At 33.5% G+C, this 48,160-nt stretch carries 45 protein-coding genes and 1 pseudogene (1 of these 46 only partly in view); 37 read left to right on the forward strand and 9 right to left on the reverse strand.

Translation table 11 applies throughout. The features are described 5' to 3' along the window. The 23 genes from WH267_RS12805 to WH267_RS12915 all read left to right on the forward strand — a co-directional run. Positions 1-682, forward strand: the 3' portion of a protein-coding gene (locus tag WH267_RS12805; RefSeq protein WP_340008708.1) for an acyltransferase family protein. 1,157 nt of this gene lie to the left of the window's left edge; 682 of the gene's 1,839 nt are visible here — the last part of the coding sequence; its start codon lies off the left edge, out of view; the stop codon is at positions 680-682. 2 nt (positions 683-684) lie between these two features. Further along, positions 685-1,974: a nucleotide sugar dehydrogenase gene (locus tag WH267_RS12810; RefSeq protein WP_340008710.1), complete on the forward strand. Its 1,290-nt coding sequence runs from the start codon at positions 685-687 to the stop codon at positions 1,972-1,974. A 28-nt stretch (positions 1,975-2,002) separates the two neighbouring features. Beyond that, complete coding sequence (locus WH267_RS12815) at positions 2,003-3,259, forward strand: oligosaccharide flippase family protein (RefSeq protein ID WP_340008712.1); 1,257 nt, start codon at positions 2,003-2,005, stop codon at positions 3,257-3,259. Next, on the forward strand, positions 3,256-4,311 hold the full coding sequence (locus WH267_RS12820) for an EpsG family protein (RefSeq protein ID WP_340008713.1): 1,056 nt from the start codon (positions 3,256-3,258) through the stop codon (positions 4,309-4,311). The genes WH267_RS12815 and WH267_RS12820 overlap by 4 nt, the downstream gene beginning before the upstream one ends. Further along, entirely contained in the window at positions 4,308-5,462 is a 1,155-nt protein-coding gene (locus WH267_RS12825) for a glycosyltransferase family 4 protein (protein WP_340008715.1), read from the forward strand. Before WH267_RS12820 ends, WH267_RS12825 begins: the two co-directional genes overlap by 4 nt. After that, on the forward strand, positions 5,459-6,580 hold the full coding sequence (locus WH267_RS12830; protein ID WP_340008717.1) for a glycosyltransferase family 4 protein: 1,122 nt from the start codon (positions 5,459-5,461) through the stop codon (positions 6,578-6,580). The genes WH267_RS12825 and WH267_RS12830 overlap by 4 nt, the downstream gene beginning before the upstream one ends. Then, a complete protein-coding gene (locus tag WH267_RS12835; protein WP_340008719.1) occupies positions 6,577-7,716 on the forward strand; it encodes a right-handed parallel beta-helix repeat-containing protein in 1,140 nt (379 codons plus the stop codon). Before WH267_RS12830 ends, WH267_RS12835 begins: the two co-directional genes overlap by 4 nt. Before the next feature lie 56 nt (positions 7,717-7,772). Beyond that, positions 7,773-8,768 carry a glycosyltransferase family 2 protein gene (locus WH267_RS12840; protein WP_340008721.1) on the forward strand — a complete coding sequence of 332 codons (996 nt, stop codon included), beginning with the start codon at positions 7,773-7,775 and terminating at the stop codon, positions 8,766-8,768. Positions 8,769-8,788: 20 nt separating this feature from the next. Further along, the gene (locus tag WH267_RS12845) at positions 8,789-9,934 is read left to right on the forward strand and encodes an N-acetyl sugar amidotransferase (RefSeq protein WP_340008723.1); all 1,146 of its coding nucleotides are present in this window, start codon (positions 8,789-8,791) and stop codon (positions 9,932-9,934) included. Continuing rightward, positions 9,931-10,545: an imidazole glycerol phosphate synthase subunit HisH gene (gene hisH / locus WH267_RS12850; RefSeq protein ID WP_123318080.1), complete on the forward strand. Its 615-nt coding sequence runs from the start codon at positions 9,931-9,933 to the stop codon at positions 10,543-10,545. Before WH267_RS12845 ends, hisH begins: the two co-directional genes overlap by 4 nt. A 5-nt stretch (positions 10,546-10,550) precedes the next feature. Further along, positions 10,551-11,315, forward strand: a complete 765-nt coding sequence (locus tag WH267_RS12855) for an AglZ/HisF2 family acetamidino modification protein (protein WP_123318081.1) — start codon at positions 10,551-10,553, stop codon at positions 11,313-11,315. A 2-nt stretch (positions 11,316-11,317) separates the two neighbouring features. Beyond that, positions 11,318-12,352 (forward strand): polysaccharide biosynthesis protein, encoded by a 1,035-nt coding sequence (locus WH267_RS12860; RefSeq protein ID WP_123318082.1) that lies wholly within the window; start codon positions 11,318-11,320, stop codon positions 12,350-12,352. A gap of 44 nt (positions 12,353-12,396) precedes the next feature. After that, positions 12,397-12,810, forward strand: a complete 414-nt coding sequence (locus tag WH267_RS12865; RefSeq protein WP_123318083.1) for a WxcM-like domain-containing protein — start codon at positions 12,397-12,399, stop codon at positions 12,808-12,810. Beyond that, a complete protein-coding gene (locus WH267_RS12870; RefSeq protein ID WP_340008729.1) occupies positions 12,807-13,925 on the forward strand; it encodes a polysaccharide biosynthesis C-terminal domain-containing protein in 1,119 nt (372 codons plus the stop codon). Before WH267_RS12865 ends, WH267_RS12870 begins: the two co-directional genes overlap by 4 nt. Before the next feature lie 22 nt (positions 13,926-13,947). Further along, positions 13,948-15,084, forward strand: coding sequence for a non-hydrolyzing UDP-N-acetylglucosamine 2-epimerase (gene wecB, locus WH267_RS12875; protein ID WP_340008731.1), 1,137 nt, complete (start codon positions 13,948-13,950; stop codon positions 15,082-15,084). Continuing rightward, on the forward strand, positions 15,084-16,292 hold the full coding sequence (locus tag WH267_RS12880; RefSeq protein WP_340008733.1) for a glycosyltransferase family 4 protein: 1,209 nt from the start codon (positions 15,084-15,086) through the stop codon (positions 16,290-16,292). The genes wecB and WH267_RS12880 overlap by 1 nt, the downstream gene beginning before the upstream one ends. After that, complete coding sequence (locus WH267_RS12885; RefSeq protein WP_340008735.1) at positions 16,289-17,185, forward strand: NAD-dependent epimerase/dehydratase family protein; 897 nt, start codon at positions 16,289-16,291, stop codon at positions 17,183-17,185. The genes WH267_RS12880 and WH267_RS12885 overlap by 4 nt, the downstream gene beginning before the upstream one ends. After that, entirely contained in the window at positions 17,185-18,147 is a 963-nt protein-coding gene (locus WH267_RS12890; RefSeq protein ID WP_340008737.1) for an MraY family glycosyltransferase, read from the forward strand. Before WH267_RS12885 ends, WH267_RS12890 begins: the two co-directional genes overlap by 1 nt. A gap of 2 nt (positions 18,148-18,149) precedes the next feature. Beyond that, positions 18,150-18,695 carry a dTDP-4-dehydrorhamnose 3,5-epimerase gene (gene rfbC / locus WH267_RS12895; protein ID WP_340008739.1) on the forward strand — a complete coding sequence of 182 codons (546 nt, stop codon included), beginning with the start codon at positions 18,150-18,152 and terminating at the stop codon, positions 18,693-18,695. Positions 18,696-18,791: 96 nt separating this feature from the next. Continuing rightward, on the forward strand, positions 18,792-20,093 hold the full coding sequence (rimO, locus tag WH267_RS12900; RefSeq protein WP_340008741.1) for a 30S ribosomal protein S12 methylthiotransferase RimO: 1,302 nt from the start codon (positions 18,792-18,794) through the stop codon (positions 20,091-20,093). A 386-nt stretch (positions 20,094-20,479) separates the two neighbouring features. Further along, on the forward strand, positions 20,480-21,154 hold the full coding sequence (locus WH267_RS12905; protein ID WP_340008742.1) for a hypothetical protein: 675 nt from the start codon (positions 20,480-20,482) through the stop codon (positions 21,152-21,154). 19 nt (positions 21,155-21,173) lie between these two features. Further along, entirely contained in the window at positions 21,174-21,926 is a 753-nt protein-coding gene (locus WH267_RS12910; protein ID WP_340008744.1) for a hypothetical protein, read from the forward strand. 1,058 nt (positions 21,927-22,984) lie between these two features. After that, on the forward strand, positions 22,985-23,356 hold the full coding sequence (locus WH267_RS12915; protein ID WP_115970206.1) for a septal ring lytic transglycosylase RlpA family protein: 372 nt from the start codon (positions 22,985-22,987) through the stop codon (positions 23,354-23,356). 70 nt (positions 23,357-23,426) lie between these two features. On the opposite strand, the gene WH267_RS12920 is transcribed toward WH267_RS12915, so the two are convergent. The 4 genes from WH267_RS12920 to WH267_RS12935 all read right to left on the reverse strand — a co-directional run bounded on the left by WH267_RS12920 (position 23,427) and on the right by WH267_RS12935 (position 27,896). Then, positions 23,427-24,191 (reverse strand): exodeoxyribonuclease III, encoded by a 765-nt coding sequence (locus tag WH267_RS12920; RefSeq protein WP_340008747.1) that lies wholly within the window; start codon positions 24,189-24,191, stop codon positions 23,427-23,429. Then, a complete protein-coding gene (locus WH267_RS12925) occupies positions 24,191-24,481 on the reverse strand; it encodes a YciI family protein (protein WP_340008749.1) in 291 nt (96 codons plus the stop codon). The genes WH267_RS12920 and WH267_RS12925 overlap by 1 nt, the downstream gene beginning before the upstream one ends. Positions 24,482-24,579: 98 nt before the next feature. Beyond that, positions 24,580-26,124: a T9SS response regulator signal transducer PorX gene (gene porX / locus WH267_RS12930; protein WP_115970211.1), complete on the reverse strand. Its 1,545-nt coding sequence runs from the start codon at positions 26,122-26,124 to the stop codon at positions 24,580-24,582. A gap of 131 nt (positions 26,125-26,255) precedes the next feature. After that, the gene (locus WH267_RS12935; protein ID WP_340008753.1) at positions 26,256-27,896 is read right to left on the reverse strand and encodes a S41 family peptidase; all 1,641 of its coding nucleotides are present in this window, start codon (positions 27,894-27,896) and stop codon (positions 26,256-26,258) included. A gap of 296 nt (positions 27,897-28,192) precedes the next feature. Here WH267_RS12935 and WH267_RS12940 point away from each other — a divergent pair, with 296 nt between their 5' ends. The 8 genes from WH267_RS12940 to WH267_RS12975 all read left to right on the forward strand — a co-directional run bounded on the left by WH267_RS12940 (position 28,193) and on the right by WH267_RS12975 (position 35,924). Further along, complete coding sequence (locus WH267_RS12940; RefSeq protein ID WP_340008755.1) at positions 28,193-29,419, forward strand: HD domain-containing protein; 1,227 nt, start codon at positions 28,193-28,195, stop codon at positions 29,417-29,419. 71 nt (positions 29,420-29,490) lie between these two features. Continuing rightward, on the forward strand, positions 29,491-30,522 hold the full coding sequence (lpxD, locus tag WH267_RS12945) for a UDP-3-O-(3-hydroxymyristoyl)glucosamine N-acyltransferase (protein ID WP_115970214.1): 1,032 nt from the start codon (positions 29,491-29,493) through the stop codon (positions 30,520-30,522). Beyond that, positions 30,515-31,912 carry a bifunctional UDP-3-O-[3-hydroxymyristoyl] N-acetylglucosamine deacetylase/3-hydroxyacyl-ACP dehydratase gene (locus WH267_RS12950; protein WP_115970215.1) on the forward strand — a complete coding sequence of 466 codons (1,398 nt, stop codon included), beginning with the start codon at positions 30,515-30,517 and terminating at the stop codon, positions 31,910-31,912. The genes lpxD and WH267_RS12950 overlap by 8 nt, the downstream gene beginning before the upstream one ends. After that, positions 31,913-32,707 carry an acyl-ACP--UDP-N-acetylglucosamine O-acyltransferase gene (gene lpxA, locus WH267_RS12955; RefSeq protein ID WP_115970216.1) on the forward strand — a complete coding sequence of 265 codons (795 nt, stop codon included), beginning with the start codon at positions 31,913-31,915 and terminating at the stop codon, positions 32,705-32,707. Between the two features lie 29 nt (positions 32,708-32,736). Beyond that, complete coding sequence (efp, locus tag WH267_RS12960; protein ID WP_115970217.1) at positions 32,737-33,300, forward strand: elongation factor P; 564 nt, start codon at positions 32,737-32,739, stop codon at positions 33,298-33,300. Between the two features lie 70 nt (positions 33,301-33,370). Next, complete coding sequence (locus WH267_RS12965) at positions 33,371-34,273, forward strand: UDP-3-O-(3-hydroxymyristoyl)glucosamine N-acyltransferase (protein WP_123318096.1); 903 nt, start codon at positions 33,371-33,373, stop codon at positions 34,271-34,273. 90 nt (positions 34,274-34,363) lie between these two features. After that, entirely contained in the window at positions 34,364-35,236 is an 873-nt protein-coding gene (gene sucD, locus WH267_RS12970; protein ID WP_002977143.1) for a succinate--CoA ligase subunit alpha, read from the forward strand. 16 nt (positions 35,237-35,252) lie between these two features. Then, positions 35,253-35,924 carry a porin family protein gene (locus tag WH267_RS12975; RefSeq protein ID WP_123318097.1) on the forward strand — a complete coding sequence of 224 codons (672 nt, stop codon included), beginning with the start codon at positions 35,253-35,255 and terminating at the stop codon, positions 35,922-35,924. Between the two features lie 353 nt (positions 35,925-36,277). Here WH267_RS12975 and WH267_RS12980 read toward each other — a convergent pair whose 3' ends face one another. From WH267_RS12980 to WH267_RS12990, 3 genes are all read right to left on the reverse strand, one after another. Then, positions 36,278-37,588, reverse strand: a complete 1,311-nt coding sequence (locus WH267_RS12980) for an ABC transporter permease (RefSeq protein ID WP_123318098.1) — start codon at positions 37,586-37,588, stop codon at positions 36,278-36,280. Between the two features lie 4 nt (positions 37,589-37,592). Beyond that, positions 37,593-38,504 carry an ABC transporter ATP-binding protein gene (locus WH267_RS12985; RefSeq protein WP_340008764.1) on the reverse strand — a complete coding sequence of 304 codons (912 nt, stop codon included), beginning with the start codon at positions 38,502-38,504 and terminating at the stop codon, positions 37,593-37,595. Between the two features lie 104 nt (positions 38,505-38,608). Beyond that, positions 38,609-38,959, reverse strand: coding sequence for a T9SS type A sorting domain-containing protein (locus WH267_RS12990; RefSeq protein WP_115973959.1), 351 nt, complete (start codon positions 38,957-38,959; stop codon positions 38,609-38,611). A gap of 118 nt (positions 38,960-39,077) precedes the next feature. On the opposite strand from WH267_RS12990, the gene hemB reads away from it, so the two are divergent. Together hemB and WH267_RS13000 are read left to right on the forward strand one after the other, a co-directional pair. Beyond that, on the forward strand, positions 39,078-40,067 hold the full coding sequence (gene hemB / locus WH267_RS12995; protein ID WP_115973960.1) for a porphobilinogen synthase: 990 nt from the start codon (positions 39,078-39,080) through the stop codon (positions 40,065-40,067). Positions 40,068-40,444: 377 nt separating this feature from the next. Beyond that, entirely contained in the window at positions 40,445-41,962 is a 1,518-nt protein-coding gene (locus WH267_RS13000) for a hypothetical protein (RefSeq protein ID WP_340008769.1), read from the forward strand. A 177-nt stretch (positions 41,963-42,139) separates the two neighbouring features. Here the strand turns inward: WH267_RS13000 and WH267_RS13005 are convergent, their stop codons facing one another. Then, positions 42,140-42,433 (reverse strand): TM2 domain-containing protein, encoded by a 294-nt coding sequence (locus WH267_RS13005; RefSeq protein WP_340008771.1) that lies wholly within the window; start codon positions 42,431-42,433, stop codon positions 42,140-42,142. 150 nt (positions 42,434-42,583) lie between these two features. Between WH267_RS13005 and lptB the strand changes: the two are divergent. From lptB to WH267_RS13020, 3 genes and pseudogenes are all read left to right on the forward strand, one after another. Continuing rightward, positions 42,584-43,309, forward strand: a pseudogene (gene lptB / locus WH267_RS13010) (LPS export ABC transporter ATP-binding protein); the annotation flags it as partial. A 503-nt stretch (positions 43,310-43,812) separates the two neighbouring features. After that, positions 43,813-45,540 carry an ABC transporter ATP-binding protein gene (locus WH267_RS13015; RefSeq protein ID WP_340008781.1) on the forward strand — a complete coding sequence of 576 codons (1,728 nt, stop codon included), beginning with the start codon at positions 43,813-43,815 and terminating at the stop codon, positions 45,538-45,540. 40 nt (positions 45,541-45,580) lie between these two features. Beyond that, positions 45,581-46,537 carry a helix-turn-helix transcriptional regulator gene (locus WH267_RS13020; RefSeq protein WP_340008773.1) on the forward strand — a complete coding sequence of 319 codons (957 nt, stop codon included), beginning with the start codon at positions 45,581-45,583 and terminating at the stop codon, positions 46,535-46,537. A 79-nt stretch (positions 46,538-46,616) separates the two neighbouring features. Here the strand turns inward: WH267_RS13020 and WH267_RS13025 are convergent, their stop codons facing one another. Then, positions 46,617-47,108: a DinB family protein gene (locus tag WH267_RS13025; protein WP_123318102.1), complete on the reverse strand. Its 492-nt coding sequence runs from the start codon at positions 47,106-47,108 to the stop codon at positions 46,617-46,619. Positions 47,109-47,284: 176 nt separating this feature from the next. Between WH267_RS13025 and WH267_RS13030 the strand changes: the two genes are divergently transcribed. Beyond that, positions 47,285-47,869 carry a hypothetical protein gene (locus tag WH267_RS13030; protein ID WP_340008776.1) on the forward strand — a complete coding sequence of 195 codons (585 nt, stop codon included), beginning with the start codon at positions 47,285-47,287 and terminating at the stop codon, positions 47,867-47,869. Positions 47,870-48,160: the final 291 nt, after the last annotated feature.

The raw sequence follows: 48,160 nt of genomic DNA on the forward strand, positions 1-48,160 counted from the left end.
TTCATTTGAAAAAGTGGAAAGTTTTGGGGATTTATCAAAAAAATCAGATTCAATTTTATTAATCGGTGATAGCCATGCGTTAGTTTATAAAAATATTTTACACAATTTAGGACTTGTCAATTCATTTAATTTTAGAACAATAACAAATGATAGGTACCCGAATATTCCGGGATTAAATCAGAAGGATTTTTCTAATAAAGATTTATTTGTACAGTATTCTAATATTGTAGCGAGAACTAATAATGAAATAAAGAACGCAAAGATTATTTTCATTTGTTCAGTTTGGTTTGATGATCAATCTTCTTTACCAAGTGCTTTAGATCAGTTCTTAAAAAATCTTAATGCATCTCAGACTGTTATTATCCTACCAGATTATCCTACTCCGGATAAGAATCCAATAAGGATAAATAGAGATTTTATAAAAAATGACAATTCAAATTATGAATATAAAATTGAATATAAAAAACTTCCTGTAAGAATTAAGAAAGTTTTGGATCAATATAAGAATGTGCATGTAGTGAGTATAGATTTTAAACAAAAGCTGAAAGATATACCATTTAATAAAGATACATTAATGTACTATGATAAAGGACATTTAAATTTATATGGAACAGAAGTCGTATCCAGAGAATTTGATGAAGAATTTATGAATAGTATTAACAAAATTTTACAAAGACATTAATAATGAAAAGTTTTAAAATTGCCATTATTGGATTAGGATATGTGGGATTACCTTTAGCTCGCTTATTCGCTACTAAATTTCCTGTTGTTGGTTTTGATATCAATGAACAACGAATTAAAGAATTAAATGAGGGGAAGGATAATACATTGGAAGTTGCGGATGATGTTTTACAATCTGTTCTTATTGATAAAAACCCTCTTGATACAGAAGAAAATGGTTTATTCTGCTCCAATACTATTGAAGATATTAAGCAGGCAAACATCTATATAATTACTGTTCCTACCCCTGTTGATAAGAATAATAGACCAGATTTAACTCCTCTCTATAAATCTTCTGAAACTGTGGGAAAGGTAATTTCATCAGGAGATATTGTTATCTATGAATCTACAGTGTATCCTGGAGTTACAGAAGAAGAATGTGTTCCTGTTCTTGAAAGAGTATCTGGATTGGTTTTTAATAAGGACTTCTATGTAGGATATTCACCAGAAAGAATTAATCCGGGAGATAAAGAACATACAGTAGAAAAAATTCTGAAAATAACTTCTGGGTCTACCGCAGAAATAGGACAAATTGTAGATAATCTCTATAGATCAGTCATTGTTGCTGGCACCCACTTAGCTCCCACTATTAAGGTTGCTGAAGCCGCCAAAGTAATTGAAAACTCACAAAGAGATATTAATATTGCATTTGTAAATGAATTAGCAAAGATTTTCAATATTTTAAAAATTGATACTCATGCAGTTCTGGCAGCTGCATCTACAAAATGGAATTTTTTACCATTTAAACCAGGACTTGTCGGTGGGCATTGTATAGGGGTAGATCCATATTATCTTGCACAGAAAGCACAAGAACACGGGTATCATCCGGAAATCATTTTGGCAGGAAGAAGACTTAATGATTCAATGGGGGAGTATGTTGCTTCACAAATCGTTAAAGCAATGATCAAAAAAAATATTAAAGTTAATGGAAGTAAAGTTTTAAATCTTGGAATTACTTTTAAAGAAAACTGCCCAGATGTTCGCAATACAAAAGCAGTAGATGTAATAAAAGGACTTTCGGATTATTCGTTAGCGGTAACTACATACGACCCATGGGCAAACCCTTCCGAGGTGGAGCATGAGTATGGTTTATCTATATATAATGAAGTCCCTGAAGAAAAATATGATGCTATTATCTTAACTGTTGCCCATAAAGAATTTGCAGATTTTGACTTTAAGAAATATCTGGCTGAAGGTGGAGTAATTTATGATATAAAAGGGTTTGTAGATCAAGAGGATGTAATCAGATTATAAAAATATCCAAAAATGTAGCCCGTTTATAATGATGAAATTAATTAACTTCCTTCGAGAAGGTTATAAAAATGAAAATATTACTCAAGCCTTCTGGTTATTAGTTTCTACTGTAGTAGGGCTTGTTTTAGGTTTTGTAACTAATTCTCTTTTAACTCGAATCTTAGGAAAGGATGTATATGGTGATTATGCACTGTTATTTAACATCTATAGTTTTTGCCAAATAATTTTCAACTTTGGGATATTTTATACTATTTCCCGTCTGGTGGCCATCACTAATGATACGAGTAGAGCAAGAGGATATTATCTGGTAGGCAGCTTCTTTGTAGTCATACTTTTTATTATCATGGCAATATCAGTAATTGGATATGCTTTCTTTTCTGAAAATATTGACAAAGGCAGTTTATTTAAAGTATTGTTAATTTCCATTCCGTTTTCATGGGTGTATCTATTGACCACATTAAATGAAAATTTTCTTCCCGGAGATAACAAAATTAATCTTTTATCATGGTCAAGACTGCTTCCTAAAATTTTTTTAACGATTATATTGGCGATCATTTTCTTTTATTTTAAAAAAATAGATCTTATCAGTATTATTTTACTTAACTATCTTACGTTTATCATTGCTTATGTGTATGTTTTCATAAAAGTTAAACCTACATTTAAACAATTCAGAAGAAGGTTGTCTGAAGTATTGGTAGGAAATAAACAGTTTGGTTTTGATATTTATTTTGGAGCTTTGATTGCTTCAGGAAGTAGTAGTTTATCAGGAATATTAATCAGTCATTTTGGAGTCAATAATGTTGAAGTGGGATACTACACATTAGCCACATTGTTAGCCTCACCTTTATCTATGATCCCTAATATTATTGCTACAACACAATTTAAAAATTTTGCACAAAGTTTATTTATTCCACCTAAAATGATACTGCTTACATTTGGATTAAGTACATTTCTTATGCTATTTATTATATTTGCAGCAAGACCAATTGTATCTGTTTTTTTTGGAAAGGAGTATCTTGATTCGATTGTTATGCTACAATATTTGTCTATAGGATTTGTATTTTACGGAATAGGAGATTTCTTTAACCGATTTTTGCTGGCAAAAGGAAAAGGGAAAGAACTGAGAAATGCATCATTTCTTGTTGGATTTACTTTACTCATTGCAAATATTTTATTTATTTATTTATATGGAGGTGAAGGGGCAGCCTTTGCGCGTATCTTATCAGGCTTAATGTATGCATTGGTAATTTTATATTATTATAAAAAAGAAATTAAAGGATTATGATTTTTGCAGTTTTTGTTTTCCTTTTATTACTATGTATTATTTTCCCTAAATCTAAAATGGTTGCAGGAGGAGTTTTCCTGTTTATGTGGCAGCTTTGGGGGTGGAATACTTGGAACGGAGATTACTTTCAATACGAATATATTTATAATACACTAGGGAAATTTGGGCTTGATGCACTTAATGTTGAAATAGGATATAATATATTTAATCATTGGATTTATAGCCTTGGTTTTGATTTCCAGGGTTTTATGATTATATATTCTTTTGTCATTTTGGGATTAATTATGTATTTTACAAATAAGTCCCCTTATCCTGCAGTGTTTGCTATTTTATATTTTATTATTTTCATCATGGATTACGTTTTTATGCGTAATTATATGGCAAATGTTTTATTTTTTGTGTTTTTAGCTCTTTTATTTAAAAATCCAAAATACTTAATAGTAAAGTCTTTAATTGTACTGTTATTAGCACTTGCATTCCATAATACAGGAATATTTTATTTTGCATTTTTGCTTGTTTTGAGAAATAAATTGAGCATTAAAAAGCTTTCTATTCTTGTAATGGGTATTGTTTTAGTATTATCTACATCAATGACACTATTCATATCATTGATTAATAGCGAATTTCTTGCAGGTAAAATAAAATATTATGCAACCGGAGATAGTCCTATTGGACCTGCTATGAGTCATGGAATAATTGTATTAGCATTATTACTATTTATTCATTTTACTAAAAAACAGCAACTCCTTTTATCACCGGAAAAGAATCGTGTTATCACTTTATTTCAAAAAATAAATATAATCACACTTATATACATACCCTTATATTTCTTTATTCCAGATTTTGGAAGGTTTTTCAGAGTGTTATTTCCGTTGGAATTATTTCTAATTTTGTATTTATTTTATAGTTATAAAAAAATTAATTTACGCGTTATTCTGGGGTTAATTTTGATTGGTATGTATTCTATCGTATTGTATCAATTTGCTTTTAGTACTCTAAAATTAACCTATTATCCATTAATTGAATCTAATCTTATTTATAGTTCACCATGAAAATTATATTGATTGCTTCATATTATTTTCCAATACAGGATGTTTCGTCTTTAAGGATTCACAGCTATTGCAAAGCTTTGGCAAAAAAGGGAATAGATATTCATGTTTTAATGGTGTATCCTGCCCATATAGAATGTCCGGATAATGGAGTCTTTGAAGGAGTAAATTATTCTTTTCTCTCCGATAAAAAATATTATAATGGTAACATTTTAGACAAATTGTATTTTAGATTCTCAGGATTGTATCATATTAAAAAATTTATTTTTAATAAAAAAGCAGAAGTAGTATTATCCTATCATGATAATATACTTACCAATTTGTTTGTAAAACTGTTTACATTTTTAGCTTCAATACCATTCGTAATTGATAAGACTGAATATCCGTATGGGTATTTCCAAATGTCACGGGTTAGACAATTGATGGAACGTATGAACTTATCTTTGTTTGATGGTTTTATAGTCATTTCAAATACATTAAAAGATTTTTATTCTAAAATTTCCAAAAATGTATTTCTTCTTCCAATGACAATTGATCCTAATCGATTTTCAGATGTGAAAATTGAAAAGAAAGAGGAAAAATATGTTAGCCTTACATTTGGAGTACATAATCGAGATGGATTATTAGACAGTGTCATTACTTTTCATAAATATTTAAATAAATCACAAAAAAAATCTTTTAAATTATATTTAATTGGCGATTATAAAATATTGTGTGAAAATTTTCCTGAATGCCTAAACATTGAAAAATATATTCAGGAAAATAAGCTGGAGAATTATATCTTCTTTTTAGGAAGAAAGCCAATTCAAGAGGTTCCGGTAATTCTTGCAGGAGCAGAATGCTTAATAACAACTCCTACAAAATATGTATCAGGTGGTTTTCCTACAAAATTAGGAGAATATATGCTGTCTGGTGTTCCGGTAATAGCGACTAAGGCAGGAGAAATTTCCGATTATGTCACAGACGAGTATGATATATTTTTGTGTGAGGTAGGAGACTTAGAAGCTATGGCAAACAAAATTGTTTTTATTGAAGATCATCCAACTGAAGCTCTGCTTGTTGGTAGAAATGCAATAAATACAGCCCAGATCAAGTTTAATGCTGATACTTATGTTGATAGTTTGTTGGAATTTTTAGATTCAATTAAGAAATGAAAAAGCATAAAGTATTAATTATCCCAAACGCAGAAATTACCAAAGTAAATGATGATTTTGCTGTAGAAAAGAATACAGGTGAATTTGCTAAGGAATTACAAGATTTAGGTTCTGAAGTTACACTCTATGGGCAAATCATGGATGAACCGAATAATATTCATGTTTATAAACTTAATAAACATGGATTAAAGGTTGAAGGGCTATATAGAAAATCTAATAAAATTCTTAATTATATACTTCTTTATCTCAGAGTTATTCCTGAAATCGTGAAATCCGATTTTATATACATTTTTTATCCTACGGCCTTTAAGTATATTGCTTTTATTTGCAATATATTGGGTAAGAAATATGGTTTATATGTAAGAGGTGTGGATGACATGCAAGGGAAAGTCCCATCATTAATATATAAAAAAGCTGCTGTTGCATTTTGTGTAGCTGATTATTTCACAGACAACATCAATACCATTGTTGGAAAAAAAATTGCCTATACTATGAGACCTATGATTACTCTTACAGAAAATGATATCATAGAAGATAGAGTATACACAAAAAAAGATACTTATAAAGTCCTTTATCTAGGACGTATGACCAATGATAAAGGAATTATAGAGTTACTTAATGCGGTATCAGAATTGAAACACCTACAACATAAACTTCATGTAGACCTGGTTGGAGATGGTGAATATTTTGAAGAACTAAAAAAAATAGCTGATGATTTAAACATCAATGATATGGTATCTTTTAAAGGGGCAACTTTTGATACACAGGAAATTAAAAGTTACTTTTTAAATTCAGATATTTATATATTACCTTCTTATCATGAAGGTTTTCCAAGAACCATATATGAAGCTATGATATATGGAACACCTATCATTACTACCTTTGTAGGTGGGATACCTTCTTTAATGAAAGATGGAAAAAATTGCTTAGAAATAGAGCCCAAATCTGCAGAATCTATTGTTTTATCTTTAAAAAAGATTTTTGATAATTATGATCAATTTAGCTTACTGGCTAAAGAGGCAACAAAAACGGTAAGTAATTTGCTAGAAACAAGGAAGTATTCACATGCGATGGATGTACATAGATATTTAAATAACCCCTCAAAAAAATTAATATGAAAAGTAACACCAACTATAAGATTATTTTTTTTCTTTTCGTTGTATTACCACTTAATATTTTTGCTCAGTTTCAGTATAAAAAAATAGATAGGTCATTTCTTCCTGCACTTGATAAGAAGACAGAAATTAGAAAAATAAAGTCCACATTATTTACAAACGCTAAAGATCTTACTGATTACTTGCCGAAGGATTTTTCTAAGAGAGGGGATGTTAACTATACCAAATACTTACAAAAGGGAATTGATGATAATAAAAAAATTATTCTTCCAGACTTTCCAGTTATGATTGATTTTGGTGGATTAAGATTATCATCGAACTCGTATGTTTTATTTCAAGAGAACTCTAAATTATTATTGCAACCTAATAAAGAAGAATTATATGGGATGCTTTATATTGAAGGTGTAGAAAATGTTAATGTATATTTTGCAAACTTAGTCGGTGATAGAGATAAACATCAAGGAGATAAAGGAGAGTGGGGAATGGGCTTTTTTATTCGTAATAGTAAAAATGTAAAAATATATAATCCCACTATTACTAATATGTGGGGAGATGGTATTTACATTGGAAATCTAAATAAACCTTCAGAGAAAATTGAAATAAATTATGCGGTAATTGACAATAATAGGCGAAACGGCATATCAATTGTAGCAGGTGAAAACATATTAGTTAAAAATAGTCTTATAGCAAATACCAATGGTACTATTCCTCAATCGGGAATTGACATAGAGCCTAATAACACCTCTGATTATATTAATAATATTTCTTTAGACAATATTATCACGTATAATAATGCAGATAGCGGACTTATTTTTGCCTTAGATAATCTGCAGGGAAATCAGCTTGATCGTGTGAAAATAGATGTTAATAACTTTGTTGACTATTTTTCGAATAAAGGAATTGACTTTTATGTAGATAGAGGTTATAACAAGTATATAAAACCATTGAAAGGAACAATTAATATTAAAAATATTAAACTATTTAATAATAAAAATCCAATTAGAAATAGCTATAGTGCAAAATCTAATATGGAGGTGTATTTTCAAAATATAAATATCGATAATAAAAAAATTAATACTAATAATTTAGATATTTTTGTACAGAAAATCAAAAATGGAGAAGAGCAAACATTAAAATAGCCCTCCAAAAAAGAGAATAAAAAACATTAACAAGAATAAAAAAATTATATAGAATTATGTTCATATCCGTTATCGTTCCAACCTATAACCGCGTAGATACACTTCATAAGTGTCTTCAACATTTGGAAGACCAAAGTATTGGAATCGAAAATTATGAGGTTATTATAGTGGATGATTGCTCAAGTGATAAGACACCAGAATTTTGCCAAAATTATGTGTCAATATCAAAAAATGTGAAATATATTCGTAATCAGACCAATTTAGGATTAGCAACAACTAGAAATGTTGGAATTAGAGCTTCTAAAGGTGATATATTAATGTTTCTGGACAATGATTTGTTAATTTCTAATACATTTCTTGAAGCGCACATAAACCTCTACAAAGCGAATAATAATGAAAATATAGCAATTGTTAGTGATGTTACTTATCAACTAGAAGATCTTGATAAGACAAATTTTGGACGTTTTATCCAGAGTAGAGCAATAGGCTATCGTGCTGACAAATATATGGAGGGAATCAATTTATCAGATTTACCTAGTAATTTTTTTGCAGGCGGTGGTTCTTCTTGTAAAAGAGAAGATGCTTTTAAGGTTGGACTTTTTGAAGAAGGGTTAAAAAAATACGGTTCTGAAGATGAAGTCTTCGGATATAGATTAAAAAAAGCTGGAATTAGGATCGTTTTTTGTCCTGCAGCAAAATTAATTCACTTTGATAGTAATATTCTTCCTCATTATTGGAGAATTAAATATATTGAATTAGGTAGATATAGCTTAAAAACATTAAAGGAAAAAGAACCTGAATTGGTAAATAATTCCTTATATAATCTATTAATGCCTATGGATAGTAAGATAGATAGTACTAAAACTATTTTCTCTAAATTAATGATTAAATTATTTAGTTCAGCATTGTTTAGAGTGCCGGTTGAAAAATTTGTTTTTGCAACTGATGGAAACAAAAGTTTTTATACCGATATAATTTATCGATATATTACAATGGTCTGGATAATAAAAGGGTTCAATTCTGATGAACAAATTGAAAAAGTTAAATATTAATCTCAAATATAATATTGAAAATGGTAAATAATAGACCATATCAAATTTGTACTAAAACAATAATGGATACTACGGATCCTAATATCATTTTCAACGAAAAAGGAGAAAGTGATTATTATACAAATTTTAAAGAAAATATAGAACCCAATTGGCATACTGATCAGCATGGTTACGATGAGCTGATGAAAATTGCAGATAAAATCAAGAAGACAAGTAAGAATAAAGATTTTGATTGTATCATTGGTCTTAGTGGAGGGCTAGACAGTTCATATGCGGCATACGTTGCCAAAGAAATTATGGGAATTCGCCCATTGATCTTTCACGTAGATGCAGGATGGAATACAGATAAAGCAGTAGGAAATATTGAAAAACTTATTAATGGTCTTAATCTTGACCTCTATACAGAGGTAATAAATTGGGAGGAAATGAAAGATCTTCAGGTTGCATTTCTTAAATCTCAGATTTCAGACCAAGATCTTCCTCAGGATTATGCCTTTTTCTCAGGATTATATAAGTTCGCAAGAAAACATAAAATTAATTATGTACTTACAGGTGGAAATTTTTCTACAGAATGTTGTCGTGAACCAGAAGAATGGGGAGGTTTCCCAGGAATTGATACAACTTTAGTGAAAGATATTCATTCAAAATTTGGGAAAAGACCTTTAAAAACATTTCCATTAGTTGACATTCTTTCTTATAAGATTTATTACAAATATGTATATGGAATGGAAGTTTTCAAACCTCTTAATTTGATTCCGTATATCAAAAAAGATGCAGAAAATCTTTTGGAAACAAAATTCGGCTGGGAATCTTTCCAGCATAAGCATCATGAATCTAGATTTACAAGATTTTATGAAGATTACTGGTTACCTAGGAAATTCGGCTATCAGAAAAGAAAAGCACATTTTTCATCTCTTATCCTTACAGGACAGATGACAAGAGAAGAAGCTCTGGACAGAGTATCAAGACCTGAACTGTCGGAAGAATTTCTACAAAAAGAATTTGAATATGTAGCTCATAAATTGGACTTAACAACAGAAGAACTACAACAGATATTTGAAGGTGAGAATAAAACCTACAAAAATTATAAAAATAAAATGGGAATCATCAAATTCGGAGCTCAAGCAATGCAAAAACTCGGATTGGAAAAAAGATTATTCAGATGATAACACTTATAGATTATGGCGTTGGAAATATCAACGCCTTCGTCAATGTATATAAAAGGGTGGATATCCCTGTAAAAATTGCAAAGACAAAAGAAGATTTGCTGGATGCTCAAAAACTGATCCTTCCGGGAGTGGGACATTTTGATCATGCTATGTCACAACTTAATAATTCAGGAATGAGGGATACTTTGGACGAATTGGTTCTTGAGAAAAAAATCCCAGTTATTGGAATATGTGTAGGAATGCAAATGATGGCTAATAAAAGTGATGAAGGAAGCCTGGAAGGCTTAAAATGGATAGATGCCACTGTTAGAAAGTTTGATGAGAATAAAATCAAACAGGTTACACGTCTTCCTCATATGGGTTGGAATGATGTAAAACCAGTTAAAGATCTTGATCTTTTCAAAGGGCTGGAAAGAGATGCCATTTTCTACTTTTTACATACTTATTATTTTGAATGTAATAATTCAGAAGATATTATGGCGATTACAGATTATGGTGGTGAATTCGCATCAGCTGCTCATCACGAAAATAAATATGGAATTCAGTTTCATCCTGAGAAAAGCCATTCTTATGGAGAAATATTACTTCACAATTTTGCTAAACTCTAATACTGATGCTTAGACCGAGAATTATACCAAGTTTATTGATACAAGATAATGGTTTGGTAAAGACTGTTAATTTCAAAAACCCTAAATATGTTGGGGATCCTATCAATGCTGTTAAGATCTTTAATGAAAAAGAAGTAGACGAGCTCGCTATTTTTGATATTGATGCTACAACAAAAGGTTTGGAGCCTAATTATAGTCTTATTGAGAGAATCGCTAATCAATCCAGAATGCCTTTGTGCTATGGTGGAGGTGTAAAAACTGTTGAGCAGGCTCAGAAAATTTTTGGGTTAGGAATTGAAAAAATTGCATTGTCTTCCGCAGTGCTAAATAATCCTAATCTTATTACCCAAATAGCTGACAGAGTAGGTGCTCAGAGTGTGATTGTGGTATTGGATGTGAAGAAGAAGCTATTTGGGGGATATGAAGTGTATACCCATAATGGGAAAAAAGCAACAGGAATTAATCCTTTTAAATTTATTGAAGAAGCGCAGCAATTAGGAGCTGGTGAAATCGTAATCAATTCCATAGACCAGGATGGTGTAATGAAAGGTTATGACATGTCCTTAATTGATAAAGCAAGAGAAAAAACATCACTTCCTATGACTGTACTAGGAGGTGCAGGAAGCCTGGAAGATATCAAAAAAGTTATTGATAAACATGAGATTATTGGAGTAGCAGCTGGAAGTTTATTCGTGTTTAAAGGAAAATATAAGGCAGTTTTGATTAACTATCCAATTAAAGAAGAAAAAGAAAATTTATTAAGAAAATAATTATGCAAATTCAAAATAAAACACTTTTGATCACAGGTGGCACAGGTTCTTTTGGAACAGCTGTGCTTAATCGTTTTTTAGCAACAGATCATTTTAAAGAGATTCGTATTTTCTCTCGTGACGAAAAGAAACAGGATGATATGCGAAACCTTTACAAAAGTGAAAAAATTAAATATTATATCGGAGATGTTCGTGATTATAATTCAGTAGAACCAGCAATGCGTGGTGTAGATTACATTTTCCATGCTGCTGCTTTGAAGCAGGTTCCGTCTTGTGAATTTTTTCCAATGCAAGCAGTGAAAACAAATGTAGAAGGAACACAGAATGTTATTCGTGCTGCTGCTGCCAATGGAGTGAAAAAAGTAATTTGTCTTTCAACAGACAAGGCTGCTTATCCTATTAATGCAATGGGAATTTCTAAAGCCATGATGGAAAAAGTAGCAGTTGCAGAAGCTCGAAACCTTACAGATACTGTGGTGTGTCTTACACGTTATGGAAATGTAATGGCTTCAAGAGGATCAGTGATTCCTTTATTTTTAAATCAGATTCAAAAAGGAGAAGCTATTACCATTACAGATCCTAATATGTCACGTTTTTTCATGTCTTTGGAAGATGCGGTTGATTTGGTATTGTTTGCTTTCGAAAATGGTAATCCAGGAGATTTATTTGTTAATAAAGCACCTGCAGGAAGTATTGGTGATCTGGCTAAAGCCCTAATTGAACTAACAGGAAAAGAGGTTCCAGTCAAAGTAATAGGAACACGCCATGGTGAAAAACTTTATGAAACATTATGTACTCGTGAGGAAATGCTGAAAGCAGAAGATATGGGCGATTTCTATAGAGTACCTGCAGATAATCGCGATCTTAATTATGCTAAATATTTTTCCGAAGGAGAAGAAGATATTTCTAAAGTAGAAGATTATCATTCCCATAATACTGAACAACAAGGAGTGGAAGGACTTAAAAAATTAGTTTCTTCTTTACCTTTAATACGTAAAGAAGTTTTCGGAGAAGATGTAATGCAATATCCTTACTAAATCCGGATAATTTTATTCTTTAAAAATGATAAAGGGAAAAACATATGCTTACTAAAGGAAATAAATTTGAAGACGAAAGAGGGGTAATCAGATTTAATAATGATTTTGATGCTTCTGTTGTCAAAAGAATTTATATCATTGAAAATGCAAACATCAACTTTGTAAGAGGATGGCAAGGCCATGCTATTGAGCAGCGTTGGTTTTCTTGTATCAAAGGAAGCTTTAGAATTGCTGTTGTTGAAGTGGATGATTTTAATAATCCTTCACAAGATTTAGACGTTCAATATTATGAACTTACTCCTGAAACACTGGATTTTCTTCATATAAAAGCGGGTTGTATTACCGCGATCAAAGCAGAAGAAGAGGGTAGTAAATTATTAGTTCTGGCTAATTATGGACTAGGAGAAATCAAAGATGAATACCGTTTTCCTCTGAATCATTTTAATATTAAACTATGAAAAAAATAGGAATTACCGGCCAAAATGGTTTTGTTGGTCGTCATTTATATAATACTTTAGGTCTATTTCCTGAAGAATTCGAACGTGTTGACTTTCAGAAAGAATATTTTGAAAATCAATCAGAATTAGATGCTTTCGTATCGAAATGTGATGTTATTGTACATTTAGCTGCAATGAATCGTCACGAAAACCAGGAAGTAATTTATGAGACAAATATTACTTTAGCTAAGACATTAGTAGATTCATTAAAAAGAACAGATTCTAAAGCTCATGTTTTAATTTCATCATCTACACAGGAAGAGCGTGACAACCTTTATGGAAAGTCAAAACGTGAAGGAAGGGAAGCTATTGTAAATTGGGCTAATGAAAATGGAGGGAAAGTAACAGGCTTAATTATTCCTAATGTGTTTGGTGCTTTTGGTAAACCATTTTATAACTCGTTTATAGCTACTTTCTGCCACCAGTTAACATCTGGTGAGACTCCAAAGATTGACAATGATGGTGAAGTAAAGCTGATCTACGTTCAGGAGCTTGTAATGAAAATTATTACTGAAGTTCGTTCAGAGAAAAGCCAACCCGAATTATTGGTTGAAGCAACTGCGGTCAAAAAAGTATCGGAAGTGCTGGCTTTATTGAACGATTTTAAAATTAAATATCTTGATGGTGGAGAAATTCCTGTTTTGAAAGATAATTTTGAACACAATTTATTCAATACTTATCGTTCTTATATCAATCATAAAGAACGTTATCCTGTTAAATTTACTCAACATACAGATCCAAGAGGAGCTTTCGTAGAAGTAATCAGATTAGGAATTGGTGGACAGTGTTCATTTTCAACTACAGTACCAGGAATTACAAGAGGTAACCACTATCACACCCGAAAAATAGAACGCTTTGCTGTAATAAAAGGAAAAGCTTTGATTCAGTTGAGAAAGATTGATACTGATGAAGTAATGGATTTCTATTTAGATGGAACAGAGCCTGCTTATGTAGATATGCCAATTTGGTATACACACAATATTAAAAACATAGGAGAAGAAGAATTATATACTATTTTTTGGATTGATGAACCATTTAATCCTGAAGATGCAGATACCTATTTCCTAGAAGTATAAATTATAAAGTAAGATTGGTTTGATGAAAAAATTAAAAGTAATGACGGTTGTAGGAACGCGACCAGAAATTATAAGATTATCAAGAGTATTATCAGCTTTGGATGCTTCCGAAGCAGTAGAACATATTATTGTCCACACTGGACAGAATTATGATTATGAACTTAATCAAATCTTCTTCGAGGATCTAGGTCTTCGTAAACCTGATTTTTTCCTTGAAGCAGCAGGGAAAACTGCGACAGAAACAATCGGAAATATTCTTATTAAAATTGATCCTCTTTTAGAAGAATTAAAGCCAGATGCTTTCTTAGTTTTAGGAGATACTAATTCTTGTTTGTGCGCTATTCCTGCAAAAAAACGTCAGATTCCAATTTTCCATATGGAAGCAGGAAACAGATGTTTTGATCAGCGTGTGCCTGAGGAAACTAACCGTAAGATTGTGGATCACACAGCGGATATCAACTTAACCTATTCTGATATAGCTCGTGAATACCTTTTAAGAGAGGGGCTTCCTGCTGATAGAATTATCAAAACAGGTTCTCCAATGTTTGAAGTATTAAATCATTATTTCCCTCAAATAGAAAGTTCAGATGTCTTATCAAGATTAAACCTACAAGAAGGTAAATACTTTGTGATTTCATCGCATAGAGAAGAAAATATAAACTCTGAGAAAAACTTTAGAGGATTAATGGAATCTTTAAATGCTATTGCAGAAAAATATCAATATCCAATCATTGTCTCTACACATCCGCGTACCAAAAATATGATTGATAAGATGCAGATTGATATGCGCCCTGAAATTCAATTTTTAAAACCACTGGGGTTCCATGACTATAATGCTTTGCAGATGCGTTCATTTGCTGTGCTTTCAGATTCAGGCACCATTTCAGAAGAATCTTCAATACTGAATTTCAGAGCACTGAATATTAGAGAAGCTCATGAAAGACCTGAAGCAATGGAAGAAGCATCGGTAATGATGGTAGGGCTTTCGCCAGATAGAATTTTACAAGGTTTGGCGCAGCTTCAGCAACAGAAAGTTGGGAAAGAAAGAAACTATAGACAAGTATCAGACTATTCTATGCCAAATGTATCAGAAAAAATGGTAAGAATTATTTTAAGCTATACCGATTATATTAACAGAGTGGTTTGGAGTAAAAAATAATGAAAATATTAATTGTAACCCAATATTTTTATCCTGAAAATTTTAAGAGTAATGATATGGCCTTTGAACTTCAGAAAAGAGGGCATGAAGTTACTGTTTTGACTGGTATACCGAATTATCCTGAAGGGGAAATTTATGATGGATACAGTTTTTCAGAAAATAGAGAACAGATTATTAATGGAGTAAAAGTCATTCGAGCACTATTATTACCTCGGGGAAAAGGGGGAGGAATAAGAATCTTTCTCAATTATTTTAGCTGGGCTTTTTTTGCTTCGTTAAAAGCTAGAAAATTATCATCTCGGGAAAAATATGATGCAATTATTGTTCACGAACCTTCTCCGATTACACAGTTCTATCCTGCTTTAACCATTAAAAAAATACATAAAACGCCCATTTATTTTTGGGTAATGGATCTTTGGCCAGAAAGTTTAGAAATAGCAGGTGGAGTAAAGAATAAACTTGTTCTGAACTTTTTTACCAAAATGGTTCAAAAGTTTTATAATGAATCTGAGAAAATACTGATTACTTCTAAAGGATTTAAAAAATCAATATTAGAAAAAGGAAATTACGAAGATAAGATTGAATATTTTCCTAATTGGGCCGAAGACACTATTTCTTCAGGAAATCTTGTATATGCTATTCCGGAACTTCCCGATGGATTTAAGGTGATGTTTGCCGGAAATATAGGGGAAGCGCAGGATATGGAAAGTATTATGCAGGCTGCACTTCAACTGAAAAAAAATACTGATATTAAGATTATTTTGGTAGGAGATGGTCGTAAAATGTCATTCGTTCACGATTTTATTAAAGAACATAGTTTACAGGAAACTGTTTATACAATGGGAAGATTTCCTGTTGAGGCTATGGCTTCTTTTTTTAATGCTGCGGATATATTATTGGTAAGTCTTAAAGATGATCCAATCTTTAACCTAACTGTACCAGCTAAAGTACAGGCATATATGAGCTCAGGAAAACCCATTATGGCAATGTTAAATGGAGAAGGTGCTGAAAATATAAAAGAAGCTGGTTGTGGCTTTACTGTGCCTGCGGGAGATGGAGGCCAATTAGCACAGAGAATAGCAGAGGCTGCTCAAAAGAATAAGGAAGAGCTAAATATAATGGGTCTCAACGGAAAATCATTTTATGAGAAAAATTATAAAATGGAAGAATGTATTTCGAATCTTGAAAAAATAATCTCAAAAAAATGAATGTTATCATTACCGGAGCATCGGGATTTGTAGGAAAAAACCTACTCAAATATCTTGAGGACAATCAGTGTAATTCAATAGGAATATCCTTAAGAGCTAACTGGAAGCTCTCCAGAAATTTTGATGCTTTGATTCATCTTGCAGGAAAAGCTCATGACACAGCTAATACTTCTGCTGATGAAGAGTATTTTAAAATTAATACAGAGTTAACAAAAAAACTTTTTGATGAATTTATTGATTCTGATATTAAAGATTTTTTCTACTTCAGTAGCGTAAAAGCTACCGCGGATACAGTGGATGGAGTACTATACGAAAATCACTCTTCAGATCCTAAAACACCTTATGGAAAATCTAAGCTCTTAGCAGAAGAATATCTCTTATCAAAAGAAATTCCAACAGGGAAAAGACTTTTTATTATTAGACCATGTATGATCCATGGTCCAGGAAATAAAGGCAATTTAAATTTATTATACAAAGTGGTAGAAAAAGGGATTCCATGGCCACTTGCTTCTTTTGAAAATCAAAGATCATTTCTAAGTATTGATAATCTTAATTTTTTAATATTACAAATTCTTAAAAATAAAAATATTAACTCAGGAATTTATAATTTTGCTGATGATGATTTTATTTCCACAAATAAACTTATACAAATTATAAGCAAAACATCCGGTAGAAAACCTAAACTATTGAAAATTTCCAAAGGGTTGGTTATTTCTATTGCAAAATTGGGTGATAAAATTAAATTGCCACTGAATTCCGAGAGATTAAAAAAACTTACCGAAAGTTATGCAGTCTCTAATGCTAAAATTAAAGAAGCCTTACAAATTTCAAAGCTGCCGGTTTCAGCTGAAGAAGGATTAACAAAGACTATAAAAAGTTTTCAAACAAAATAATGGAATATATTTTTGTAACACTACTATTATTTGTATCAATACTCATTTATTTCAAAATAGCAGATAAATACAATATTATTGATAAACCCAATCATCGAAGTGCACATACACAGATTACCTTAAGAGGAGGGGGAATTATTTTCCCGATAGCATTTATTATTTTCTGTTTTTTTAATGTAAATGAAGCTATACAAAACTACTGGTCTTTTGGCTTAGGCTTGCTGTCCATCTGTACAATCAGTTTTATTGATGATATCAGAACTTTATCTAATAAGATCAGATTATCAGTACATTTGATTTCAGTTATATTGTTACTCTATTTTACCGGAGCATTTACTTTAATGCCCGTTTGGGCCTGGCCCATATTATTTGTCGTAATTATTGGTACCCTGAATGCTTACAATTTTATGGATGGGATTAATGGGATGACAGGATTATACAGTTTGGTTACCTTGAGTTCACTGGCATATATCAATAGAGAAGTGATTCAATTTACAGATCATAATTTTATATATTATCCTATATTGGCCTGCATTGTATTTCTGTTCTTTAATTTCAGAAAAAAAGCTAAGTGTTTTGCAGGAGATGTGGGAAGTATGGGAATAGGGTTCTGGGTTATAGGCCTTATTACTCTTTTAATCATGAAAACTGGGGAATACAAATATATTTTGCTACTGGCTATCTATGGAATGGAAGTAGTACTTACCATTATAGAGCGTTTATTATTGAAGGAGAATATTTTTGAAGCCCACAGAAGACACTTATATCAGCTTTTTGCCAATGAGAAAAAAGTTTCACATTTAATAGTAAGTTTTGTGTATGCATTATGTCAATTAATTATTAATATATTTTTAATTCATTCGCAACTTCCAATTTGGGCTGTTGTTTTAATTATATTTATTCCGACAGGTGGAGTATATTTGGGATTAAAATGGAGTCTGAAAAAAAAATATAACCTATAAACATGAAAATCAAAGAAACCCCACTTAAAGATTGTTATATTATAGAACCTACCGTTTTCGAAGACGAAAGAGGCTATTTTTTTGAAAAGTTCAACGAAAAAAAATTTGAAGAACTTACGGGAATGAACGGGCATTTTGTTCAGGATAATATTTCCAAGTCTTCCTATGGTGTATTGAGAGGACTGCATCTTCAGAAAGGAGAGCATGCACAGGCAAAATTAGTCTCATGTCTCGAAGGAAGTGTGTGGGATGTTGCTGTGGACCTTAGAGAAGATTCTCCAACTTTTGGAAAATGGTTTGGAATTGAACTTACTGCTGAAAATAAATTACAGTTGTATGTACCCAGAGGTTTTGGGCACGGGTTTTCTGTTTTGAGCACCCATGCTGTATTTTCATACAAATGCGATAACTTTTATAATAAAGAATCAGAGGGAAGCGTAAAATTTAATGATTCTGATCTTGGGATCGATTGGAAAATTGAAGATAAAGACGCTGTTCTTTCGGAAAAAGACCAGAACGCACCTGGATTTAAAGAAAAAAATTTTTAAAGTATATTATTGAGAACCACTTTTTTAAAGTGGTTTTTATTTTTGTAATCTTTACTCTTTAATATTTTGTATCTTTGCAGACTCAAAATCAAAAAGATGCGTACAAAATCTGTAGGGAAGAAGAAAATCAATGTAGTTACACTTGGGTGTTCCAAAAATGTATATGATTCCGAAGTATTAATGAGTCAGCTGAAAGCCAACGGCAAAGAAGTGGTTCATGAAGACCGTGGAGATATTGTTGTTATTAATACCTGCGGATTTATTGATAATGCTAAAGAAGAATCCATCAATACCATTCTGGATTATGTTGAAGCCAAAAACAGAGGTGAGGTTGAAAAAGTCTTCGTTACAGGTTGCCTTTCCGAAAGATATAAGCCGGACCTGGTGAGAGAAATTCCGGATGTAGATCAGTATTTTGGTACAAGAGATCTTCCGATATTGTTAAAGCATTTGGGAGCAGATTACAAGCATGAATTAGTAGGGGAAAGATTAACCACAACTCCCAAACATTACGCATACCTTAAAATTTCTGAAGGTTGTGACAGACCGTGCTCTTTCTGTGCAATCCCTTTGATGAGAGGAGGCCACGTTTCCACTCCTATTGAGAAGTTGGTTTCTGAAGCTCAGAAATTGGCCAAAAAAGGAACTAAAGAATTAATTCTTATCGCTCAGGATCTTACTTATTACGGTCTGGATATTTATAAAAAACGTGCATTAGGAGATTTATTAAAAGAATTGGTGAAAGTAGAAGGAGTAGAATGGATTCGTCTTCATTATGCTTTCCCAAGCGGTTTCCCGGAAGATGTTTTGGATATTATCCGTGAAGAGCCCAAAGTTTGCAACTATATAGATATTCCTCTTCAGCATATCAATTCTGATCTTTTGAAATCAATGAAAAGAGGAACTACCCACGAGAAAACGGATGCTCTTTTAGGTAAATTCAGAGAAAAAGTTCCCGATATGGCCATCAGAACAACCCTTATTGTTGGATACCCGGGAGAAACTGAAGAAAGATTCCAGGAGCTTAAAGATTGGGTGAAAGAACAGAAATTTGACAGATTAGGATGTTTTACCTATTCTCATGAGGAAAATACAGGAGCTTATGTATTGGAGGATGATATTCCCCAAGAAATAAAAGAAGCCAGAGTAGAAGAGATTATGGAATTGCAGTCTCAGATCTCTTGGGAAAAAAACCAGGAAAAAGTAGGAAAAGTGTTTAGATGTATCTTCGATCGTAAAGAAGGAAACTACTTTATAGGAAGAACAGAATATGATTCCCCGGATGTAGATAATACGGTTCTGGTTTCAGCAGAAGATACCTATATTTCTATTGGGGAGTTTGCAGATGTGAAGATTACTTCAGCAGAAGAATTTGACTTGTATGGTGAACTAATATAAAAAATATAAAAGACTATTAATCAGAGAGAAAAATCGAGTTCCTGAAATATGAGAAAATGAAATATTAATACAATTTAATATAAATACTTTTATGTTAAGTTTTTTAATTATTTGATTTTCAGTATTTTGGTTATTCTGGTGTTAAGATTTTTTAATTTTCTACTATAAAGTACGCAAATTAAAAAATTTAATCTTAAATTTGCGGCATAAGCAATGTTTTTTAAATCATATGCTATCAATAAGTTATTTATTAAAATTGGGCTAAAACTTAAAAAATATGTTTTTTTTATTTATCTTAGCCTTAAGATAATAATCGCAAGTTGAGATACATTTTCCTTTGGGAAATTTTTGATGAAAAATAATGTAATTAAAATCTTTAAAAACTTATGAAAAAATTTTTATTAACAGCAACTATGCTCGTTGCCTTTACGGCCCTTTCCAAGGCTCAGCAAGGTAGAGTGGGGATTAACACGTCCACACCTGCCGCAACTCTAGATGTAGTAGCTAACGCTGATGCTACTAGACCTGATGCCTTATTAGTCCCTCGTTTGTCAAGAGCTGATTTAGAAACTAAAACTAATGCATATGCCAATGGTACATCTACTGTGGCCAGTGCTCAAAATGGCGCACTTGTATTTGTTAATGCATTAGGTGGTAATGGAACTGGTAAAACAGTTAACGTTACAGCTACTGGGTTTTATTACTATGATGGTACAGACGGTAATAACGTTTGGAAACCTGTAGGAGGAGGTTCAGTTACTCAAAGGTATGAAGGTATTGTAGGGTCTGCTACTACAGTTAATGCTGCTTACACGGTTACCGGGAATGATTATTTTATTGTAACAAATGCTGCAGCTGGACTTACAATTACTTTACCTGCTGCTGAACCTGCCAATGCTGGTAGAGTAGTAGTAATTTCTAATCAGAATACAGCCAGTTCTACTGTTTCAGTAGTAGCTGCAAACGGTGTTCCTGTTGCTGGAACTAATAGTGTTCTACAGTTTAGAGGAAAACAGTATGTTTCAGATGGTACAAGATGGGTTACAATATCCTATAATTAATACTTTAAAATCCAATACAATGAAAAAAATAGTTTTATTAAGCATATTTTGTTTCCTTTCTTCTAATTTATATCATGCTCAAATAGCAACTAACCAACAGACTGTTGCTACCATTACAGATGAGAACGCATTTATGGATGCAAGTTCAAATTTTGATATAAGTGCTAACTCATCTAATACATTAGGAAAAGGTTTAGTATACCCAAGAACAAACCTTACTACTTGGGTTTTTAAAACAGATAACGTTGACGGTATTAATTTTCCTACTGGTTTTGACGGTATGATTGTTTATAATACAGGAACTGGAAATACTCTAACAGGAGCTAATAATCCAAGTACAGTATCTACTGTTGCGCCAGGATTTTATTATTTTTCAAATCCTATAGATGCAGGTAGTGCTACAGGTAGTGCTGCAGTTACAACAGGTAGATGGTTACCATTGGGAGCAAACCCCAAAGTGAATATTGCTACTGCTGAGACAACTACAAATACATCAGTCAACGGAAATCAGGTATATGCAAAGAGAGGAACTTTCACTACAAGTGGAACTTCTACAGCTCCTACAGCATATTCAAATCAGGCTGCAATCGCAAGTCCGGGAAGCCTTTATAGAATAACAATTTATCAGTCCGGAACAAATAATGTATACTCAAACAGTGTATATTCATATGCCGCTGATGGTTCTTTTGTAACTGGTTCACCAAGTATGTCTGTAGTTTATCCTGCAGGAACATATAACTATACTGTAGAGTATACAAAAACAAACAATTAATTTTTGATTAATTATAAATTTATAGAAGCCGATGATTTAATTTTCATCGGCTTTTTTTATTTCATCCCGGCCAAATATTACCCGATTTATAGTGGAAGACCATAAAAGCATTTTATTAAAAAATTAAAACGAATAGCTATTTCGTTTTACCCTTATTTTTATCCTGTTATAAGATTTACCTTCAAGCTATTTATGATTTCTAATGATAATCAATATTAATTGATAAGAATGGGAAGAATGTATCTTTAAAGCGGATCTGGTAAAATTAAACGAGTAAGCAAATTGGATTGAATTTCTTTGTATCTAGTATGCTGTGAATTGATTACTTATATATAATATATAGGATATTTAAATCATTTACGTTTTTAAGAAGTAAAATTCGTAATAGAGAAGATTTGATAACTGTTGCTTTAAAACGAATTAAAAAGTAAATTACTAAGAAGTGTTGAAATATAAATTGATGCTTTTTAAGGTAAGTTGTCATATGAAATGGATGCATATTATAACATATATTCAACTTGGCTCGCTTATTTTTCTAGTAATAAGCTTTTTAATCTGATTCTTAAAACTTATTTTTGAAGAATATTTGATAAGCGAATATGATCTTTTACACAAACGGTGCATCAAAAACGTGGCAGGATTTCATCAATTCTGAATGTTGCAGTTAATATTGTTGTTAAAAAAAAGTTTTATAATGCGGTTTTATTGCCCTGAGCCTATTCTAATAGCGATTTACCCTATATTATGTCTTAACGTTTTCTGCTTTTTAAAAATGAATTTAGATTCATAATCAATATCCTACTGTTTTACAACTGATTGATTTACAGTGTTTTAAAATTTAGTGTATTCTAAATTATGCATAAATTAGTTAATTAAATTAACGTTTCGTTTGTTTTTTTAACACTTTTTAACAGGTGCTTTTAAAATCCCTATCCATAGTAAGTTACAGAGGTTGTTAACATATATTTTTAATTTCGTTAACAGTTTTTAACAATTGGAGTAGGGAGTTAATAGGATTCCTGATACTTTTGCCCTGTCAAAACCAATAAAAGTTCAACATGATGAAAAGATTCATTCTCGTAATCATAATGATGATTTCAACCTTAGGTGTTTACTCGTTTACAGGTAATGCCTTAGATGCGAAAAAAACAAGTTATGCATCGTACTACCACGATAAATTTAACGGTAGAAAAACTGCTAGTGGAGAAATCTTTGATAATTCAAAGTTTACTGCAGCAAACAGAACGCTTCCATTTGGAACAAACGTTAAGGTTACTAACCTTAAGAATGGGAAAGAGGTAATAGTGAGGATAAATGACAGAGGGCCTTTCCATTCATCAAGATCTTTAGACATGTCTAAAGCAGCGTTCGATGAGATCGGAGATATCAATCATGGTACAATTCCGGTCGAATATGAAATTGTCGATTAATTTTATGATTTAAATTAAAAAAAGCCAGCTGATTTCAGCTGGCTTTTGTGTTGATAGATATAAAGGAACACTATACATCCAATTCCAATAGGGCAGGACAATGATCCGAATGTACTGCTTCTTTCAAAATAACAGCTCGGGTAAGTTTATCCTTTAAACTATAAGAGGTGAAGTTATAATCCAATCTCCATCCTTTGTTTCTTTCCCTTGAATTTTGTCTGTAGCTCCACCATGTGTAATTGTCCGGTTCATTGTTGAAAAACCTGAAACTGTCAATCAGTTCACATTCATTGATGAAATTGGTCATCCATTCTCTTTCCATAGGAAGAAATCCTGAAACATTTTTTAGGCCAGCAGGATTGTGAATATCAATAGCCTCATGACAGATATTAAAATCACCGGAAATAACCAGGTTGGGAATTTCTTTCTTTAGATTTCTGATATATTCAAGGAAATCATGACAAAACTGCATCTTGAAATCAAGTCTTTCAATATTCGATGCAGAAGGTACGTAGACTGAAATAGCAGAGAATCCATCAAAATCAGCACGGATAATTCTTCCTTCATTATCATAGCTTTCAATACCACAACCGTACTCTACATGATTAGGTTTTACTTTTGATGCAATTCCAACGCCACTATAGCCTTTTTTTACTGCTGAATGCCAATAACTGTGGTATCCTAATTTTTCAAGGCTTTCGATGTCTATCTGATCGTTTCCTGCTTTGCTTTCCTGGATGCAGATTACATCCGGATCAGCAGTTTTTAACCAACCCAGAAAATCTTTGGTAAATGCGGCCCTGATTCCGTTGACATTGTATGTAATTAATCTCATTAGTCTTCTATAAATATTTTAAAGTTTTCGTTGTATTTAGACGGGATAAATTCGGTGATGTCATAATCCGCTATCTGATGGATGTAAAAAGGATCTTCTCTGATGATTTGTTCAACTTCATTTTTAGATGGGGCATTACAGATAATAATCCCTCCGGTTCTTGGCTCTTTTCTTCCGGACGCAATAAATACTCCCAAGTTATAATGCTTTTGAAGGAAGGAATTGTGTTCCGGGATATGATGCTCTACATTTTCAATAACCATTTTATAGGTTAGCGAAATAATAAACATGTTTTATTTTTTACGAAGATAGGAACTCTTGCAGACTCTAAAAAAAGAAGCGGGAAAAATCAACTGATTTTTCCCGCTTAAACCCAAAATTAAATAAACTACTTAGGTTCTAAAACACTGATAGGAATGATACATTCTTCCAGTGAAATTCCACCGTGTTGATAGGTTTCTTTATAGTAATTTACAAAATGATTGTAGTTCTTAGGATAAGCAAGGAATATATTGTTTTTAGCAAAAATATATTTCGAACTTAAGTTTCCTTTTGGAAGGAAAAGTTTTTCAGGATTGGTAATTGCCCAAACATCACTGTCATCATAGGTTAAGCTTTTACCTGTTTTGTATCGGATATTGGTAGAGGTTTCTCTGTCACCCACTACTTTGCTTGGTTTTTTAACGTACACTGTTCCGTGGTCTGTTGTAATCACTAATTTATATCCGTTTTCAGCAGCAGTTTTGATAATCTTCAGCAATGAAGAGTTTTCAAACCAGTTGAAGGTAAGAGAACGGAATGTTTTATCATCACGGATAAGCTGGTCTACAATATGGTTGTCTGTCTTTGCATGCGAAAGAATATCAATGAAGTTGTAGACAATTACAAGGAGATCATTATTTTTATGTTGATTGAAATCATCATAGATCTTTTTTTCAAAATCTGCGTTCAATACTTTCAGGTATTTCATAGATTTAGATCCAAGACCGATTCTCTTCATCTGATCTTCCAGGAAGTCACGCTCAAATTCATTTTTGTTTCCTTCTTCATTATCATTAAACCATTTATCAGGGAAACGTTTTTCAATCTCAGAAGGCATTAAACCTGCAAAGAAAGAATTTCTCGCATATTGTGTAGCGGTTGGAAGAATACTGTAATAATAATCTTCCGAAATTTTATTGTAATATTTTGTAAATAATGGTTCGATAACTTTCCATTGGTCATAACGAAGGTTGTCAACCATTAATAAAAGAACCTTTTCTTTTTCAACTTCAGGTTTTACCTTTTCCTTGAAAAGCGTGTGGCTCATCAGCGGTTTATCAGAGTCTATAAGCCAGTCTGCATAATTTTTTTCAATAAACTTGGCAAACTGAATATTTGCCTCTTCTTTCTGGGACTGCAGAAGGTCGGCAAATTCATTATCTGCCACTTTATCGAATTTAATTTCCCAGCTTAGAATTTTCTTATAATATTCCGCCCATTCCTGATACGTTCTTAAATAAGAAAGTTCCATAGAAAGGTTTCTGAATTCCTGTTGATATTGTAAAATGGTTTTTTGTTCTACAAGATTATCCTCCTGAAGATTCTTTTTTAACGAAAGTAGTATCTGATTAGGGTTTACAGGTTTTAAAATATAATCTGCAATCTGGGAACCAATAGCTTCTTCCATGATGTGCTCCTCTTCACTTTTGGTGACCATTACTATTTTTAAGGAATTATCTTTTTCCTTGATCATAGGAATGGCTTCCAACCCGGAGATGCCAGGCATATTCTCATCAATGAGTGTTAAGGCAAATTTCTCTGAATCCATAAGTTCCAAAGCCTCATTCACGTTATTAACAGGGGTTACCTGATAACCTTTCTTTTCTAAAAATACGATATGAGGTTTAAGTAAATCTATTTCATCATCTATCCATAATATCTTTTCTGACATAATTTATTTTTTACATGGTTATTGTATCAAAATGTTGACCAAATCCTTTTAAAATCTCACAAAATCGAGAGTTTAAAAGTTAAATATTAGTTAAATGAAAATACTCTGCAGTATTTCCTGTTTTGTACGTTTCAATTCTTATTTTTTATATATAACAAAGCTCTTTCCAAAACTTCATCTTTTCCGCTTTTGAGCCCTTCTACACTTGGCTTTATAATAATATCCGGAATGATTCCGATTCTTTGGGTCTCTCTACCATCAGGGTAATACGCGCCAAGACCGGTAAAGCAAGTATCCAAGTCTGCAATTTTAAACCTGATGATATCGCCGTTAGCCCCTGAAGTATTGCTTCCTATCACTTTGGCTTTTGGATGCTGCTTAAACATCATAGTAGTGGTCTCTGCCTGACTTTGTGTATTTTCGTCTACCAAAACGATTACGTTTCCTTTATAATAATCGGGATTCTTTCTGCCAATATTGTTCTTTCTGCTATAAAATTTTCCAGGATAACCGGTTTCTGGGAAGTTAAACTGATAATAAGTGGTTGATTGGGGAAGTAACAATTCACTTAGGGGGATGATGGTGAGCTTAGGATAATTTCTGAGGTCAAAAATGATAGACTCTGCAGATTTTAGATTCCTGTACATTTCATTCACTTCATCTTTAGCAAGGATTCCCATGTTAACATAACCGACTTTCTTTTCCTCATCCAGAAATTTCCATTTTTGGGGAGACGAAACTTTTTTGATGATGATATCTTTAACGAAATAAGTTTTGGCAATCACTTCCATATTTTGGCCGTTTCTTTCAAGTTTAACAGAAAGAGAATCATTATTACTGAAAAGAAGTTTGCTTTTCACCTTATTCACTTTTCCCCATGAGTTGGAAGCAGGAATATATTTTCCAAGACTGTTTACCATTTGAGGAATTGTTTTTCCATTCACATCATAAATGGCATCCCCTATTTCGAATAGTGTTTTTTCATGAAAACGATTATCATTGATCTTTGTAATAACCAATTTTCCTTCTGCATAAGAATATTCTATGGGAAGCTTTCTGTTTCCGTATTGATGAAGACTTATCAGAGTTGAAAAGAGAAAAGCATGTGAATCATCTGTTTTGGCTACCAATTCAGCCAAAGTGAGTTGATAGTCCGTATCATTGGTGACAGAAATAAATTTTGGAATCATTTCTGTCAGAACCTCATTCCATTGCTGGTCGGTTTTATATTTATAAGGAAAGAAATATTCCACATAGTTCCAGTATCTGAACAGTTCCAATAAACTGGTTTGTTGGGATGAAAACTTTGATCCATAAGAATTTTCATTTCTGAAATATATTTTTCGTCCTCCTTTTCCTATATAATGATTGTTGCCAATGTTCCGGTTATTTTCAATATAATGAAGCTTTTGGGAAGTACTTTCTGTAAACAGATCTGAATTGTCTATCCAGCTCAGATCAAAGTTTTTCAGGAAATAGGTTTTATCAGTTTCCTGTAGGCATTCTGTACATTCATTAACCTTTCCTAGACTTTCAATCCAACGGGAATATAAATTGTTCAATGCTGCTTTGTCATTGATCCTTTCAAGTTCATTCATTTTTTTGAAAAGCTGCTGGTCCCAGTTCAAATTACCTTTTGCTACCTGAGGGTGATAATACTTTAAAAATCCCCAAACTCTGCAGAGGGATTCCAGTTTTTGATTTTCAGATACAATCTGTGCGGAAAAATGTAGGCTTAAAAAGAATAAAATGAAAAGAAAAGCTTTTCTCATCAAGGATGTTGAGTTTTCTCAAAGATAAGTGATTAATGGGACAGTAGCAAAGGTTTTTTGATGAATAATGGGAAAAAAGATAAGGAAGCTAGAAGCCGGAAGAAGCAAGTTAATAAAGGTGCGTTATTACAAAAAGTAAATACATATTAATTATTCTCAAAATGAATTTGACATTCATTGCTTATTGTTTTCAATGACTTCCTGCCTGCCTCTTCCTGCTTCCAGTCTCCTTAATACTAATTTAATGAACCTTCAAATTAAAAATCCCTAACTTTGTTTACTCATATAGACGTCCAATGCAGAATAAGCTTAAAATTATCAACGATCCTGTTCATGGATTTATCAAGATTCCTCACGAAATTTTATTTGATATTATTGAACATCCCTATTTTCAGAGATTAAGAAGGATCGGGCAGACAGGCCTTTTGAATCTGATTTTTCCGGGAGCTACTCACACAAGATTTCATCATGCGCTAGGAGCAATGCACCTGATGTTTACAGCTTTGGAAACATTAAAGCAGAAAGGAGTTAAAATTTCGGAAGAAGAAGAAAAAGGAGCGATGCTGGCAATTCTAATGCATGATATTGGTCATGGGCCGTTTTCCCATGCCTTGGAAAGTATGCTGATGGATGACTGGCATCATGAAAAGCTTTCTTTATTATTGATGAATAAGCTGAACGAAGAGTTTAACGGTGAGTTATCCATGGCTATTGAAATGTTTCAGGGGAAATATCACAGAAAATTTTTTAACCAATTGATTTCATCTCAACTTGATGTAGACAGATTGGATTACCTGAAAAGAGACAGCTTTTTTACAGGGGTGTCAGAAGGAAATATTAATACCCAGAGAATTATTTCCATGATGAATGTATGTGAAGAAGGGGAATTGGTGATTGATGCAAAAGGAATCTATTCCATTGAAAATTTTTTAACAGCCAGAATGTTCATGTACTGGCAGGTATATTATCATAAAACATCTGCCTTGGCTGAATTTCTGTTGGTAAAGATCCTTGAAAGAGCAAAATATCTGATCTCTCAAGGGATTGAACTTCCGGCAACAGAGAATCTGAAATATTTTTTATACCGTGGAAAGAGTACAGCGACAGATGAAGATATAGAAAGATTTACAAGGCTGGACGATAATGACGTGATTCAGGCTATGAAAGAATGGCAGAATTCTGAAGATTTTGTTCTGTCCTATTGGTGTAAGAGCGTTATTCAGAGAAACCTTCCGAAGACGATTATTTCAACACATCCTTTTGATAAGAATATTATTGAAGAAAAAATAAAAATTACCAATGAATTTTTTGGTATTGATAATGGAAAAGAATTGGTTCATGAGATAAAAAGGAAACTTTTACCTTATGATACAGAAAGGCAACCAATTTATTTATTGCAGAAAAATGGTAAAAGAATGAAGCTTCATGAGTCGGAAGATCAGCTTTTATCAGGGTTGATGGTAAATAAAACCACACGTTATATTCTTATGTTTCCAAGAGATATCTCCCATTTGGATTCTTAAATAATATTAAAATTGAATATCTGAAATCAAAAAATGTTTGCAAATTATAGAATTTCTTATCTTTGCAGAATATGGAATTCACAGCTTCGCAAATTGCAAGTTTTATAGACGGAAAAATAATAGGTGATGAGAATGCACTTATTACAGGGGTTTCTCCAATTGAAAATGGAGAAATAGGACATCTTTCTTTTATAGCACAGGATAGATTTTCTCATTTTTTAGATACCTCAAAATGCTCTGTAATCATCGTTTCAGAAAAACTTCTGAATAAAAATACTTATAACTCTACCTTAATTGTAGTAAAAGATGCCTATTTATCTTTTCAGGTTCTGATGAATTTATATCAGGAGATGAGAGGAAGAAAAGAAGGCATTGAAGATGGCTCATCCATCCATGATTCGGCTGTGATAGGTGATCAGGTTTATATAGGAGCATTTACATATGTTTCTGAAAAAGCCAGGATCGGTGATGGTTCACAGATTTATCCGCATGTATATATTGGTAAAGGAGTAAAAATTGGTAAAAACTGTAAAATAGACAGTGGTGCCAGAATTTACGATTACTGTATTATTGGGGACAACTGTGTAATTCATTCCAATACAGTAGTAGGAGGAGATGGTTTTGGGTTTCAGCCCACTGCTGAAGGATTCAAAAAGATCCCACAGCTTGGAAACGTTATTATTGAAGATGACGTTGAAATTGGTTCAAACTGTAGTATAGACAGAGCAACAATAGGCTCTACCATCATTGGAAAAGGTACGAAAATTGATAATCTGATTCAGATTGCCCATAACGTGAAAATAGGACAGAATAATGTAATTGCAGCACAAGCCGGAATTGCAGGTTCTACGATCATCGGAGACTGGAATCAAATTGGAGGTCAGGTAGGAATTGTCGGACATATCAAAATCGGAAACCAGGTGAAAATTCAGGCTCAGAGTGGCGTGAACTCCAGTGTTAATGATAGAGAAACTTTATATGGTTCACCAGCGATCAGCTATAATGACTATTTAAGAAGCTATGTTCATTTCAGAAATTTCCCTGAAATTGTCAACAGAATAAATAATCTTGAGAATAACTCAAAAGATAATACTAATGAGTGATATGCAAAAAACGCTTCAGGAAGAGGTAACACTTTCTGGAATAGGCCTTCATACTGGTAAAGAAGTAAAACTTACCATCAAACCGGCAAAAGAAAATACGGGATTTGTATTTGTAAGAACCGATTTAGAGGGTCATCCTCAGGTTGAAGCTGATGTTAATTATGTAGTAGCAACAGAGAGAGGTACAACATTAGAAAAGCTTGGCGTAAAAATTACTACCTGTGAGCACCTTTTGGCTGCTTTAGTGGGTTGTGATATAGACAATGCAGTGTTGGAAATGGATGCATCTGAGCCTCCTATCTTGGATGGATCTTCAAAATATTTTGTGGAAGCTATCGAAAGTGTAGGGGTTGTAGATCAGAATATTGCCAGAGAATATCTGGTTGTAAAAGAAGTTCTTACCTACAGCGATCCGGCTACAGGTTCAGAAATTACCATTATTCCTTCAGATACTTACGAAGTAACTACAATGGTAGACTTTGGGACTAAAGTATTGGGAACTCAAAATGCTACCCTTAAAAATATTTCCGAATTTAAAGACGAAATCTCTTCAGCAAGAACTTTCAGTTTCTTACACGAATTGGAAATGCTTTTAGATCACGGATTGATCAAAGGAGGAGACATCTCTAATGCGATCGTTTACGTAGACAAGGATTTAACTCCGGAGACTACAGAAAAATTAAAAAAAGCCTTTGGTAAGGATAATGTATCCATCAGACCAAACGGTATTCTCGATAATCTTAACTTAAACTATCCTAACGAAGCTGCAAGACACAAATTACTGGATGTAATTGGTGATTTAGCTTTAGCAGGTGTGAAAATTAAAGGTAAGGTTATTGCTAACAAACCAGGACATTTTGTAAACACTCAGTTTGCAAAAAAACTAAATCGTCAGTGGAAATTGCAGAAAAAGAAAAACGTTCCGGATTTTGATTTAACAAAAGAACCGGTATTCGATATCAACGGAATCATGAAGCTTATGCCTCACAGACCTCCGTTCTTATTAATTGATAAAGTTCTAGAACTTTCAGACTCTCATGTAGTAGGATTGAAAAATGTAACAATGAATGAACCTTTCTTCGTTGGTCATTTCCCTAAAGAACCTGTAATGCCTGGAGTTCTTCAGGTAGAAGCTTTGGCTCAAACTGGAGGTATTCTGGTCTTGGCAAGTGTTCCTGATCCTGAAAACTATTCTACTTATTTTATCAAGATTGATAAAGTAAAATTCAAGAGAAAAGTAATTCCGGGAGATACGCTTATATTCAAAATTGAATTAATAGAGCCTATCAGAAGAGGTATTGTACACATGCAGGGGTACGGATATGTAGGAGACACAGTGGCAGTAGAAGCAGAGCTTATGGCTCAAGTTGCAAAAAATAAAGTTGATTAAATGATTCATCAGTTAGCAGCCGTAGATAAACGTGCGAAAATCAGCAAAAATGTAATTGTAGAACCATTTACTACAATTGCAGGGGACGTAGAAATCGGAGAAGGATCATGGATTGGTCCAAATGTTACCATCATGGATGGAGCAAGAATAGGGAAGGATTGTAAGATTTTTCCAGGCACTGTAATTTCTGCAATTCCTCAGGACTTAAAGTTCGACGGTGAAGATACACGAACCATTATTGGAGATAATACTACTTTAAGAGAATGTGTAACAATAAACAGAGGAACAAAAGCTTTAGGGTATACCAAAGTAGGAAGCAACTGCCTTATTATGGCGACTTCCCACGTTGCCCATGACTGCATTATAGGAGATAATGTAATTATTGCCAATGGTTGTGGTATTGCAGGGCATGTTGAAATCGGAGACTTTACCGTAATGGGAGGATTATCTGCAGTTCAACAGTTTGGTAAAATTGGAAAACATACGATGATTTCAGGAGGATCTTTGATAAGAAAAGATGTTCCGCCTTATGTAAAAGTAGCAAGAGATCCTATTTCCTATGCTGGTATCAACTCAGTAGGTCTTAGAAGAAGAGGTTTTTCCAATGAGAAGATCTTTGAAATTCAAAAGATTTACAGAGCTATTTTCCAAATGAAGATGAACGTTTCCCAAGCGTTGGCATATATCGAAAAAGAAATGCTTCCCACTGCTGAAAGAGATGAAATTCTTCAGTTTATCCAAAACTCTCCAAGAGGTATTGTAAAAGGATACGGAACAGGAAAAGACAGCAATTAAAAATTAAGTAAAAAAGATAAAATATATTAATGGCAACAAGTAACGATATTAGAAAAGGTCTTTGCATCGAATTTAGCAATGATATTTTTAAAGTAATTGAGTTTCTTCATGTAAAACCAGGAAAAGGACCTGCTTTCGTAAGAACAAAATTAAAATCTGTGACAAATGGAAAAGTATTGGATAATACATTCTCTGCAGGCCACAAAATTGAAGAGGTAAAAGTAATCACAAGAAAGTTCCAGTATCTTTATGATGATGAGAACGGATTCCACTTCATGAATAACGATGATTTTTCTCAGCTGTATTTAAATAAAGAAATGATTGAAAACTCAAACTTGATGAAAGCAGGTGAAGAAGTAACAATCATTTTGAAAGAAGCTGATGAAACACCACTTTCTGCTGAACTTCCTCAATCTGTATACTTAGATGTTATTGAAGCTGATCCGGGTGTAAAAGGAAATACTGCAACCAATGCTCTTAAAAACGCAATCGTTGAAACAGGAGCAAGAGTAATGGTTCCTTTGTTTATTGAACCGGGAGACAAAATTAAAGTAAGCACTGAAGACGGTAGCTACTTGGAAAGAGTAAAATAATAAATAAAATTTACATAAATTCGGTTTGCATTAGCAGTCCGAATTTTGTTTTATAAGAAAATCTATTATTATGAGATTCCATTCTCCGCAAAAGCTTAAAACGATTGCAGATTTAATTGGCTCAAAATTTATTGGCCCTGAAGACTTCGAAGTTCTGGGGTCCAATGAAATTCACATGGTAAAACCGGGAGAAATTGTATTCGTTAATCATCCCAAATACTATGATAAGGCACTAAATTCTGCTGCAACTATTATCTTGATTGATAAAGAAGTAGAATGTCCCGAAGGAAAGGCTCTTCTGGTCTCTGATGACCCGTTCAGGGACTTTAATAAGATCAATACTCATTTTACAAGAATCTATAATTTCACAGAAGAACTTCATGATGTAGAAATTGGAGAAGGAACAAAAATTCACTCTTCAGCAGTCATTGGAAACAATGTGAAAATTGGAAAAAATACCTTAATTTTCCCGAATGTTGTGATCGGCGACAGATCCGTAATTGGTGATAACGTAATCATCCAGTCCAATACCGTATTGGGAGGTGATGCTTTCTATTACAGAAAACTAAATGGAAATTTTGACCGTTTAATTTCTGTAGGAAACGTGGTGATCGAAAATAATGTGGAAATAGGTAATGGCTGTACTATTGACAGAGGGGTTACAGATTCTACAATTATTGGTGAAGGTTCAGTGTTGGATAATCAGATTCAGATAGGACATGACACTGTGATTGGAAAAAAATGTCTGATCGCTTCTCAGGTTGGAATTGCCGGTTGCTGTGTAATTGGAGATGAAGTAACTTTATGGGGACAGGTTGGTATCGCTTCAGGGAATAAAATAGAGAGCGGATCTGTACTTTTAGGGAAAACCGGAGTGAACAGAGACCTTGAAAAAGGAACCTATATCGGAATGTTTGCTGAAGATTTCAAAACATATCTGAAAAAAGAAGTAAAACTGAGAAATCTCAAATAAACAATTCCAAAGGTTTTATCCAAAATCAAAGAAATTTGAGTAAATTTGTGAGCATTAATAAAATAATAAATAAATTAAAACAACAATAAAATGTCAATTTTAGTAAACAAAGATTCTAAAGTAATTGTACAAGGATTTACAGGGAACGAAGGAACTTTCCACGCTGGTCAGATGATTGAATACGGAACAAATGTAGTAGGTGGTGTTACTCCAGGAAAAGGAGGAAGCGAGCACTTAGGAAAACCGGTATTCAACACAGTAGCTGATGCTGTTGAAAAAGCAGGAGCAAACGTAAGTATCATTTTCGTACCACCGGCATTTGCAGCAGACGCAATCATGGAAGCTGCTGAAGCAGGAATTAAAGTAATTGTATGTATTACTGAAGGTATTCCTGTAGCTGATATGGTAAAAGTAAAATCTTATATTGCTGACAGAGACTGCAGATTAATCGGACCAAACTGCCCTGGAATCATTACTTCTGAAGAAGCTAAAATTGGTATTATGCCAGGTTTCGTTTTCAAAAAAGGTAAAGTAGGTATCGTTTCAAAATCAGGTACCCTTACTTACGAAGCTGCTGATCAGGTAGTAAGAGCAGGTTACGGTATTTCTACGGCGATTGGTATCGGTGGTGACCCAATTATCGGAACTACTACAAGAGAAGCTCTTGAATTATTTATCAATGATCCTGAAACTGAAGCTGTTGTAATGATCGGTGAAATCGGTGGTGGACTTGAAGCAGAAGCTGCTAGATGGTACAAAGCTAGTGGATCTACTAAGCCGGTTGTAGGATTTATCGCTGGACAGACAGCTCCAAAAGGAAGAACAATGGGACACGCTGGTGCTATCGTAGGTGGTGCAGAAGATACAGCTCAGGCTAAGATGGAAATCATGAGAGAGAACGGTATCAATGTTGTTGATTCTCCTGCTGATATCGGTGCTACTGTAGCTAAAATTCTAGGATAATACAAAACCAAATAATATGAAAAAACTTTTATTGGCCTCAGCTTTAACCCTCTCAGCTTTATCCTTTGCACAAGTGCAATGGAAAAATACAAGATTTGGGGTTACGGCAGGTTTAAACTATTCCAGAGTATCTAATGCCCATAATCCCTCCGGGCCAAGATATACTTTCCAGGGTGGAGCTTTGGCTTTAATTCCTGTAGGAAAGACAAACCAGTTTTATATCCAGCCTGAAGTTTTATACTATGGGGCGGGAGAAACCGGTAAAGACAGTGATGCTAAGAATATTGATGGTTATAATGCATTATATGCCAATAACTATCTGAGTGTGCCACTTTATTTCAAAGGGTATTTTTCAGAAGCAGAATCTGAATTCTTTGGATTATTAGGGCCTAGATTTAACTTTTTGATGAACCAAAATGTTAAAGACGTCCCTGCAAAAAGACCTTATTATGATCCAGATGTTACTGACCCTTCACAACCTGCGGGTGTAAATGGTAAAGCCAATAGCTTTAACTGGGGAATAGGACTGGGAGTAGGATATAGCTATAAGAGACAACTTGAAATAGCTTTGAAATATGACTTAGGTCTTTCAGATACTTATCCGAATCTTGTCAAAGAAAGAGGCGGATCTGATAAGAAAAAATCTGAACAGGTGATAGCTCTTACCTTAAGCTATATATTCAAATAAAACATTTTATTCAGAATATAAATAAGAAATCCCGGAAATACTTTTCCGGGATTTTTTTTGAATTAAATGCAGAAAATAAATCAAGTATAATATAATAGTTTGGCTGCTCACTTAGAAAGAATCAATTTCATTGATTCCGCCTTTGCCTCCTAAAATAATACATCAGAATCCTGGAACTTTGCATCAAATCTAAACTTCCCAATACAGATAATAGTTTGTCATCCAAGCTGAATTCAGGCGAAACCCTTTTGCCAACAATATTCTTTTCATGTTTAAAAATAAAAAGAGCAAATTCGCATACTTGCAAATTTGCTCTTTTAAGTTTTTATTTTTATCAGCTTCCTGTGTGAAGATTAACCTTTAATCCATTTCCAAAGCTCCTTCAGGGTAGCCTTATTACCATACATTAAAATTCCTACACGATAAATCTTTCCTGCAAGGAATATCATAAATACAGTTGTGACCAATAGCAATACAATAGATAAAGCAATCTGCCATGCGGGAACTCCGAAAGGTATTCTTGCAATCATGGCAACCGGTGAGGTAAAAGGGATAATAGATAACCAGAAGCCTAACGGACCGTCAGGATTGTTCATCAATGAGAAGCTGCCGTACATTCCTAAAGTTAGGGGTAAGATCGCAAATAAAGTGAACTGCTGGGTTTCTGTTTCATTATCCACTGCCGAACCAATAGCTGCATAAATTGAGCTGTAGAAAATATATCCTAAAAGGAAGAAAACAATGAATACAAAAATAATCAAAGGAAAATTCAGTTCCAGTAGGCTGTGGGAAATCTGAGTGGCAAGCTGTGTCATATCAAGCTTACTTGTAATTTGTTCACTTCCACCAGGAACAGCCTGTTGAAGAGGAGAAAACCCCGTATTTAAAACCAAGGCTCCGATAACAGACATGGTGATCCAGATCAGAAACTGAGTAAGAGCAACCATTGTTACCCCAAGGATTTTTCCCATCATCAGCTCAAAAGGCTTTACAGAAGAAATGATAATCTCCACAACACGGTTGTTCTTTTCTTCCAGAACACTTCGCATTACTCTTACTCCATAGATAATGATGAACATGAAGGTGACGTACATCAAAACCATACTAAGGCCTGATTTAACACCAAAGGTAAGGTCAGAATCTTCCTTGTTATTATCAGCAACATTAATTGTCTTTAAGCTGAAACTTTTATCAAGGTCATTAAGTTGGGTTTCCTGGATTCCAAGTTGCTTGATTTTTTCCTTTTTAACTACATTAGCAATATCGGAAACAATTTTCTGCTTGGTATCAAAACCCATTTTACTGTTGATAACCAGTCTTGTGCCTGTTTCAAGCTCTTCATAGTTCTGCCCTTTTAATTCAGGTAAAATAAGGATTCCATCCAGAGATTCATTTCCCTTTAAGTTATTGATCTTAGACTTTTCATCCGCAGCAGAAACGAATACATAGTTCAGTTTATCATTAGACTTCAGCTGATTGATGAATAAACCGCTTTTGTCAACAACTTCAATAACACTGTGGGATTCATTGGCTTTAAACATCAATCCGATTACTGCTCCAAAAGCAATGATCATAACAGGTGCCAATAAGGTCAATATGATAAAGGATTTTTTCTTAACCTGCGTAAGAAACTCTCTTTTTGTAATTAAAAAAATATTATTCATAAAATTAAGAATGGTTACTTACAGCATTAATAAACACTTCATTCATACTAGGTATTCTCTCGTCAAAAGATCTTACTTTTCCTACATGCACAAGATCAAGAAGGATATTGTTTTGCTCACTTTCGTTTTTCAGATCAAAAGAAATCAGGCTGTTTTCATTAGAAAAATTGAAGATCTCATATTTATTTCTAAAGCTTTCCAATTGTTCATTGTTGACTTCAGAAAGCGTAATTCCGAAAATATTTTTCTTGAATTTTTCTCTTACGTCAAAAACTCTCCCGTCAATAATCTTCTTGGAATTATTAATTAATGCTACATAGTCACACATTTCTTCCACACTTTCCATTCTGTGAGTAGAAAGAATGATAGTGGTTCCATTATTTTTAAGATCAATGATCTGGTCTTTGATTAAGTTGGCATTTACAGGATCGAAGCCTGAGAAAGGCTCATCAAGGATTAAAAGATGGGGCCTGTGAAGTACCGTTACCACAAACTGAATCTTTTGTGCCATTCCTTTAGACAGTTCAGAAAGCTTTTTCTTCCACCATTGATCGATGTTCAGCTTTTCAAACCATTTTTTAGCTTCATTCAGGGCATCATTTTTACTCATCCCTTTCAGTTCTCCGAAATAGAGGATCTGATCGCCCACGCTCATGTTTTTGTAAAGCCCTCTTTCTTCAGGCATATAACCAATATCTTTGATGTGACTTGGGTTCAGTTTTTCTCCGTTGATTAAGATCTCTCCGGAGTCAGCTTGGGTAATTTGGTTAATGATACGGATGAATGAAGTTTTTCCGGCGCCATTGGGACCTAAAAGTCCATAAATACTGCCTTTGGGAACATGGATGCTGAAATCATCCAGTGCGACCTTTTTTCCGGCATTATAGGTCTTTTTAATATGTTCAGCTCTTAGCATTAAGTTGTTTTTTACAATTAGTATAAAAAAGTCTTTAAAGTTACGGAAATATTAAAAGAGATTGTTATAAAAGAAAAAATCCTGATGATTATCAGGATCTTAATTTATTGTTTTACGATTTGAGTAACTTTCTGCGTATTGTCGCTCAAAATATAACGGATCAAATATTTACCGGGTTTTAATTTTTCAATATTAATCTCTCCGGAGTTCATATTGACGGTATAATTGGCAACCTGCATACCCAAAATAGAATAAAAAGTCACACTTTTGATTCTTAAAGAAGAATCCTTTGCCTTAATGATAAGGAAATCCTTTGCAGGATTTGGATAGGCAAGCAAAACACCATCATCTGCCTTCTGAGTGATGGAACCCGGCTCTCTAAGCTGAGCTTGTAAATTGTTGGAAAATCCAACAAAAGTGCCTACAAATAGAATTAAAAGTAAAAGTTTTTTCATCAAATTTATAATTTCTCGAATATATATAACAAATATAACAAATTCTATAATCTCTTACAATAGTTTTTTATAGAACTTATAGTAAATTTGTAGAAACTTATTCAAAAAGTATTCCAAAATGATACATTCAAGAAATAGAAGACTTAGAGTTAATGAATCTATCAGAAGTTTGGTAAGAGAAAATGTGCTTACAACTGATGATTTTGTAATGCCGATCTTCGTAATGGAGGGCGAAAACATGCAGGAACCGATCCCGTCGATGCCGGGAATTTTTAGGCGAAGCATAGATTTAACAGTGAAAGAATGTAAGGAATTATTTTCTTTAGGTGTAAAAGCTGTCAATTTGTACATGAAGGTGTCCGAAAATGTGAAAGACAATACCGGAAAAGAAGCATGGAACAAAAACGGATTGATGCAGAATACGATCAAAGCGATCAAAGATGCAGTTCCGGGAATGATTGTAATGCCTGATGTAGCATTAGATCCTTATTCAATCTACGGACACGACGGAATTATTGAAAACGGAAAAATTTTAAATGACGCTACCAATGATGCGTTGGCAAGAATGTCAGTTTCTCATGCCGAGGCAGGAGCTGATCTTGTAGCTCCAAGTGACATGATGGATGGCAGAGTACAGGTGATCCGTGAAGCATTGGAAGAAAGCGGATTTGCAGATGTAGGAATCGTAAGTTATGCTGCAAAATATGCAAGCTCTTTCTATGGACCTTTCAGAAGTGCTTTAGACAGTGCTCCAAAAGACGATATGGAAATTCCGAAGGATAAAAAGACCTATCAGATGGATTATCATAATTCACGTGAAGCCATGAATGAAGTATTTAAAGATATTGATGAAGGGGCTGATGTGATCATGATCAAACCGGGACTTCCTTATCTGGATATCGTTTCTAAAGTACGTGAAGCGATTGATCTTCCAATTGCCGTTTATAACGTAAGCGGTGAATATGCAATGGTAAAAGCTGCTGTTCAAAACGGCTGGCTGGATAATGATAAGACAATCATCGAAAGTCTTACCTGTTTCAAAAGAGCTGGTGCAGATATGATCTTCACTTATTTTGCTAAAGAAGCTGCTATGATTTTGAACAAATAAGAGAAATCCAAATAAGCTTAAATAGACTGTCAGTAAGGCAGTCTATTTTTTTTCCAGGAATTTTTAATGAGACCTGATAATACCTTTTTTAAGTAGAATGCTACGATGTTGGGCATGTCAATATTTTTTGAAGGTCTTTATTATCACTGGTTTTTTGGAAAAATATTGATTTTAATGGTCAAAATTTATTATCATTGCACCAGAAATTTAACACATAATATGAAAAAATCAGCATCCGTTTTTTTGAAATTCAGACTGAATACTTCGGGCTAGATAACCTTCTTTAAGCTAGTCTTTATGCCTGTTTACATTCTTCCGGGATCAATGATTGTAAAATATTTTGTATTGCAGTCATCAATAAAATAGATTAAAAACCAATGAATATCACTTTTAAAGAACATTATAGAAAACCCATTCAGTATATACTGGGAATTTTGTCCGTAATATATCTTTCTTTTGTATGTATTTACAGTGTCGATCAGTTTGATCTGGGCTTTATCCCTTCCATAGTGGGACGACTGCAGCAGGGGCAGGAGATGTATAAGGATTTTGATTATATCCGTCCTTTTTTTACTTTGATATTTTGGGATAGCCTTCTGAAATGGATTCCTGCTTCCTCGGCGTATTTTATTTTGATCTGCAGGATTCTGTTTGTAATACAATGCTTCGCTACCACACTGATTTTTCAGAAGCTTCTTTTTGATAAAATCAGATATGAGATCAGCTTCCTGTTTGTGATCTGTTTTATGCATGTATTTCCCATTATGCCGTGGCATACGGTAGACGGAATCTTTTTTGGAGCTATTTCCCTTTATTTTTATAAGAGAAAATGGCTGTTGAGTACTTTGGTGTTTTTAGGAATAACGGCACTCACCAAACAGTCTTTCTTTATTTTCAGTTTTGGATTGTCTCTGTTTGTGTTCAGAGATCTGTTTATAAAAAGAACATTGATCAGAAAAGATATTATAGTTTCGGGGATATCATTTCTATTGCTGATCTTTGCCCTCTTTCAATATCATATTATTGAAAACTTTGCTGCATTCTGGAATCTTGTTTTTAATACTTCAATAGCATCAAGCTTTTATGACAGCAGTATTGCCCCTTATTTATTCTCAAGCAAATGGCAGTCTGCCCTTTTGATTGCTGGTTTGGTTTCCATTTATTTTATTAAGGTTAAGAAAGAAATCTTTGAATATATTTTACTGATCCTTTTTCCTGTTCTGATTATTTATCCGTTGTTTAATAATGGAGGGTATACCGGGATTAATACATTATTTTTACTGTTGGCGGTATTGTTTTTAAAATATAATCCTCATGAGAAAAATGTATTCTTTTTGCTGTTTTTAGGCTGGACTTCCACGATTTCCTGGGGAGCCAATACCCCTACTTTTTTTGTTTTTATTCTCATGATTAAATTTCTGGAAGATAAGACCCGTTTCTTTTGGGGACTGTGGTTGGTTTCCTTAAGCTCTTTCTTACTGATCAGGCTGAATTATCCTTATTTTTCCGAGAGTATATTTTCTACACGTTATGTATTTGCAAAAGATATTCCTGCTGTTTCCGGATTACTGATGTCTGAAAAAGAATATGAATACATCAAAGAATCAGAAAATCTTGAAAAGGAGTATCCCAATATTATTTTTTTACCGGGATCTCCGCTTTTGGATGTGGTCAATGGAAAATATTTAGACAGGGCATCCTGGGAAATGGATGTGGAATACCCAAAATGGAAGACTGATCTTTCTAAACTTGATGCTAACATATTTGCTGTGGATGAAAAGAAATTTATCCTTTTCAAAGACGGTTTTTATAAAAGTTCATTTACTGTAGAAGTAATGAAAAAGAAAAAGATTATCAAGAAAACAAAGTATTTTGTTATTTATGGAAATGATTAAAGACCTTATGAATAAGAAATAGCTCTAAAGATTAATATCTTGAGCTCTTGGCAGAAATATTCCCATTATTAAAATATAAAACCGGCTGTTCAGATAAGAACAGCCGGAATCTTTTTAAATGAAATTAATGTAAGTTTCTGTATTTCTGTTGTTTTAAATAATAAAAGAACAGGTTTTTTATAACCATGGTTTTCTTCCATGTACATAAGTATCATCAAACTGTTTATCACTCATAAACAGATATAGAATCCCTTCAATAAAAGGAATCACGGAAGCAGCACCACAAGTGACCACATTCAGGATTAACTGAATAATACCTTCTCTTTTGTATCCAAGATAAAATTTATTTAAAGCCAGCCAACCTACCAGAATTCCTAATAGGGCAGCGGGAATCTTTTTTTCTGAGTGATAGGGGATATTGTTTTGCTGGTTCTCTGTATTTTCCGTTTTTGTATATCCGTAATTTTCCATTTCTTACTATTTATAACTGATTTTGTATTGTATAAGTAGCTTAAAATCATGAAAAGTTACAATGGATTGGAAGTGAGTGGGTTTACATTTTACATCAACAAGTTTACATTTACCTATAAGTGAAGTTTATATTTTTGATATATTTGCCTTATGATTTTACGAGGAGAAAACTTAATCAAAGAATACGGTCCTAAAAAAGTTGTAAAAGGCGTTTCTGTACAGGTTCAGCAGGGAGAAATTGTTGGGTTGCTTGGTCCGAACGGAGCAGGAAAAACGACATCGTTTTATATGATCGTAGGGTTGGTTAAGCCTACTTCAGGAAAAATTTTCTTGGATAAACAGGAGATTACTACGGATGCAATGTACCGAAGAGCTCAAAAGGGTATAGGATATCTGGCACAGGAAGCTTCCGTTTTCAGAAAATTGTCTGTAGAGGAAAATATTATGGGAGTATTGCAGCTGACAAAACTTTCAAAACGCGAACAGCAGATCAAATGTGATGAGCTGGTTGAAGAGTTTTCTTTACAGCATGTTCGTAAAAACAGAGGAGATCTTCTTTCCGGAGGAGAGAGACGTAGAACGGAAATTGCCCGTTGTTTGGCAACAAGTCCGAACTTTATCCTTCTGGATGAGCCTTTCGCAGGGGTAGACCCGATTGCGGTAGAGGATATTCAAAAAATTGTAAGAAGTCTTGTAGATAAAAATATCGGAATCCTGATCACTGACCACAATGTACAGCAGACGCTTGCAATTACCAACAAAACATACATTATGTTTGAAGGAAAGATCCTTAAAGAAGGACTTCCGGAAGATCTTGCCAATGATCCACAGGTAAGAGAAGCTTATCTTGGTGAAAACTTCGTATATCAAAGTATTTTAGATAAGCCTAAAAAGAAGAAATATGCTTATAATATCTGGGCTGGTAACTTTGATTCCAAAGCACAGCTGCAGGGATTTGTTAGTGAAAATTTTAGTCAGTTTGATGATTTGAGACGGATGTACGGTTTTGAAGATATCAGTTTTGCCTCCCTAGGAAACCCTGAAATTAAGCATATCTTTGATGAAGTAGTAGATAAGAATGCCAACAACTCATTTATTTTCCAGAAAAAAGAAATCAATTCCCAATATTCTCTGGAACAGGCAGAAGCAGAGGCTAAAGAAGCCAGCAGAAAAGAACTGCACTACCTTACAACTTATATGTTTGAAGGATAAAATATAAAGCATTTATTTGCTGAACATGATAATAAAACGTACCTTTTCTCTTCGAAACGGTACGTTTTTCAGTTTAAATAATTCCTATGGCTAAACCTTTCAACAGAACAGTTACTTTATTCGGGATTTATAAACAGCTTGTTCCATTCATCAGACCCTATCGGCCGATGATTTACGGAACATTGTTTCTAACTTTTCTTGGAGCTTTGGCAGCACAGGTAAACCCGATTGTACTGAAGTATACAGTAGATGAGGTTACCAAGCTTACTCATCTTCCTAATCCAATGACAGAAGGGATTCATATTCTTGTCATCATTTCTATTATTTTATTGGGAAAGGAACTGTTGAATATTTTTATCAATTTCGGACAGAAGTTTTATGGTGAAAAGATCAGAATCAATGTCAGTTCTGTGCTGGCACAATCTGCTATTGACAAAATTTTGAGCTATAGAGTGGCTTACTTTAATGATGAAAATCACGAATCCGGAAAATTGCAGATCAGGATTGATCGTGGAATTGAAAGCTTAACAAAACTGGTGCAGAATTTTTTCATTGATATTCTTCCGCTTTTTTCCAATGCCATCATTGCCCTTATCATCATGTATATGCAGAATGTGTATGTAGGATTGGTTTCAACGATCATTGTTCCGATCTATTTTTACATAAGCTCACTGCAGGCTAAAAAACTGAGTGGAGTACGCCGGCAGCTGAGAAATCAGAGAGAGAAAAAGACTTCTGGGCTTTTGAATCTGGTGAATTCCATTATGGTGATTAAAAGTTTTGTCCGTGAAAAATTTGAAGGAAAAAAACAATATGATCTGCAGATGCAGTTGATGGAAAGCCAGATGTTCACAAGGAAAACTAACTTTATTTATGATGGATTAAAAACTTTCATCGAACAGTTTGGAGTCGTTTTAATTATTCTTCTAACAGTGTACTTGGTATTGGATCAGCAAATGACTATCGGAGCCATTATGCTTCATATTATGCTTTTCAACAATGTATCAGCACCAATCCGTCAATTGCACAGGATTTATGATGATATGAATGATGCAATGATCTATGCTGAAGGATATTTTGATATTCTTAATGCTGATCATGAAACAGAACCGAATGGAACCTTTGTGGAAAATAAAATTATAGGAACTTTTGAACTGAAAAACGTAGACTTTAGTTACCCCAACGGAACCCAGGCCTTACATAATGTTTCCATGAAAATTGAAAATGGAAAAACGACAGCATTGGTAGGATTAAGTGGAGCAGGAAAATCAACGGTCATTAACTTGCTGTGTAAATTTTATCTGCCTGATTCAGGTGAGATTCTGCTGGATGGGGTGAACTTAAATGAATTTGATAATACATATCTGAGAAGCGATCTGGGATTAGTTCTTCAAAAAAACCACATTTTTCAGGGCAGTATTGAAGACAATATCCGCTATGGAAATATGAATGCTACCCTTGAAGAAATTAAGGATGCAGCTAAAAAAGCCTATCTGCACGATCAGATTATGGATCTTCCTACCGGTTACCAGCATGATGCCACTCAACTTTCAGGGGGACAACAACAGAGAATTGCGATTGCAAGATTGTTTTTGAAGAATCCTCCGATTATATTCCTGGATGAACCTACCGCAAGTCTGGATGCCATCGCTACCGAACAGATCAAAAATTCTCTGGATGCTATAAAAGAGGGAAGAACTGTTATCATTATTTCCCATTCATTATCCCAGATTCTGGATTCTGATATGATCTACGTTATGAAAAAAGGAAGAGTAGTAGAGAATGGAACTCATGATGAATTGTACAATAAAGAAGGAACTTATCGTGAGATCTTTGATGCCTCAGCACGAAGCTTAAATCTCGATAAACTGGTAAATACTCTTAAAGAAAATTAATAATTTTGTTGACTTATCTTCAGCCAACAACTGTCAATACATGAACGATCACTATCTAAAAAAACTCGACCGCATCACAGCTATTCTTACCCAGCTGCAGTCTAAACCTGTAGTAAGAGCACAGGATCTGGCAGAAAAATTTGATGTCAGCATAAGAACTATTTATCGGGATGTAAAAACCCTTGAGAATGCAGGAATTCCAATCGTTGGAGAAGCAGGAAACGGATATTCCCTGATGGATGGCTATAAACTTCCACCAGTGATGTTTACCAAAGAAGAGGTTTTGAGCTTCATTACTGCTGAAAAGCTTATGCAGAAGTTTTCCCATCAGAGTTTGGGAAATCATTATCAGACCGCTATGGAAAAGGTACGTTCCGTGTTGAGGCATTCAGATAAGAATTTAATTCAGAATATTGAAAAACAGATTGATGTTTTTAATTTTCATACGCAGCAGAAAGAGGAAGATTCTCTGAAGAATGTAATTCCTATTATTCTGGAAAGCATTGCTGAGAAAACACAGCTGAATATTGAATATCAGACGGTAGATTCAAAAGTAACCAACAGAACCATTGAAGCAGTCGGAATTTTCTTTGAATTCAATTTTTGGTATATCATGGCTTACTGTACACTGAGAAAAGACTTCAGGCAGTTTAGAATAGACAGAATTCTAAAGATTTCTAAAACACAGATTCCTTTTTTACAGGAATATGGGCAAATCAATGACTACAGAAAGTCACACGGAAATAAAGTGAAAGCGAAACTTTTGATAGATAAAAAAATAATGGCTCATTTAGTCAATTCTAAAAAATATTATGGGTTGGTTGAAGAAGTAGAAACCGATCAAGGGATGGAACTTACTTTTGAAACAGAATGGATCAGTGACGGATTTCCTCGTTGGGTCATTACTTTTGCAGACTATGCTACTGTCCTTGAACCGGAAAGCCTTCGGGTAAGGATGAGAGAATTGCTTGTCAAAATGATGGAAAGGCATCAATAAAAACCTCAGCCGAAAACAGCTGAGGTAGATTGACTTTTATTGGCAAATAGATGAAATGGTTTATAAATCTGTTTTTGTATTAAAATCTCTCCCAGAAGAATGGGGGTTCAATTCCTAAAGCTCTCAGATAAACATATCCCTGTGCACGGTGATGAATTTCATTATCTACAAAATAAAGAATATTCTCATATATCGGGAACTCATACTGTCCAAATAGATTAAAAGTCTCTTGGAAACGTTCTTCAGTAATTTGTCTGAAATAATGGTTGATCACATCAGTTTCTTCATCCCATTTTTTCAAAATTTCTTCTTTAGTTTTTGGATTAAAAGCTTCTTCACTATAAGCTTCCACATTGTTCTCAATAATTCCTTTCAAAGCTGTACCTCCAATAGAAATTAGTTCTACTGCCATTTTAGCGAATGGTCTCATTCCACCAATTGAAAATTCAAATAATTCTTTTTCAGGAAAAGCCTCAATCACTCTTCTTGTAAGGTTTCTGTGTCCTTGCCAGTCCTTTAATAACTGCTCAGTAGTCATGAATTGCTTAGTTGCTGTTGCTGTAGTTGTCATAATGTATCGTTTTTGTTTGTTATTGTTGATACAAAGGTATGAGTGGATGATGACAACAGTTTGTCAGTAGGATTTTTGATACTGAAAAAATATTTTATTTCTTTGCTAAAATATTGAAGACTACTTTTCCGTTTAAGAGAAGTATATTAATAAAAAGAAAATGATTATTTAGAATTATGAAGAAGTATATTTTGCCTGTTATGACCACTTTTTTATTAGTATCATGTAATAAAATTGAAGAAAAAATAGATCAGACGGTCCAGGAAACCAAGGAAAAGGTACAGCAGAAAGCCCAGGAAGCAGTAGAAGAGACTGTTAAAAAAACAGTAAACGAATCTATTAATTCATTTACTAATTCCGAGGATGCAAAGTTCAATACAGTTTTCCCTAACGCAGGAGGTAATATGATTTCAGAAGAAAAAGGAAAGAAAATAAAGCTTCCTACAGGAACCGAAGGCTATATTTTTATATACAAAGCAAACATTGATGTATTGTTGCCTTTTTTAGAAAAACAACCCACTTCTAATGAAGGAAAATCAGATAAAACGGCTAAAAAGATTGATGGGCAAAGCATTATCAGTAAAATAAGCCTTCTCTCAAAATTTCTTCCTGATAATACTTTTGATACAAGCTTTTTAGAAGATATTAAAACTGATAAAAGCATTCAGTATTATAAGCTGAAAAGATTTCCCAACAGTAGTACTCTGATCTATAACCCCAAAAACCAGACCATCATACAATACGTAGAGGTAAATAAATAATTTGGATTGGCCGGCTTTTGCCGGCCATTTTTATAGTTTTTGTAAGCCCATAGCTGATGCAATTTCAATCTATTTAAACTATTTGTTGAAAAGAATAAAATCACGTTATTTTGTAATTTTAGTTAATTATTTTTCGCATAAAATATAAGATGATTGTTGTATTTCTTTTTTAGAGCATTAATAGACCATTTTGTATTTTGTAAATTAACTACTGTGTTTTTACGTATTAATAAAGATTTGTTATGTTTTGAATGGTATCTTTATTTTATGTTATATTTTTATGTTTAGTAT

The sequence above is a fragment of the Chryseobacterium sp. MYb328 genome (genome assembly GCF_037572595.1).
GTDB classification, from domain to species: Bacteria; Bacteroidota; Bacteroidia; order Flavobacteriales; family Weeksellaceae; genus Chryseobacterium; species Chryseobacterium pennae.

Excerpts from the sequence above, each read along its gene's own strand:
- efp (WP_115970217.1), top strand. The coding sequence starts at position 32,737 with ATGGCAACAAGTAACGATATTAGAAAAGGTCTTTGCATCGAATTTAGC.
- WH267_RS12835 (WP_340008719.1), top strand. The coding sequence starts at position 6,577 with ATGAAAAGTAACACCAACTATAAGATTATTTTTTTTCTTTTCGTTGTA.
- WH267_RS12935 (WP_340008753.1), bottom strand. The coding sequence starts at position 27,896 with ATGAGAAAAGCTTTTCTTTTCATTTTATTCTTTTTAAGCCTACATTTT.
- WH267_RS12915 (WP_115970206.1), top strand. The coding sequence starts at position 22,985 with ATGATGAAAAGATTCATTCTCGTAATCATAATGATGATTTCAACCTTA.
- rimO (WP_340008741.1), top strand. The coding sequence starts at position 18,792 with ATGCGTACAAAATCTGTAGGGAAGAAGAAAATCAATGTAGTTACACTT.
- WH267_RS12940 (WP_340008755.1), top strand. The coding sequence starts at position 28,193 with ATGCAGAATAAGCTTAAAATTATCAACGATCCTGTTCATGGATTTATC.
- WH267_RS13000 (WP_340008769.1), top strand. The coding sequence starts at position 40,445 with ATGAATATCACTTTTAAAGAACATTATAGAAAACCCATTCAGTATATA.
- WH267_RS12905 (WP_340008742.1), top strand. The coding sequence starts at position 20,480 with ATGAAAAAATTTTTATTAACAGCAACTATGCTCGTTGCCTTTACGGCC.
- WH267_RS12885 (WP_340008735.1), top strand. The coding sequence starts at position 16,289 with ATGAATGTTATCATTACCGGAGCATCGGGATTTGTAGGAAAAAACCTA.
- WH267_RS13030 (WP_340008776.1), top strand. The coding sequence starts at position 47,285 with ATGAAGAAGTATATTTTGCCTGTTATGACCACTTTTTTATTAGTATCA.
- WH267_RS12815 (WP_340008712.1), top strand. The coding sequence starts at position 2,003 with ATGATGAAATTAATTAACTTCCTTCGAGAAGGTTATAAAAATGAAAAT.
- WH267_RS12975 (WP_123318097.1), top strand. The coding sequence starts at position 35,253 with ATGAAAAAACTTTTATTGGCCTCAGCTTTAACCCTCTCAGCTTTATCC.
- WH267_RS12985 (WP_340008764.1), bottom strand. The coding sequence starts at position 38,504 with ATGCTAAGAGCTGAACATATTAAAAAGACCTATAATGCCGGAAAAAAG.
- WH267_RS12925 (WP_340008749.1), bottom strand. The coding sequence starts at position 24,481 with ATGTTTATTATTTCGCTAACCTATAAAATGGTTATTGAAAATGTAGAG.
- WH267_RS13005 (WP_340008771.1), bottom strand. The coding sequence starts at position 42,433 with ATGGAAAATTACGGATATACAAAAACGGAAAATACAGAGAACCAGCAA.
- WH267_RS12910 (WP_340008744.1), top strand. The coding sequence starts at position 21,174 with ATGAAAAAAATAGTTTTATTAAGCATATTTTGTTTCCTTTCTTCTAAT.
- WH267_RS12845 (WP_340008723.1), top strand. The coding sequence starts at position 8,789 with ATGGTAAATAATAGACCATATCAAATTTGTACTAAAACAATAATGGAT.
- WH267_RS12810 (WP_340008710.1), top strand. The coding sequence starts at position 685 with ATGAAAAGTTTTAAAATTGCCATTATTGGATTAGGATATGTGGGATTA.
- rfbC (WP_340008739.1), top strand. The coding sequence starts at position 18,150 with ATGAAAATCAAAGAAACCCCACTTAAAGATTGTTATATTATAGAACCT.
- WH267_RS12890 (WP_340008737.1), top strand. The coding sequence starts at position 17,185 with ATGGAATATATTTTTGTAACACTACTATTATTTGTATCAATACTCATT.
- WH267_RS12825 (WP_340008715.1), top strand. The coding sequence starts at position 4,308 with ATGAAAATTATATTGATTGCTTCATATTATTTTCCAATACAGGATGTT.
- WH267_RS12965 (WP_123318096.1), top strand. The coding sequence starts at position 33,371 with ATGAGATTCCATTCTCCGCAAAAGCTTAAAACGATTGCAGATTTAATT.
- hemB (WP_115973960.1), top strand. The coding sequence starts at position 39,078 with ATGATACATTCAAGAAATAGAAGACTTAGAGTTAATGAATCTATCAGA.
- WH267_RS12820 (WP_340008713.1), top strand. The coding sequence starts at position 3,256 with ATGATTTTTGCAGTTTTTGTTTTCCTTTTATTACTATGTATTATTTTC.
- WH267_RS12870 (WP_340008729.1), top strand. The coding sequence starts at position 12,807 with ATGAAAAAAATAGGAATTACCGGCCAAAATGGTTTTGTTGGTCGTCAT.
- WH267_RS13025 (WP_123318102.1), bottom strand. The coding sequence starts at position 47,108 with ATGACAACTACAGCAACAGCAACTAAGCAATTCATGACTACTGAGCAG.
- WH267_RS12950 (WP_115970215.1), top strand. The coding sequence starts at position 30,515 with ATGAGTGATATGCAAAAAACGCTTCAGGAAGAGGTAACACTTTCTGGA.
- hisH (WP_123318080.1), top strand. The coding sequence starts at position 9,931 with ATGATAACACTTATAGATTATGGCGTTGGAAATATCAACGCCTTCGTC.
- porX (WP_115970211.1), bottom strand. The coding sequence starts at position 26,124 with ATGTCAGAAAAGATATTATGGATAGATGATGAAATAGATTTACTTAAA.
- WH267_RS12830 (WP_340008717.1), top strand. The coding sequence starts at position 5,459 with ATGAAAAAGCATAAAGTATTAATTATCCCAAACGCAGAAATTACCAAA.
- WH267_RS13015 (WP_340008781.1), top strand. The coding sequence starts at position 43,813 with ATGATTTACGGAACATTGTTTCTAACTTTTCTTGGAGCTTTGGCAGCA.
- lpxA (WP_115970216.1), top strand. The coding sequence starts at position 31,913 with ATGATTCATCAGTTAGCAGCCGTAGATAAACGTGCGAAAATCAGCAAA.
- WH267_RS12980 (WP_123318098.1), bottom strand. The coding sequence starts at position 37,588 with ATGAATAATATTTTTTTAATTACAAAAAGAGAGTTTCTTACGCAGGTT.
- sucD (WP_002977143.1), top strand. The coding sequence starts at position 34,364 with ATGTCAATTTTAGTAAACAAAGATTCTAAAGTAATTGTACAAGGATTT.
- WH267_RS13020 (WP_340008773.1), top strand. The coding sequence starts at position 45,581 with ATGAACGATCACTATCTAAAAAAACTCGACCGCATCACAGCTATTCTT.
- WH267_RS12840 (WP_340008721.1), top strand. The coding sequence starts at position 7,773 with ATGTTCATATCCGTTATCGTTCCAACCTATAACCGCGTAGATACACTT.
- WH267_RS12855 (WP_123318081.1), top strand. The coding sequence starts at position 10,551 with ATGCTTAGACCGAGAATTATACCAAGTTTATTGATACAAGATAATGGT.
- WH267_RS12990 (WP_115973959.1), bottom strand. The coding sequence starts at position 38,959 with ATGAAAAAACTTTTACTTTTAATTCTATTTGTAGGCACTTTTGTTGGA.
- wecB (WP_340008731.1), top strand. The coding sequence starts at position 13,948 with ATGAAAAAATTAAAAGTAATGACGGTTGTAGGAACGCGACCAGAAATT.
- WH267_RS12880 (WP_340008733.1), top strand. The coding sequence starts at position 15,084 with ATGAAAATATTAATTGTAACCCAATATTTTTATCCTGAAAATTTTAAG.
- WH267_RS12860 (WP_123318082.1), top strand. The coding sequence starts at position 11,318 with ATGCAAATTCAAAATAAAACACTTTTGATCACAGGTGGCACAGGTTCT.
- WH267_RS12865 (WP_123318083.1), top strand. The coding sequence starts at position 12,397 with ATGCTTACTAAAGGAAATAAATTTGAAGACGAAAGAGGGGTAATCAGA.
- lpxD (WP_115970214.1), top strand. The coding sequence starts at position 29,491 with ATGGAATTCACAGCTTCGCAAATTGCAAGTTTTATAGACGGAAAAATA.
- WH267_RS12920 (WP_340008747.1), bottom strand. The coding sequence starts at position 24,191 with ATGAGATTAATTACATACAATGTCAACGGAATCAGGGCCGCATTTACC.